We start from the raw sequence: 51,717 nt of genomic DNA, 5'->3' as shown, positions 1-51,717 counted from the left end.
CCAACTACATTAATGATCGAAATGCGTTCGATTTCATATCCGCGCACCAACGCCCCAGGTGACCGAATACAAGGACGCTTGGGAGCTGAACTCGTCGGCTCGTGGGATCAACGCCGATGTCACCAACCAATACCTCGCCCAGGCCGGGGATTTTACGGCGTTGCTGGCCCAACTTCTATCGTTGCAGAATGTTCAGGCATCGCAGTCGTCCAAGCTGGTGCAACAGCCCAAGAGCGGCTCTCCAAACCCATTCTCTTGTGATCCCGCGGAACTGGAACGATTGAAGATCGATCGCGGCCGGTGGCTGCCATGCGCGGTTGAGAACGCGAGGGCAGGCTCGGCCGACAGCCGCTCGATGGTCATCACCAGTGATCCTGCCGGCGCTGCCAGCGTGATCGATTCTCTACAGCAATAGGAGGCTGACATGAAGAAATTCGCGATTGCTACCGGCATGGCGCTTTGGACGAGCGCGGGCTTTGCACAGATTGCCGTCATCGATGGCGCCAATCTCGATGTCGCCCGCAAGAATGCGGAGAACACCAACTCCATCATGGATTCGAACAAGGATATTCTGAGAAAGAGCCAAGAGATCCTGCAGGCTCTCAGCGGCAGTCGTGACGGTTCGCTCGGGATTGGACAAATGGGCCTCGGCGGCAATATGTCGATTGCCCAGGCTCCGTCATTCGGATCGATCCTGAACGGCGGCGCACTTTCGTTTGGTGGCCTGTCGCCCGAAATCCAGAAAATCGCTGGCGCCGTCATCAATGGGCTGCAGCTGGTAAAGCAGCTCCAGCAGATTGCCGGCAAGGAGACGAGCGCCGTCAACTCAGCCTACGGCGGCAGCGTCAACGTGGCCTCGCTGCTAAGCGCGCTGACGTCGCAGGCCTCGCAGGGCGTCACCCAGCGCCAACAGTCCCTGCAGTCCGCGAGCGGGCAGATTGGGCAGTCGCAGGACGTCAAGGGATCGGTGGACCAGAACACACGGATGCAGCTGGAAAACGCGCGCGCGGTCAACGAATTGATCGGCGTCCAGAATGGCGCGGTCGCGGCCCTGAATGAGAAGCTGAAGGGAGATCTTCTTCGCCAGAGCCAGGTGCAGAAGATGATGACGCCGCGCAACGTCAATCCGTTCGCGGAATTTGGCAAGAGCGGAGGCTAGCGCTTGTCGAGGCGGGCGTTGCGCATCTGCGCTGTGATTGGGCTCGGCGCAGTGCTTTTCGGATGCGCTAATCGCGAACTGAAAGCGCCGTGCGGGCCTTTGGCGTATGCCGACGTCGACGAATGCGGCCCGCTGAAGCCGGTCAATTCAACGCCGTTCGCCAGCATCATTGACGAGGATCCATGAACGGTCTTGCCGAAAGCATTCTCGGTGGCATTGACAACATCGGCGAGGACTTCGTCCGCACCGTCTATATGCAGTTGGGCAATGCGATGGGCAACGTCTTCACCCTCATGCTCACCCTCTATATCGTGTGGTGGGGCTATTCGATCCTGAGCGGGCGAGAGTCGATCTCGCCGCTCGAAGCGGCCTATCGCCTCGGCCGCGCCGTCATCATCTATATGCTGCTGACCGGATGGGGCACATTTTCCGCGACGATCTATCAGCTCGTGCAAAGCATTCCAGATGAGGTCGGCAAAGTGATCGTCGGCGCCGTGTCGCGAGCCACCGGCAATCAGCTCAGCGACCAGGCGGCAATTCCAGCGCTTATCGACAATCTCTACCAAGGGGCACAGGACGTCGCCAATCAGGTCTATAGCGGATCCTTCTACGACATTTTTGGCGCGCTGCTGTCGCTGCTCGTTCTGCTTTCAGCCATCATCTTCGCAGCGCTTGCCATTGCCGCAATCATCGCCGCCAAAGTGATGTTGTTCATCACACTGGCCTTGGCGCCGATATGGATCATTCTCTGGCTTTACCGCTGGTCCTCGCGCATGAGCGAAGGCTTCCTTTCGCTCACGACCTTCCTGATGATTCAGCAAGTCCTGATCTACGGCTTTCTCGGCTTCTACTTCTCGCTCGTAAACGCGGCGCTGAACACCGCCACGTCCGGTGGAGCGACCATGGACAGTAAGATGTCGCTGGTGCTGCCCTTGGTGCTGGTGACGATCATCGGGATCTACGTTCTCATGCAGATCCCATCGATTGCTTCGATCCTAAATGGCGGCGGGTATCTGAGCACCGTGGGCGCCCGCTACTCGTATGGGAGGTTCGGCAGAAACGCCGTGCGCTACTCCGGTGCTCGATGGGCCGCCGGCCGCGCCGCTCGGGGCGCCCGGCAGCTCGCGGCAAACAACTTCCGATCTCCGCGAGCAGCAAGGGCCGATGCCGCAACTCGGTCCGCCATCCAGCAAGGTGCGCGCGATAACGCCAGGCCTCTGGCCTAGAACACAAGAACGATCATCGATCGCGGCCCTAGATCAGGATTGCGTCGCGCAAACGAGGCAATAGTAAAGTGTCAACACCATCGGAAACGACTGCTAACAGCAGCAGCGAACTCGTCGACAAACGCTATTACAAGGCAGGCGCGACCTGGGAAGACGACACGCACAGGTCAATGCGGCGATCGCGTACATTGGCATGGATCGTCAGCGGCGTTTCCGGACTGGTGGCGGTGTTGTCGCTGCTGGCGCTCGTGCTGATCCTGCCGCTCCGGCAGTTCGAGCCGTATGTTGTGGAGGTCGACAAATCGACGGGCTACCTCGAGATCATGCGCGCGCTGAAGCCTGGAGATTTGTCCCAGAACGAAGCCGTCACGGCGGCCAATCTGGTGCGCTACATCAGGGCCCGCGAAACTTACGATTCCCGTGAACTGAAACAGAATTACGACCTGGCGCAGCTCTACTCCACCGATGCGGCGTCCAAGGATTTGACTTGGGCTTTCACGCCCGCAAATCCGCAATCGCTAGACAAGACCTATGGCAGCAATGTCACCATATCGGTCGAGATCAAGTCCGTTTCCCTGCTCAATCGCAACACAGCCTCGGTGCGCTTTGCCACGACGACGCGTCGGGACAATTCGTCCACGGCCGACAATTGGGTGGCGGTGATAAAATTCCGCTACACCTCGACGCCGCTCAAGAACGAATGGCGTTTCGACAACCCGCTGGGATTTCAGGTTACGGATTACCGCCGCGACCAGGAATCGGCGCCGGCCGCCGGGAGCCTGCAATGAGATGGCGCGCGGGCCTCACCCTGTCGGCCGCCCTTCTGCTCGGCACAATTCATGGCGCGGCCGCACGCGACGGCCGCATCCGATACGTCACCTTCAACAATGACGACGTGACGTCGGTGCGTGCAGCTCTCGGCATTTCGACGATGGTCGAGCTCAGCCCGACCGAAGTCATCGAAACCGTCTCCGCCGGCGACACGAAAGGCTGGTCGATCATCCCCAAACGCGGATCACGATTCCTCTTCATCAAGCCGCTGGAGCGCGATGCTTGGACCAATGTCAACGTTGTCACCAACCGGCGCGTCTATTCCCTGCTGCTGCAGGCTACTGACAATGACCGGGACCGGGCATCCTTCCAGGTCCGGTTCAAATACCCGGACGAGGATATCAACGCGCGGTTGCTCTCACAGGCCAAGGAGAGCGCTGCCGATCCGGATTTGAAGGATCTGAACTATGCCGATCTCAACTACGACTATGCCTACAAGGGCGACGACAGCTTGAAGCCGCGCACCGTATTCGACGACGGCACGAAGGTGTTTCTGGAGTTCAAGGGTGACATTCCGGCGATTTTTGTTGTCGACGACAAGCGCCATGAGTCGCTGGTCAACGTTCGCACGCAGGGCAAATACACCGTCATCGACAAGGTCGCACGGCAATTCACCTTGCGAGCCGATGGCAAGACGCTCTGCCTGTACAACCGCGCGCGACCCAACGCCATCGATCCCGTCGAGCAAGTCTACGGTCCAACGAAACTGACAAGCGGTTCCACCCTGTTCGGATCCAGCGGAGGGCGCTGATGACGCAGATCGATTATAACCAACTGGACGGCAGCCCAACGGTCGCGCGCCGTGGTGCGGGTGTGGCTACGAGAATCGCGCTGGTCAGCCTCGGCGTGGTGCTAGTAGGCGCGCTGATATGGCTGAACTGGCCTCGGGAGCCGGTATCGCGCGATCTTCGCAGCGAGGACGAGGAAAACTTCAACCCGCCGGAGTTTCGTCCACCGGCGTTGAACGAGCCGCCTCAACCTGCCGACGGCACGATCGACCAGATCGTGGTGCCGCCACCGGCCGCCGAGCAGAATGGCACGCAGCAGGCTGACAATGTCGATCAGACCGTGCAGGAGGGCGCCGACCTTGATGCGCAGCGGCGGGCACTGGAGGCGCAAATGGCGGCCGAGGAGGCTCGTCGCAAGGCCGAGGCGGAAGAAGCCCGCCGCAAGGCCGCGGCTGAGGACGAGGCTCGCCGCAAGGCCGAGGCCGCCGAGCACGAAAAGGCAGTGTGGGAACGCCTGCGGTCGAACCAGATGGTGACGAATGATGAAAACGGGTCGACGAATGCCGGCGCCCAGGCAGGACAGGTCGAAATCGCGCCCGACGGTCAGATCGTTCCGGTCCCCGGCGCCGACACTGACCCCAACAAGGCATTCCTAGCGCAGTCTGAGGCAAGTTCTTCCGGTATCGTCAAAGCCAGGGCCTTCCGACGCACCGATGCGTTGATCCCTGAAGGAACGATCCTTCGCGGCTATCTGGAAACCGCTGTTAACACCGACCTTCCCGGCGCCGTACGCGCTGTCGTGCGTGAAAATGTCTTCTCGCTCGACGGCAGGCGGATCCTCATTCCGAAAGGCTCGCGACTGACCGGGGAATATCGCTCGGGGCTTGCGCGCGGTCAGAAGCGGGTTTTCATCGTCTGGAACAGGGTCATCCGCTCGGACGGCATTTCCGTCGATATCAAGTCACCCGGTGCAGACGCGCTCGGCCGCGGCGGCATGGGCGGCCGTGTCGATACGCACTGGGTTGAACGGTACGGCAACGCCATCATGCTTTCCGTCGTTGGCGGCGTCTCTGAATATCTGTCCTCGCTTGGCGACAGCAGCCAGGATGGACAACAGCGCCAGGTGTCGACAATCGATCCCGTAACCGGTGAGACCACAACCGTAACTTATGGTGACAATGGCTCGCAGCGCGATGCCCGCAGCATCGCCTTTGACAAGTCATCGACCGCCCTGCAGCAACTTGCGCAAGAGGCGTTTCGCGACACGCAGAACATTGGCCCGACAGTCTACATCGACCAGGGCACATCAGTTGTCGTGCTGGTGCGGCGAGATCTCGATTTCTCGGATTTGTACGCCGATCCCGTTCAGGAAGAAGTTGCACGAATGAAGGCAGGTGGGCGGCCGAAGACCGCGATTGATCCGACGCCTCTTTACGCGACGCCAAAGGATCATTTTTATCCTGGCTATGGGAGCCCGGTGAAATGAACGCCGTGCATCCCCTCCCCGACCCTTGGGCAAGAGCCCCGGTCCTGCGTGCTCATCTGGAGCCAATATGGTCCTATTTGAACGAAGACTCAGTTTCCGAGATTGCGATCAACAGGCCGGGTGAATTGTTCATCGAACGCCTCGGCGCCAAGGAAATGGAGCACATCGTCAAGCGCGAGGTTACGCCCGGCTGGATTAGGCATATCTCGACGGGCGTCGCCTCGGCGACAAATCAGGTCATCAACGAAGAAAAGCCGGTCCTGTCTGCCGCGCTACCCTCGGGCGAGCGCATCCAATGCATCTTGCCGCCGGCGGCTCCCGAAGGCGGGGCGATCTCAATCCGCAAGCAGGTCATCATGGATATGAGCCTTGATGCCTACAAGGATCTTGGCGCATTCGAGAATACTGCGATCGGCAGCGGCCTGGCGCTTTCAACCGAAGAAAAGCGACTTGTCGAAATGGTGCACGACACGTCGCCGATGGACTTCCTGCAGTATGCGGTGCGCAACCGCGTCTCGATCGTCGTTTCAGGCGGTACATCGACCGGCAAGACGACGTTTTTGAATGCACTCTTGAAGGAGATCCCGGCTCATGAACGGATCATCACGATCGAAGACACTCGCGAACTGAGGCTGCCGGCTCCCAACAACGTCACCCTGATAGCCTCAAAGGGCGACCAGGGCCTCGCCAAAGTCTCTGCGCAACAGCTTCTCGAGGCCTCGCTTCGCATGCGACCTGACCGTCTGTTATTGGGCGAGTTGCGCGGCGCTGAAACCTTCGCGTTTCTCCAGGCGATCAACACCGGCCATCCTGGTTCGCTCACGACCGTTCATGCCAATTCCGCCCGGTCCGCCTACGAGCGGCTGGCGCTCATGGTCATGCAGGGCAGTACGGGGCTCTCACGCAGTGAAATCCTCGACTATTTGCGCGAGGTCATTCCGGTGGTCGTCCAGATGGTCCGCACCGAAGGCGGCCGGCGCGGCATCAGCGAGATCAAGTTCACCAAGGCGGAGACGATCTAGCGAGGCCCACCCATGCAGAAAATCGCAACAGCAATTTTCATGATGCTTATGGCGCTAGCCCTGGGCGCACTGCTCTTCACGGTCGCCTATGCCGCGACTGATTGGTATCGGACTGGCGCCCACGTCCTGTTCGACCAGCTGAACGCCAATCCCTGGCCGGTCGTTCGTCAGGCCTGGGCGGACACGATGGTGAGGAATTTTGACCGGGTACAATACGCCGTTGCAGCAGGCGCATTAGGGTTTCTGTTGCCACTGGTCAGCTTGTTTCTCATGCGCCCGAGAAAGCGCAATGACTCTCGCTTCATGACCATGAGCGACGTATCAAAAACCGGCCTGACGAAAGTGGGCGGCGTCTTCGTCGGTCGCGCCGGCGGCAAGCTCACCGAAATTCTGTCGCCCAGCCGCGATCACAGCTCCGGCAAAATCCGCTTGACGCAGCGCAAGCTGATTGGTGGCAAGAAATTGTGGATCGATGGCGATGATATCGGCGGCTTCGTCATCGGCCCGCCCCGCTCGGGCAAAGGCACGTCTCTCATCATCCCGAACGCCTTGACCTGGCCGCATTCGCTCGTGGTTCTCGACCTGCGCGGCGAGACCTATGCGGCGACTGCCGGTTACCGTTCGACCATGAGCCGCGTGGTGCGTTTCGCGCCAGCTGATCCGGACGGCAATACCGCATGCTACAATCCGATGGACTTCATCTCGCTGGACTCAGCACAGCGCGACATCGACCTTCGCAACATCGCTGCGGCGTTGTTTCCGCGCCCCCCGTCCAACGCGGATCCCTATTGGGTCAACGACGCCCGCCTGCTTTTTACCGGCATCGCGTCCTTCGTCATGGAATCGACTGCGATCCCGAACGAGAAGAAGACCTTTGCCACAATCCTCGAGATCATGAACGGCGCCGAGCAGCCGCTCCTGGAGTTCATCGGCTCGCTGCGCGAGGAACGCCGCCGCGAATGTTCGCATTTTACGCTGCAAACCCTGTTGCCGTATTTCGAAATGTCTGAGCGGCAGTTTTCCGGAATCTACGCGGGCGTCCGGACCGGCATGGCCCCCTTCCTCAACGAGCGCCTGATGCGAGCTACCTCGCGCAGCACGTTCGATATTCGCAAACTCAAGCGCGACCGGGTCTCTCTCTATCTCGACGTACGGCGCGAGCAGATCACGTCGCTTGGACCGTTGTTCAACGTCCTGATTACACAGATGATGAACTTCATGTCGGAAACCATGCCGCGTCCGGAAGAGCATCCGGTGCTTGTGCTGCTCGACGAGTTCCAGAACCTCGGCAAGCTCGAGAACGTGACCGAAATGGCGAGTGTGCTTGGCGGTAACGGCGTTTCGATGTGGTTTTTCGTGCAGTCGCTAAAGGCGGTAGACGAAATCTATCGCCAGGAAGGGCGCAAGACGCTCATCAACGCTGCTCGCGTGCAGATCTTTTTCGGTGCGCAGGACGCGGACGATCTGCGTTACGTTTCCGAGCAGCTCGGCGAAACGTCGGACGTGCAAAAGGACGTGACGCGCACCAAGGCGACGTTGTTCGACACCTATTACACGCGCTCGGAGCACCGTAAGGAAGTGCGGCGGCCCTTGATGAGGCCAGATGAAATCCGTACGCTCGACAAGAACAAGGTCATCATATTGCCGCGTGGGGAACTGCCGATCCTCGGCACCCGCAATTTCTATTTCGCCGACGGCCAGCTCGCCAAACGCGCGTTCATGCCCCTACCCGCCTCCACCGACGCTTCGCGCACGAAAAGCCCTGCATTGGACGCTTCCGCGGCGGTTCCATCTCCTGCGCTCCCGACGATTGTGCCGACAGCACCCACGTACCGCTCAGGCCTTGAGAAGACCCGGCTGCGGCGCGGCGCGACATTTGCAGCAAAGGCAGGCCGTATAGCTCCGCCTTCGGGCCGGCGCGCAATCGTGAAAGACCGGCTGAATGTAACAGTCGCCGCAGCCGTAGGAGGTCATGCCGTCATAGATTTTGCCGCTTTGGCAGCCAAAGCGGTGACAACACGCATAGCGCCCGACAAAGAAGCGGCGGTTTCGGCCATCCTGAACAAGGTGCGGTCTCTGCGCGCCAATGCATCCGACACCGAGACTTTCGATCGAAATCTGAGCATCGTCGAAGAAGCTTTGCCTGATCTAGTCGATGGGTAGGCTAGCATTCCGATGCGGCGGAGAAATCATTGTCTACCGTGACCTTGTTCGTCATGGCGGCGGAGGACATTGCCGCGCGTTTCGGGCGGTGCCGAGGTCTCAATCGAGCGCATATCGATGTCCGCCTTCACCGGCTCAACCGCGGAGCTGGATACGCTGGCGGATCTGCTGGTAGATTTGAATCTCGGCTTCGTGTGCGACCTGCACGACGATGGCAAACCGTTGGCGGTCGAGCTCCGTCGCCCACCCGGCTTCGCATCGAACGACGATGTAATAACGATCGCCGTAGTTCGAAATGTCGGTCTTGAATGTCGCAGTAGCCGACTGGAGCGTGCTCTTCTCCCTCGATTGCGGCCCGGGGACCATCTTGCACTGGAAACGATTTGCGATGTCGGGGACCGCCTCTTCGCGTGGCCGGCGGCGATAGTGTTCCGAAATCAGCGCCGGCTCGCATCCCCGCACAAGGCGGAAACTCATACCGACGCCGGCATAGTCGTTGCGACTGTGACGGACCGGCGGATCGTACGCGAGCGAAATACGAATCCTGCGCCGGCCATTGGTGCTCTGAAATAGTGCTGGGACCGGCAGCTCATAGATGGCGAAATGATCCATAGCCAGCTCGTCTTCCGCATAGAGCACGACGCGTGCGTCATCGGAGAATGCGGCGTGCTCAAGATTGATTTGCCCGTAACCACACACGTTCCGGATGGCGTCCTCTCCCAACGGCGACAAACGCTGGTGTGCAGCCTCAGGCACAGTCGCCGAGGTAGCAAGCAGTGCGCGCACGAGGTTGGCCGACGCCTCTGGAAACCGGGACAGCACCTGCGCTGCCTTGAAGGCGACGATCGGCGCTGCATAGGAGGTGCCCGAGCCGCTGGTGATCAATTGCTCAATCGGGCGATGATGAAGCGTCAGCAGACCGGCGCTCGCGACGTCGCGGCCGTCGCGCAGTCTCTGAACGAGAGGGTCGACAATCATCGTACCGCCGAGATCTATGAAATCCGGCTTGACCGACCCTTCCACTCCGGGCCCGACCCGGGTAAATGGGGACGGCTCGCCGTCCTGCGTGATGGGCCGCACCGCAACCTCTGCGCCGAGCCTCGCATCGAGCCCGTTGCCATGTGCGAGGGACCCGACCGTCACAACGTTGATGGCGCCGCCGGGCTCAAAAAGCCGATTGCCTTCTTCGGTTAGGTAGCGGGGATACTCCGTCACGGCCTGTTCGATCCTGTTGCCGGCACGCGGGGCACGGTTGCCGGCCGAGACGACGATCACAACATCGAGCTCGCGCGCGAGTTCATCCAGTGTCGCGGCCCAGGTTCCGACTTTCCCACCGTCATAGACGCGCTTGCGGTCGGCCAGCGCGATGACAAACAGCCGGCATCCAAATCGAGCGTGAAGCGCAATGACCGCTTCTCGCATCTGAGAGGGCACCAGTCGCCGCTCATCGAAATTGCCGCGTTCGTTGACGACCTTGGCGGAACAAAGACGCGCCGCGCGCGCGAGGGCACCGCCGGCAAGCTGAGCTCGAAGATCTCCGAATACAGCCACGCCGCCGACGCGCGTTCCATGCCCCCATTCGTCGGCAGTGCCCAGACGTTCGGGAACGCCGATCGCGCCCACGAGGATGTCCTCGATTAGGGGATGATCATTGACGCCGCTGTCGATCACGCCGATGAGCGGCGCGTCTTCACCGACCGGCCCACGCTCCGGCAGCTCGCCGAGTTCGAGGCGCATGGCTTCTGTAGTTGCCACGTCCGGGGACGGCGGAAGGTCGATGGACGCGACGTCCTCCAGCGACAGCAACGATCGAAAAACCTCTCCGCTGGCGCGGATCCGCGCCATGGTGATCGACGGCCCGATATACTCGTCGAGCCATTCGCCGCCGCGAGCGACCACATAGGCTTCGATGTCGCCAAGTTTACTCTGACGTAGGTCACGTCGGCCGAGATCCCAGAGCTCCAGATCGGCGACCAACTCACCGACGGCGTCGAAATCTTCGGGCCCGGTGTAGCCCTCTTCCCTCAGGCGCACCCCAATCCGGTCTCTCGGATCGACCGTCCCAACCGATGCAATCGAGGCGACGAAGTTCGCATATGGAGCGCCCGCCTGGCCAGCGGGAATAGGACCGCCATAGGCATCGATCCGCGCCCGGAAGTCACGCAACTCGTCGTTTGACGAAAAGAGGACAAGAGTTCGGTCGGCGTCGCTCGATAGCACCGTTAAGCCTAGAGCCTCCCAGTCGCTTTCGAGCAGCGAACCCGTCATTCGGACGCGAAGGATCAGGGATGGATTGACCGTCCCAGGAGGCCGCCGACGCTGCTGAACCGCGACCGCATCGTTGAGCTCCTCGGTGATCCGGCGGCTGTGATAAGGACGGTCGCGCTCCGGTGCTGCACCAAAGCCCGGGCGCTTGCGGCGTTCGAGTTGCTCCGGCAGCCTTGCGAGCTGCAAATGGTCGTACCGGGCCATTAATGCGGCCTCCTACGACTGGCTGGTGAGGCGCGACCGACCCGCTCTGCGACGCTGTTCGTCGAGGATGGCGGCGTTGAAATCCCGCTCCCTGACGTCCTTGCGCTTTTCGATGACCGCCGACTTTATCGCCTGGATGCAGACGCGCTCGATCTCCGCGTAGGATAACCCGATCAGTTCACCAGCCTTCGTTCCGACATCGAAGGCCGTCGACACATTTCGGAATTTTGTGCGTAGGTAGCGGCCGATCAGCTGCTCATCGGGCTTGTCGAACCAGATCACCTCGTCGAACCGCCGCCAGATCGCGCTGTCGAGAGCGTGGTCCAGGTTTGTCGCAGCGATCAGGAAGCCCTGGGGTCTGAGGCGGTCGATGAACAGGAGCAGGCTATTGACGACGCGCCGGAGCTCGTTGTGCTCGCTTGAATCATCGCGAGACCGCGCCAATGCGTCGAACTCGTCGAGAAAAAGAACACAAGGCTGCTTTCGAGCGAAGTCGAAGATCTTCCGAAGATTGCTCGCGGTTTCCCCAAGATAGGAGGAAATCAGCTGGTCGAGTTTGACGGCAAACATCGGCAGGCCGAGCTCAGCGGCGAAAACCTCCGCCGATACGGTCTTTCCGCAACCGGGCGGGCCGCAAAACAGGAGCTTTGACCGAACAGGCAGACCCTTGCGCCGGATTTCCTCAGCCCGTCGGAATTCCTTGAGGAGACCGATGAAGACACGGGTGTTGGAAGCGCTGAGCACGACGTCTTTGGTTGTATGCGTCGGCTCGACACGCTCGACAAAATCCTTGGCGGCATCCGGAAACGGGATGAGTGGCGCGAGCGATTTCATGGACCTGGGCCCGCTCGGCGAAGGACCGTTCTCGAGGGTCTTGCGAAGAGTGCGTGCGAGAACCTTGTTGTTCTTCTTCTCTTCCTCGACGATTATCTGCTCAGCAACCGCACGAAACTCATCGTCGCGGCCATAGCTCGCCAGCAATTTCTTCATCAATTCACCGCGAGCCATCAGAAATCCTATACTTTGCCCTTGTAAGGCACTTGATAATCGCTCCGTGCTGAGGAACTCCGTCAGAATCGGCCCCATAGTACCTTACTTGGGAATCACTCTGGTCGAAAGCGATTATAGGGCCGTTTCTAATGCGTTGACCGAGTTCGGCGAGCGGTCCTTCATGACCCGACGTCCGTTTTCGCCGTCGGATAAGAACTGCCGCAATGTCCGGAATGGGGGCGCATTACTGCCTTGCAGCCTGATTATTCTGTGACGAATTCGTCGATTTGCAGACCACCGCGCGAAGACGCTAGGTCGGCCCTTGCTCATCGCTCGTAATCGTTATCATTCGAGCGCTGGGTCTTGCGGTCCTGCTCTTCAGCCTGCCGAGTCTTCTGCTTGTTCGCGTCCTTCTGCTTGGCTTTCATCTCCTGCTCGGTGCCGTTGCGCGGCTGCTCCGGCTGGCGGGCATCGTCGCGGGTTGGAAGGTCTCGCCCTCGCGCCTCGCGCTCGGGGATCGGCTCGCCACTGCCACCACCACGGCGCTGCTGCTGCCGCTCGAATTGCAGCCGCGCGAGACGGTCGTGCATCTTGTCGTTGACCTCTTCACGATACTGTTCGAACTGTCCTTGATGCGCCGGCGGCAGCGTCTCGCGCATATTGTCGAGAGCTTGATTGACGCGGGCCATCTGACGCCGCATTTCCAAGGGGGTTTGCGCCATGTTCAAATCTCCTATCAGTGCATTCAATTCTCTCATATCGGGATGGGACAGGAAAGACTTCTGCCCCGTTTGATCAGCTCCGCGACCCGCGGCAGGACCTGGCTGCCCCTCCCCTGCTCGATCGCGTTGGAACTGCAGAAAATTGTTGCCAATCGACTCTGCTGCCGTGAGAGACTGACCGACTACGCCCGCGGTCCGCATCGTCGTCACAGTCTTTTGCCATGCGGCAGCAATTGCATCGCCGTTCACGACAAGGGATTGCCCATCGATACGGCGTTGCCGCTTGGCCTCCACTCGCTCGATCGTCTTGGCGCTGACCCGGTAGCGCGGATCGCTCTGGGCGCGGCTGTAGGCTCCGGCATGCTCCTTCGTGAATGGCCGCGTCATCGCATGATCCATCCGCCGCGTCGCCACCATCGCAATGCCGTTCTCGCGTGCTTTTTCCGCAAAGGTCTCGCGCCAGGCGGCGAGATCCGGCTTGTAGAATTTCAGGCGCTCACCGTCGGCTGACCGTGCTTGCACCATTGCATGGACATGGACGTGCTTGGTGTCCTTGTGATGCGCCAGGACGAACTTGTACCCTGGCGCGCGCTCCTCGAGCACCGCGCGAGCGGCAGCCATCACGGCGTTGGCATCGGTGCCGGCCCTTGCCGAGAAAAGCAGGTGATAGGCATTGCGGCGCTCACGCCCCGAAAACTGCGGGCGCCATTGTTCATAGACCGAAGCGGCCGCCTTGGTGGAATTCTTCACCCCAGGTACAGGCTCGCCATTTGCGTGGCGAACCTGGCTGTGGGTGCGGATGAACTTCTGCAGGAAATATTTCGCCTTGGGTTCACGGCTGACGGCAGCCGTCACCTCTGACTTGGCTGCCACCCCCGCCGCGCCCATAGCCTCAGACAAGCGCTCCTCGATCTTGTCGAGCGCCTTGCTGCGCGAATTCTCCCGACCACCGGCAAGCACCTTGGCGAGCGGTCCGGCCCGCTCATCGGTGTGCGCATATACCTCCACCGCCTGACCATCCTGTGCATAGATGAACGGCTTTGCGCCGAAGGCCTTGTTCAACGCCTCACTCAAGGCGTCGTCGGTGACCTCGCCGGCGAGCTGGAAACGAACCTCGATGAAATTGGTATTTTCCAGCGGCGGTTCGAACGTCTCGCAAAACGTTTCCAGGAACGCCTTTCGTGCACCGCCTGTCGCAAGGACCTGTCCATCCTCGTCAAAAATCTCGATGTCGTGCTTCTCGCCTTTTTCGTCGTCGCGCTTCCCGATGTAATTGAGCAGCCGAGCGGCGGCTTCCCTGGTCGATGGCGGATTGGGCATGACCTTGAACACCGCAGGCTGAGCACCCGCCGCATAGCCTGCCCGCGCCGCCACGGCCCGCGCCTGATAGGCGACCCGCGCCGCTCGCCCTATACCGCTCGCACGAGCCCCACGACGGCCGCCACCACCACCGCGCCGCTTCCAGTCTTCCTCCTCCTCTTCCGGCCGGAAACCGGCGAGCGTGGCGCCATAGACCATGATCGGCACGCTAGCCGCTTTGGGGGGGCTCGCAGCCGCAGTGGACGTCGGCGCCCTGCTAGGCATGGAGCTCCCCGCCACTCCTGTTACTGCCGGCGGCGAACGAGGAGGGTTCCTGCCGCCACTGACTATCGAGCCGGCGTGTCCTTGCACGAGCCGTCCGCCGCCACCGGTCCGCTCATAACTCTTTATCGCCTGAAATTCGCTGGCCTCGCGTCGGGCGCTCGTCGCGGACTTGTCATCGTCCAGCTCCTCACGCTTCCCGCCGGACCCGCCCCGCAGGTAGCGTTCGATTTCGGCCGCATAGCCAGCAAGACGACCGCTCATGGCCTGGCCTCCCTCGCCTTGCGGGACCCGCCAGTCATTGCCTTCAGTTCCTCGCGGAACTGCCGCACCAGGTTGCCCACCGCGATCAACGCCTGCGCAAGATCCTCGTCATGGGCAACCCGGCCGTCGTTCATGGCACGCACGGCCTGATTGAAATTGACGCCGACGCGCCGCAGCTGGTCGGTCATGTCCACGATCGCCGGCCGCAACCCCTCTGACGCGATTGGCAGATGCCCGGCCTCAGCCCGCACCAGACGCCGGACGACCTCGCTGACGGTGACGCCGTCCCGCTCCGCAATGGCTTTGAGGTTGGCCAGCTCGTCAGCCGAAAACCGGATGTGCGTCACCTCGCCGTAGCGTCGTGACGCGCTCTTCAACGCTGCTCTCTGGGCGTCTTCATCCATCTCTCAAGCCCGCTTGCGGGCGCTAAGGCCCGCCAGGGCCGCGCCGCCTATTTTGTGTGTATCACAAAATAGGCTATCCTGCCAAAGAGAAGGAAGAACACCTGCCAACACAAAGAGAAGGAAGAACACCCGCCAACACAAAGAGAAGGAAGAACACCCGTCCCTTTCCACCGAACCCAATTGTCACTGCAAGGGCCCGCAGTTGCCACTGCAGGGGCACGATGTGTCCATCGTGACTTGATGCAATGTGTCTATGGCGCGATGAGGACTTGTTTCCATGTTAACATGGAAACACCGGAGCAGTTCGCCGTCACGAACAACCCACCGGGTTCGATCCTCATTAAAGATAGCAGCCTCGTCATGATGGCACCCCTAGGCGAGCCTTTTTGATGAGCGCCTGGGTTGCCAAACCGGTCTGCCCCGTTGACTATGTCACCAAGTTGCGACCGTGACATTGTGTCCATGATGACTTGTGTCCATGATGACTTGTTTCCAAGTTGACATGGAAACAAGGAGCCAACGCCGGAAGGAGGCCCCCATGATCATCTCCGCTGCGATCCCAAAAGGCGGCACCGGCAAATCGACGATGCTGCGCACCCTCGCATCCGTCGCGCTGCATCGGGGCTATTCGGTCACACTTATTGACGGCGATCGGCGACAGAACATGAACCGCTGGTTCCAGATGCTGGGTGATGCTGGCAATCGCCCCGACAGGCTGCATCTGGTGAGCGCAATGACCCCGCAGGAAATCCTCGACGCGGCAGCCACTCACAACGGCGAGCGCTCCGTCGTCTTGATCGATACGGAAGGCACAACGAACGACAACCTCATGGCCGGGCTCTTCGCGGCCGATATTGTCGTCGTGCCGGTGTACTTTGCCCTCGACGACGTGACCGCCGCCATCCAGATCACCGACCACTACATTCCGCTTGCGGTCGAGAGCCGGGGTAGACCGCTGCCTGCGATATTCGTGCTGACCAAGCAGACCATCATCGATGGCAGGGCCCGAGCCCTGACCGAACTGCGCGCCATCATCCAGGCCAACGGCACGCCGATTGCAGAACACGTCCTGCATAATCGTGTTGCCTACCGCGACCTGCAAACCGGGCAGACCCTTTACAGCCCCGCGGTGCCCGATGCGAAGGCGGTTTCCGAGAGCGAAGGAGTCTTCGACGACCTTCTGCAAACCTTCATCGAGGCCACAAGGAATGCGGCATGAGTGAAGAAACCGTACCGAAGCCCGGTGACGACAAGAAAGCCCGCATGATGAAGGCGATCTCCACGCAGCCCCCGGCGCTGCCGAGCATGTTCATCCCACCGAAGGTCGAAACGTCGGGGACCAAGGAGCAAGCTACGCCACAGATGCTGGAACCGGCAAAGCCGTCCCCGGCAGTTGGGCCCGATTTCCGCAAGCTGCTGCGGCAGGGCCAAAAAAAGGATCCCGTCGCCGGCAAGAAGATTCGCGAGGAGGAGATGATCCGCTGCGGGTACTATCTGACGGCCGTTGAGCAGCGCCAGTTCAAGTTGTTGGCAATCAGCAACGGACACAGCATGACCGAGCTGCTGCGAAAGGCTGTGCAGGATTATATCCGCATTCATAAGCACAAACTGCCGAAGGAATAATCGGCGGTCGGCGTCGCTGTCGTATGCTGTGAAGGCTGATGGTCCTGGCTCTTGGCGACGCGCAAAAAAAGGGCCCGCGACGGAGCACTCCGTCGCGGGCCCTTTGACGTGTTTGCCTAGTTGGTTTGGTTGAGGTGTTTCAGCAGGTCCCCGAGGATGCCGTCCTGGTCCGGACGACCGCTGGCGGCCGCTTTGTCGTCGACCAGCCTTGCGGCCAATTCGGGCGATAGCGGCATGAGATGGTAGCCGTGTGAGATGGCTGCGTGGCGAAGATCCTCGAGCGTTTCGAACGCTCGATCGCGGGTGCCAAGCCAGAGCGCGGGCTCGTCGGTTTCTTCGTGCGGGAACGCTTGCAGGAAGTAGGTCCGAAGCGGTGGATCGTAGCCGATGACCGCGTCTGGATCCGAGCGGACTTTTCCGGTGACGGTGCCAGTAACGGTGATGGTATAGCGGCTCATTGCAACCTCCTTTTGCCGGTGGGGAAGCCGGCCCCTCGAGGGGCCGGCCACCGATGCCTCACTGGGGGTTGTTCCAGAGGATGACCTTCTTGTTTTCCTCGCCGCCGGGGGCGGGAGCGAGATTGCCGAAGATCACGCCGATCTCGGGGGCTTCCAGCTTGACCGAGAGGTATTCCTCGCCCGAACGCTGGGAGATGCGGTGCCAGCCGGCTCCGATTTCGAAGCCCGTGCGCTTGTTAACGATCCGGTAGTCGGGGGCGTCCTCGCGCGACTTGTTGGTGTTCGGGATGAGGGTGATCGGGGCGTTGACCCGGAGCGTGGCAAAGACGCCTTCCATCGAGCCGTCGGCCTTGGTGGTGAGGTTTGCGATCGTGGTGGCCATGGTAGTTCTCCTTCGGTTGCATCGGGACCATTCCCGATGGCGCCAAAGGAGAGGGCCGTCCTGCTGCGGTCATCTCGGCGAAAATTCTGGAAAATTCTATTTGCCGAAAAAGTGCGGGCAGGCCCTTCGCCTGTCCGCAGGCAAAAAACAGAAATCGAATTTTCCTGAATATTCGCCGAGTGTACCCCCAACGGGGGTTGACCGCACAAAGCAGGCGGTCGTCTACAAAGGCGACATGAAACGGGAATGGCCCCGGATGCGGCAGATGGACAAGAACCCAGGCCGCCATCGCTTGACCGCCAAGGCAACGCTGCCGGATCGCCGGATGCTTGCCGTCACCTCCGGGGTCATGTCGCCTGCGTCGTCAACACCTCGAACAGCATCATGGCGCGTGAACCGCCTTGCGTGTTCTGGATGGCGGCACAGCGTTTTCGAGATCGGAGCCGGCTGGCAGCGAACTTCACGCCCCTCGGTAGCAATGCCTCGAAGCCACGATGGATGACCGCGCAAGCCAGGATGTTCGGCACGCTCGCGCCCGCTTCAGATGCGAGACGGGTCAAGATGATCGTCCTGCACAACGCCCCGCGGCTCTGCACGTGGGCCGGTTCGAAAGGGGCTGGCCTCGGCGTTCACATAAGTGGAGTTGGGGGGCGGATCAAGCCTATCGGATCGGACCCGCCGGGCTGTCGGCGGGTCGGCGCGCACATCATCCTGGCAGCGCCAGACGCTCGTCCGGCGTCAGGCGGGCCTCGGCTTGCCGGCGAATGTCCGAACCGGCATGGCGCAGCATCGCACACCAGTCTTCCACGTTGTACGTGGTCGCCACGCTGCCCCTGGCCAGATCGTAAATGACGCACGGCTTGTTCGCGATGGCGAGCCGAAGCATGTTGACGGCTGTGCCGGGTGATGCGCCGTCCCAGACCATCATGCCAAAGTCGGCGCGCCGCGCCATCTCCCGGTCTTTGGCGGCGTGGACAAAGTCCCCTGTGGCGCCCTCGTCAGGAGAAGGGACATGGTAGGCGGCCCAGTCGCCCAGATTGTTGCGGGGTTCCTTGCCGGCATGGAAGACACCGACGTGCTCGTAACCGTAGCCCGCGAGCAGGCCCTGCACCTCGGCATCGGCTCCCGACGCGTCGCTAATCAGCACGCCGTGCTCGGCAGCCACGATTGCGCCTATGCGCGTGATGGCAGGTTCCGGCAGCTCGTATATCTCGCGTGATCCACCTATGAATATCATCGACATCGTGACTTTCCCTTCTCTCCAGCGTCCCCCGCCCCCGCGCCGGCCGCCCTCTCGCTGTGGCCCCGCGCGAGGGATCGTCACCCGAAGGCCGAGACGGCGAAGCCGGCGCGGGGAGCGGCGGGACGCCGCGACTAGAGCCCGGCCGGCCGCGGGCCGGCGCGCCCAGACCCTGCCGCTGCTGGAGGCGCTAGCGCGCGTGGAGCTAGTGGCCGTTGTCGGCCAGCCAGAGGCTCACGTCCTGGATCGAGCGCATCAGGATAGACGGGTTGTCCCGCGACGGGACAAAACCCCAGCTCTGCCAGTAGCGCTCGGCCTCGGCGTCGATCGCCCGCACCACCACCGCGCGGCCGCCGACGATGTCGGCGCCGGCGACGCAGCGATGCAGCGCGTCCTTGACCAGGCCGCTGCCGATGCCTTGTCCGGCATAGCGGTGGTCGACGGCGAGTTGTCCAATCAGCAGGCAGGGGATCGGATCGGGGGGCCGTCCGGTGCGGATGGCGCGCGGTGCGCTGTTTGGCTGGATCACGCCCGGCGCGAGGCCGTAATAGCCGACGACTGTTCCCTCGTCGTGAACGACCAGGACGCGGGTAAACCCGCGGGCCTGGTTCGTTCGCGCGAAGCCGGCCAGCCAAGCGTTGAGCGCCGGCTTGCCGCAATCGAAGCTGTCGAGGCGGTGCGCGTCGTCGAGAAGTTCGATGCCTGAAAGCGCCACCTAGCGGTTCCAGGGCGGGGACCGACGCAGCCGCTCGGCCGCCTTCGGCGGGGGCGCAGCGGCGGGGGCTGAGATCGCCTGCATGAAGGCGTCATAGGCTTCCGGGGACACGCGGATGACGGTTTCGTTGAGGATGGCCGCCTGCGCCTCGTGGATTGCCGCGCGCCGCACGAACTCGGTGCGCGACAGGCCAAGCAGCTCCGCGCCGCGGTCGATGATGGTGAGATCATCGTCGCGAAACCGCATCGAGACGGGTGTTTCCTTCCTGGTGGCTGTGGTGGCCATGGCGCGCTCCTGTGATGCGGACGTATATACGTCTATGTAACGCGGAACGCAATACAGGTTGCGGAGGGTGCAGTGCTTCGCGCGCGGATTTGGTGAGCTTCGCGCGGGCCGAACCCGACTGCGCCCGGTCGGGTTCGATGGACGGTTGCGAGGAAAGCGGCGCTTCACGCGCCGCCCTCCGCGAACCGCCAGACGGGGATGCCGAGCCGACGGGCCTTGTCGGCTAGGTTGTCGGTGATGCCGGAACCGGGAAAGACGATCAGGCCGTAGGGCACCACCGAGAGAAGCTGGTCGTTGCGGCGGAAAGGAGCGGCCTTGGCGTGACGGTTCCAGTCCGGCTTGAAGGCGATCTGGGTGACCTTGCGGTTCTCGGCCCAGCAGGCGGCGATACGTTCGGCGCCGCGCGGGCTGCCGCCGTGGAGCAGGACCATGTCGGGATGCTTCTCGCGGGCCTTGTCGAGCGCGTCCCAGATCCGGTCGTGATCGTTGCAGTCGAGGCCGCCGGCGAAGGCGATCTTGGTGCCGGCCGGGACCAGCACCTCGGTTTCGGCGTGGCGGCGGGCTGCGAGGAAGTCTCTGGAGTCGATGACCGCCGCGGTCATCGCCTGGTGACTGACCTTGGAGCCGGTGCGTGGCCGCCATGCCGATCCGGTCTGTGCCTCGTAGAGGTCGGCGGCCTCATCGCGCATGATTTCGAGGACATTGCGGCGCTCGATATAGGTGATGCCCTCGGCCGTGAGCCGTTCCAGCTCGACCGACTTCACCTCGGAACCGTCCTGCTCCTGCTGGCTCGAACGCTGCGCCTCCTCGTTGCGGTCGAGGCTGCGGGCGACGCGCTCGGCGGCACGGTGGAAGACGTTTGCGAAGGACCAGAGCAGGTCATCGAGATCGGGTTCGAGCCTGGTGTCGCCGAGCATGCCGGCGAAGGTCTCGACGATCCCGGCAAGCCCGGCCCGGATCACCTCGTCGTCGGGAAGTGGCCGAGCATCAGGGTCGTCCTGATGCGGACGATGGCCGTACATCTGCAGTTCGAGGATGACGCGATCGGTCGGCGAGGAGGCGTGGTAGGGCTCGTGGGCGTCGTCGAAAGGAAGTTCGTAGGTCATGGCGTGTCTCCGTCGGTTGTTGCCGCGCCCATCGCGGCCTGACAGCGAAACCCGGCCGCGCACCGGGCGCGGCCGCACCGAAGGCCGTAGCAAAGCGGAGGACGGCGCAGCCGTTGCGGCCGTGACCGGTGGGTGGCAGGGGTCGCCTCTCGGACAGGCCGCGGGCGCGGCCTCTCCGGTGGACTGCCGCCATGCAAGGAGGCCTTCGGGTGACGCCACCCCCGCCCGCCTGCCGGCTCGGGCCGTTCATCCCGGAGGCAGGAAGAGAGGGACATCCTCCCGGACGAGCTGATCGCTGAGCCATGCGGCGAGATGGGCGGGGCCGAGATGACGCAGATCGTCGTTGAAGTCGCCGAGCTGCGGCCGCAACACCAGGGCGAGGATCCCGACCTGGCCTGCGCGCTGGCTGAGACGCTCGATGCCGTGCCGGCCGGCGGCGTCGGCATCGGCTGCGATATAGAGGCGACGGCAGCCGGGCGGCAAGATCAGGCCGGCGAGGTGATTGGCCGAGGTGGCGGCGGCCGCCGGCATTGCCGGCATCACCGTACGCAGCGAGGCCATCGTCTCGAACCCTTCGCCGGCGGCCATGACCGGGACGGGCGCACCGGGCTGGTGGCCTAGCCAGATGCCGTTGCCAAGGAGGTCGCCCAGTGAGCGGCGTGGATCAGTGAATTGCGCCTTGCCCTGACCCGAAGGATCAAGCCAGGTGCGTTGCAGGCCGGTGACCTGCCCATCGAGGCTGGTGACAGCTGCGATCAGCGCAGGCAGGACCTGCGTCTCGCCGGTCACGAGGTCCCTGTAGTAGCAGCCTGGGTGGAAGCGCAGGGCGCGCTCATGCGTGGAAAGCAGGATGCCGCGGTCGGCAAGATAACGTTCGGCCAGCGTACCGGCAATCGGCTGCGACAGGGCGAACAGGCGACGCGCGGCGTCAGGGGAGCCGCGCGCCGCGGCAGGTTGGCGCTGCGGGCCAAGGGGCTGGGGCTGGGGCGGTGGCAGCGGCATGGAGAGGAAGCGACGTGCTTCATCCGCGACCTCGCGGAAGTCGACCAGACCACAGCTCTGCTTGATGACGTCGAGCAGGTCGCCATATTCCCCCGACGACTCGTCGACCCATTTTCCGGCTGCCTTGCCGCCAACCGCCTTGAGCCGCACATGCATTGAACGGCCGCGCGTGTTGCGGACATCGCCGACCATCCAGTAATTGCCGCAGCGATGGCCGTTGGAGAGATATTCGCGGCACACCTCCTCGGCATGTTCGCCAAGGCGGCGCGCCAGATCGGAAGCCGAGCCGGTCACGATCGCCTCCCCTCAAGCCGCTGCCGCACGGTCGGTGACCCCAACCAGTGTATGGCGCTCGAGAAGGGAGGCGAGGATGGCGGACCCCAGCGCGGACGTCGGGATGAACAGCCGGAGCTTCCAGGAGATGATTTCGGAGATCAGGCCGAGCGCCTTCAGCCGCGGCACCATCGCATCGGTGAAGCCGATCAGCTCGACACGGTAGTCGTTCATAACGCGGCTGCGGCGCAGGACCAGGCCGTCGGCAAGCTGCAGCCCGATGCGCCCGTCGATCACGCCGGCCCACGCATCATCGGCGGATAGCGAAGGAACATGGTCGACACCAAGATTGCGCAGCATGGTCGCGACCTGCGTCGGTGCGATGTGACGGCCGATGATGCGTTCGCCGGCATCGGTCTGGATCCGGTAAACCTGACAATCATGATCCGGCAAGCGCCGCCAGATCGGCAACAGCAGACCCGTCACGATATGAAAGGTGCTGGTGGTGAACTCCGGGACGGCGGCGACTTCTGTCTGCCACAGGTCGCAGAACAGTTTTCTGTCGGCCGGCTGCCAGTGGGTTTCGGCAAGGGCGTCGAGACCGAAGCGCAGCTCGTCCGTCGGCCGCAGCAGGCGCACGCGGTGCTCTATCGTGCCGTCGTCGAGCATCAGGCTCGCCGTCGGCAGCTGGATCGCCGCTCGGTTCGACCGCGTGTTGACCAGCAGGACCGATTGCAGCTCCGCGCGGGCGATCGCCAGCGCATCGACCAGACCGAGCGGTCGGATACGGTCCGTGCGCGCGACGGTCAGCACATGCGACTGCGCGCCCGAGACCGGATGCGTGTAGACGGTGCGACGATCGGTGACGACGATGCTCTCCGCCGCAATCGTCTCCAGACCTCTGTCATAGGAGCCGGCAGCGATCGCGCCCTCGACCTTCGCCGTCATCAGTTGCTCGAACACTTCGAACAGCAGGTTCTGGGTCTCGATCCGCAGCGCCAGCAGGCGGTTGAGCCAGGTCGTGATCGGCGGCAGCTCGTCGCGTAACCCGCCCTCGTCGGTGGTCAGCGACAGACCCGTGACGGTCTCGAAGGTCGTCAGCGAACACCCTTCGATCTTGCCCTGATGCAGCAGCAAGTAGAATTGGCGAAGCGCGGCCCGCGCGTAGGGGCTTTCGAGATTGTCTTCGGCACGGAACAGCCCTGCTCCACCCGTCTGGCGCTGGCCGCGTGTGATGGCGCCCAGCGTGTCCAGCCGTCGTGCTATCGTCGATAGGAAGCGCTTGCCTGCCTTCACATTGGCGGCCATCGGCCGGAACAAGGGCGGTCGCTTCTGATTGGTGCGGTGGGTCCGTCCGAGACCCTGGATGGCGTTGTCGGCGCGCCAGCCGGCTTCGAGCAGATAGTGCTTGCGCAGCCTCTGGTTTCGCGCCCCGAGATCAGCGTGGTAGGAGCGACCGGTGCCGCCGGCGTCCGAAAAAATCAGGACGCGCTTATCGTCATCCATAAAACTCTGGGTCTCAGCGAGATTGGCCGAGCCAGGGCGGTTCTCGACGGTCAGCCGGTCGATACCATCGCGGCCGGTCTTCTTGACGATGCGGCGCGAGCGGCCCGTCACCTCGGCGACGACATCCGTTCCGAAATGGTGGAGGATCTGGTCGAGCGCGCTGCCAACCGGCGGCAGCGAGGCGAGTTTTTCCATCATCTCGTCGCGCCGGCGAACGGCCTCCCGGCACTGGACGGGATTGCCATCCTCGTCGTGGACAGGTCGAGAATAGAGATTGCCTTCCGCATCCGAATATTCCGCGAACAACTGCGTGGGGAAGGAGTGCATCAAGTACCCGCCGACGTACTCGCGCGGGGTCACGTCGCAATGGAGATCCGACCATTCCTCGGTCGGGATCTCGGCAAGGCGTCGTTCCATCAGCGCTTCGCCGGTCGAGACGAGCTGCATGACCGCCGAATGACCGTCGGCAAGGTCCTGCTCGATCGCGCCGATCAGGGTCGGCGTCATCATCGAGGTGATGAGATGGCTGAAGAAGCGCTGCTTCGTGCTTTCGAAAGCCGACCTCGCTGCCGACTTGGCGCTGCGGTTCAGCGTGCCGGCCTCGCTGGTGATGTTGGCCGCGTCGAGTGCGGCGGTCAGGTTGTTGTGGATGACCTGGAATGCGTCCGCATAGGCATTGTAGATGCGGATCTGCTCCTCGGTCAGCGCGTGCTCGAGCAGGTCGTATTCGACACCGTCATAGGAAAGCGAACGCGCTGTATAGAGACCGAGCGATTTGAGATCGCGGGCGAGCACTTCCATGGCCGCGACACCGCCATCCTCGATCGCGGCGACGAATTCGGCGCGGTTGGCGAATGGAAAGTCCTCGCTGCCCCAGATGCCGAGACGCTGCGCATAGGCCAGGTTCTCGACCGCGGTCGCACCGGTCGCGGAGACGTAGACGACGCGCCCGTCGGGAAGGGCGTGCTGCAGCCGCAAGCCTGCCCTGCCCTGCTGCGACGGGGCGACGTCGCCGCGCTCGCCTTTGCCGCCGGCGGCATTCGCCATGGCGTGCGCCTCATCGAAGACGATGACGCCGTCAAAGTCCTTCCCGACCCAGTCGAGGATCTGGGCGATCCGGGATTTCTTGCCGTCGCGCTCCTGTGAGCGCAGGGTGGCGTAGGTCGTGAACAGGATGCCTTCGGCAAGGCGGATCGGCGTGCCCTGCCGATAGCGCGACAGCGGCTGGACGAGAAGTTTTTCCTGACCAAGTGCCGCCCAATCGCGCTGAGCGTCTTCCAAGAGCTTGTCCGACTTGGAAATCCAGATCGCGCGGCGCCGCCCCTGCAGCCAATTGTCGAGGATGATGCCGGCGACTTGCCGTCCCTTGCCGCATCCGGTTCCGTCACCCAAAAACCAACCACGACGGAAGCGGACGGCGTTCGCGGCACCTTCTGGCGCGACCGAGACGACATCGCAAGTCTCGTCAACCGTCCAGGCGCCGGTGAGATAACCGGAATGGGCTTCGCCCGAATAGATAACGCTTTCAAGCTGGGCATCCGACAGCAGGCCCTCGTCGATGATCGCATCAGGAAGAAGCGGCCGATAGGAAGGTTTTGGCGGCGCGACCGCTGCCATGGCGGCCGATTGTACCAGCGGCGTCGGATGCGGTTTTGCGCGGGGAATGTCGATCGACTGGAGCGCGTAGGGTTCGTAGATCGTGTCGGTGAGCCGGCCGCCCTCTTCCGGCATCCAGTCGCGCAGCTCATAGGCAAGCGCGACGCCAGACGTGCCGCTTGCCGTGACGGGGCGGGCGGGCTTTGCCCGGGCAACCGGCCGGGTTGGCCGGACAGTCTGAGGAGTCGGTGTGGTTGCGGCGGGTGTAGCTCTCGCTGCCGATCGAGTGGCGGCCATTTGCATCGCGGCATTGCGCAGGATGCCGTTCGACAGTCCGCCGATCGAGTCCGGAAAGCCGCCCGGTCTGCGAGGCGGCAGATCGGATATCCAGGCGAGGAGCGTCCTGACATCCATAGCCTTGCCGCGCGACGGGACGAAGCCGGTGGGGTCGGTAGCAGGAGCTTTGTCGATGATGGTCAAGCGGGTCTCGGCCGTTGTCCCATGGCGGGCGTAGACACGGCCGTCGATTGCTGCGGTGAAGATGATGGTGCCCTTCTGCTGCAGCCGTTCGAAGGAGGGGCGCCATTTGGTGTTTTCGGGAGACAGCCCGGTGCCTGTGATGGCGACCAGGCGCCCGCCGGCGCGCAGGCGTGCGAATGCGGAAGAGAGATGCCGCCATGCCGCATCGGCGACATGGCCGTCGACATAAGCGCCGACGCTGAAGGGTGGATTCATCAGCACGACAGACGGCTTCATAGCCGCGTCGAGATGATCGTCGACATGGGCGGCGTCGTGCCGTGAGACGCAATACCGTGGAAACAGCAGGCCGAGGAGATCGGCTCGCGTCGCGGCAAGCTCGTTGAGGGCGATCGAGGCGCGCGCCATCTCGGCATGGACGGCGAGCAGGCCAGTGCCGGCGGAGGGTTCGAGTACGAGGTCGCAAGATGCGATCGCCGCGGCGTTCGCCGTGACGAAAGCCAGCGGCAAGGGCGTGGAGAGCTGCTGCATGGCCTGGCTCTCGTCGGAGCGCCGTGTGTGGGTGGGAAGAAGATCCGCGATGCGCGTCATCATGGCCAACGCTGATTGCGGCGTGGTGGACCGCGACAGGATCGCAGGGCCGAACCGGCGCAAGAACAGCACCTGGGCGACTTCGAGCGCCTCATAGGCGTCCTTCCAGACCCAGAACCCCTGAGCATCGCTGCCGCCAAAACTCGTCGTCATGGCGGTGCGCAGTGCGGCGGCGGTGACAGGCTCGCCCCGCTTGAGAAAAGGCAAAAGCAGTATTCCCGCCTGATGGATCGGCTGGGCGTTGTTGACGGCGTCGTGTGCCGGCGCGGCGAGGGATGCCGCCGTCCGGGCGATCGATGTGGTCGAAACGATGTTCATGGAGATGTCCTTCGCGAGAGGGGGAGCGGAACCCGCGCCGGCACTCTCTCCGCGCCAGCCGGGCCACACTTTTCCCGGCTCTCCTCTGCCTCTGGCGCCGATGCACCAAAGGGGTTGCGCTCTGCGGAAAGCCAGACTTGAATGCGCGCACACGGATGCGGCGGCGACCTGGAGCTGTGGAGGGGATGCGACGTTTCAAAATTGGCAGTGCGGTCTACGAGGAGGGAGCGCCTGACCTGCAGGCGGCGCTGGCGGACGCCTATGCCCGCAGCGAGCGTCCGCTATGCCTGTGCCGCGAGCCGGGCTGCCCAATGTACATCGCCCGCATCGGCGACCTTCATCTGATCAAGCGCATGCCGCTGAGCGGCGGCGGCCATGATCCATCCTGTGATTCCTATGAAGCACCTTACGAACTGTCCGGCCTGGGCGCACTCGTGGGTGGCGCGATACAGCTCGATCCGCAAAGCGGCATGGCGGCCCTCAAGTTGGACTTCAGCCTGTCGAAGACGGGGAGCCGGGCAGCCTCGGTGCCTGCGGGCCAGAGCTCCGCCAGTGTAACCACCGACCCCCGGAGGATGTCGCTGCGTGGCCTGCTTCATTATCTCTGGCACGAAGCCGAATTGACGGTCTGGACATCCCGGTGGGCCGGCAAGCGACATTGGTGGAATGTCCGCTGGCATCTGCTCGAGGCTGCCGGGCAAATGACGGTGAGAGGCGGATCGCTCGCGGATATCCTGTTCGTGCCCGAGCCATTTCGCGCCGAGAACAAGCAAGCCATCGAGCAGCGTCGCAACGCAGTTCTCGGCACGGCGCTCCCGCCGAAATCCGGTCCACGAAAGTTGCTCGTCCTGGTCGGCGAGGTGAAGGAGATCGTGCCGGCCCGCTCCGGTCAGAAGCTCGTCATCAGACATTTGCCCGGCTTTCCCTTCATGATCGACGATGCACTGCATCGCCGCTTGCAGGCGCGTTTCGAGAAAGAATTGTCGCTGTGGGCAGCGGATTCCAGCTCGCATCTCATGACGATCGCGACGTTCGGACTGAACCCGGCCGGCCTCGCCATTGTCGAGGAGGTCGCGTTGATGGTGGTCTCCGAGAACTGGATTCCCTACGAGACGGTCCCGGAGAAAAGGCTCGTCGATGGGCTCGCCCGCCTTCTCGAGAAGAGCGTGAAGGGGTTGCGCTTTGACCTGCAACCCGACCAGCCGATCGCCAATGCGTTGCTTCACAACAGGGACGAGCCGATCGCGCTCTTTGTCGTTCCGGCCGGAGCGGACCAGAACTACGAAGCGTCGCTCGACGAAATGATCGCCGCGCGACCGGGGATCGGCTCCTGGGTGTGGCGGGTCGGCGAAGGCGATATGCCGCCGCTACCGCTCTGAGTGTCGGCGGAATTTCCAGCGATGCTCACGATGCCTTAGGCTAGGCCCAGCTTCTTCTTGAGCTCGGCATTTTCCTTGCGCAGACGGTCGGCAAGCAGGTTCTTAAGGCGCTTGTTTTCTTCTTCGAGCGCGACAAGATCACGGAGATCGCCGCTGTCTGAAGAAGGTGCGGCAGCCCTCTTCCAATAATAGTAGGTCTGCTCGGATATGCCGGCCTGGCCGACCGCAATCTTGCTGGTCGCGCCGGCAGCGATCGATTTCTCGATCTGGGCAAGCTTCTGGGCGCGTTCATTCTCGGAATATGTCTTGCGGGCGGTCTTCGCTGCCACGGGAGCCTTTGCGGCTGGGGGCGCAGGTTTCGCTCCGTTCTTGCGGGCCGGCTTTACGAGCTCTGTCTTCGCTTTCTTTGCTCGCGGGCCTTTCTTCTTCGATTCAGGCACTTCCACTTTGGCTGGGGCTACTGTCGTCTGAACAGTCTGAGCGTCCTGAAAATCGGCCATCATATACTCCGCTAGTGGTTTATCCCCTTCTTCAGCATCAAGGGGTCTTATACTGAAGTCAATGACCTGGGAATTTGGGAACTGAGCAGCATGAGCCGGCTGTGACATCTCCGTGGCAATTTTGGACAGGTCAAGATCGCCCCAGATCGAATGGCTTGGCTTCTGCTTACCGCGCCTCTGTTTCAGTTCCACGATGAATGGCCGGATCTGGCGCTTCATAGTCTGTTCCTTGATGTGAGCATGACTTGCTAGCCAAGTCGCAGTTTGGGTTAGCGAGTACCCGACCTATCATATCGCTTTCGCCGTGCTTTATCGGAGAAGCCCCGCAACGAGCAAGCGGTGTGTCATAGGCCCAGGGGCATTCGGCTCAATCAACGGGGGCAAACATGCCTACCGAGAGAGAGCTGCCTCATACACGCGATGCTCAGGCGTCTAGCCGGCGGAGGGCGATGACTGTGCACAATCCGGCTGGAGCGATTGCAATCCTTATATTCTTGGGAACTAATCTTCTCATGGCGGCGGATGAGCTGGACGCGCTTGTTTTCGGGATGGCGGTCGACAGCGTTCGTGCGCTTTCTGTTCCTTTCGCGGAAAAAGTCGCGGAAGTCGCCCACAGAAGCCTGGGCGTTGTGCTTTTTAATTTGCGCATCGATGGCGACATGGAACTTCAGCGCGTCGCCGCCATCCGGTATCCAAGCAATCAGACAGGGGTTCTGGTGCTGGATAAGCAGGGCTTGTTGACCAGCCATTGCATGGTCAATGGCACTTTCTCCAGCTTTATCGCTCCGTTGGAGGACTGGAACACGCTGCCGCTCGCAGCGCAGGCCAGGACGAGTATCGCCGGCCCGGCCAGCCTGTTCATCGGCGCTTTACGCAATGCCGGATACCTCCCGCGTGGCAGGCACTGACCCCAAGTTTTGCGGAGGACCGGATGCTTGTATCCTCGGGGCAGTTGGCCATACGGTCTCGCATGTCCCTACAGCTTGAGGAAGGGCCGTACGCGGGTGCATCCACTGAGCGAAAGTCGGTCACCGTGATGGAGAGACGCTTCGCCGCCGAAGCGCGGTTCTTATAGATGCCCATCGTCGCCTTCCTTCGTCAGCTCCGACGCAATCGCACTTTGGACAGGAATTCGTCGATCTCGAGATCCGACAGATCATCGAGCAGCCTGAAGGCAGCATCATGCCTTCCGTCGTTCACGAGAATCGTGCGTTTGCCGCGATGTTCGGCCCACCCGGTCTCGGGGTCTGCGTTGCGATGCCGGGAGTGTCTTTGTGACGGCTGAACAGTTGAAACATCTGCTCGCGGGTGGCAACGCCGTCGAGCACCTTCCTGAAGGGTGGATGTGCGGCCATGGTGTCTCCTGAACGCAGCTCGGCCACGCGCGGCATTACCGCGCCATGGCAACTGCTTGCTGTGTTGTGGCTGTCGACTGGCCGAGCCCGCGGTCGGCGCGTGCACCGGCGATGATGGGGTTTGCAGGGTTCAGGCGGCGCGTCGTTCGGAGGACCGCGAAGCGTCTCGACCAACCCCGGTGATGGCACGGACGGCGGCGGCGAGCGCCGGGATCTCGTCGAGCATGCCGAGTGCAACGAAGTGGTTGGCCCCGCCGGTATAGTCCTTGCGGCCCTTGCAGGTGCGGATCAGGATGCCGTGACCTGAGGACAGACCGAACTGACCGACCTGAATGTAGGCGTGGTCATGGTGCAGGGTAATTTCACCGGAAACGGCGATGCCCGCCCTGTTGGAGCGCAGGTCGAAGCTCCCCTGCGGCAGGGCAAGTTCGGCGGCCAGTTTCTTCAGCCGTGAACGGGCTGTCTTGTGGAAACGTCTCTTCTGCTGCTCGTCATAGGAGCAGCTTCTTTTCCAATCGAACATGTGAATCTCCATGAAACGAAAGCGCCCGGGATTGCTGTGGCGATCCCGGGCTTGAAAGTGAGTTGGAACTGAAATGGGTCCGGCCGCGATGCCGGACCCGTGCGGAGCGGGAGGCCGACTATTCGACGGCCTGGAGGTGGTCCGCCTCGTCGCTGTCGATGGTCACCGGCTTATCGGAGGGCGGATCCAAATCGTCGGCGAGGAAGGCCGGCAGTTCGGCGGCGTCGCCGTCGAGAGCCGTCTCGTCCGACCTGTCGTCGGCGACCGCATCACCAGCATCCACTTCATCGACCTCAAGGCGCAGTGGCTCAGGCAGCCAGTTCGATCCTTCGAGAAGACGGGCAGCTTCACGAGCCATGATATCCTTCTTCATGTGGTCGATCAGCTGCGCGGAGTCTGCGCCACGGGCTTCACGGACAGCCTGCAGGATCCGCGCCTTGGTGAGCCGCCCGAGGAACTCGACCGTGGGCGTCCATCCGGCGTCGACCATATCGAACTGGAGCGAGCGGCCAAGCACGTCTGCATGCACGAGCGCCTTCGCTCGCCTGTTCCAGGGTTCGACAACCGCATTGAGGGTCAGCGAGACACAGTGCGCGAACAGGGCCCTGCGGCTTGCTTCGTCGAGGCCGAAAAGGAAATCCCACAGGCCTTCCGCTTCATCGGGCAATTCGCGGTTCCAGGCTTCGTGCCGCTCGGAGATCTCCTTGGCCCAGGATGTCTCGGCAAGACCGTCGACCTGGCTGAAGCTGCTGCTCTTCAGGCTGATCTCCAGGCACGTGTCGGGCGCGAAGCGATAGAAAACCTGCAGGACGAAGGCATGGAGCGCGGCGACGAAGGCGATGTCGACGTCACCGGCGAGCGCGTTGCGCAGCGCCAGCGTCCGCTGCGCGGTCAGGTCGAAGACGAGCCTATCGGGCAGTGGCTTGATGCCATCGTCCTCGCCGTCATCGCCAGGGGCCTCGTTCACCGGCTTGCCGTTGACGATAACATCATCGCCATCACCGTTGCCATTGGATCGGGTTCCGCCGTCGGCAACCCCTTCCTCGACCTCATCGACTTCGCCGGTTTCGGTCCGCGGCTCGTCCTCGGACCGCACGAAACCCGTGTCGACCTGGAGCTTGCCATTCGCGGCAAGCGTAACGAACACACCGGCGATGGTCTTCTGGGTGGGATCGTAGCTTTGAGGACGATCATCGATCGCATCGAGCTCGGCTCCCAGCTGGTCGAGCTTCGCCTCGATTGCTTCGTCGGCATCCTCGGCCTTGGCATAATCCGCATCCAGCTTGTCATATTCGGCCTTCAGCGCGTCGTAGCGTTCGATCTCCTCGCCGCTGAGTTCCTGCGCCTCTGCGTAGATGCGCCGCATTCCAGCGGTGTGGCCGTAAGGAAAACTGATCGCCGCCTCGACCCATTTCCAGCCTTCGGCGCGTATCGCCTCGGCATCCACCTTCAGCCTGTCGAAGACAAGCTGCTCGAGAAGTGCGGCATCCTGGAACCAGCCGCCGGAATCCTGTTCGAACAGGTCGCGAAGGATGATGCCGCCAGCTGCTTCATAGGCCTCGGCGCCGACATAGACGGCCCGGCGATCATCGGCCCGCACCGTCGTCTCCGTCAGCAGGCGTCTGATGTAGTATGGTTCCTGCGTGTGCGAGCTGGAAATCCGCTCCCAGACCTGTTCCTGGCGCGCGTGATCGTCCGAGATCGAAAACGCCATTAGCTGTTCGAGCCGGATTTCGTCCTTCTCGTAGAGATCGAGAAGCTTCGGTGACACCGAGGCCAGCCGCAGGCGCTGCCTCACCGTCGCCGGCGATACGAAGAAGCGGGCGCCGATCTCGTCTGGATCGAGGCCCTGATCGCTGAGCGTCTTGAAGGCCCGAAACTGGTCGAGCGGATGAAGGTCGGCGCGCCGCAGGTTTTCGGCAAGCGAATCCTCCTCGGCCGAGGTCTCCTGCCCGCGGTTGACGATGCAGGGGATCGGCTCGTTCTTCGCCAGGCGCTTCTGCTTGATGAGGATGCCGAGCGCGAGATAACGCCGGCCGCCTGCGGGCACCTCGAACGTGCCGGTCTCCTCGCCCTCGCCGTCGAGCACGGGACGGACGTTAAGGCTCTGGATCAGCTTTCGCCGTCCGATGTCTTCGGCCAGCTGCTCGATCGACACCCCGTCCTTGATGCGCCGAACATTCTTCTGCGACAGCATTAGCCTGTCATAGGGAATATTCTCCGCGGCGTTCATCGCGATCTTCTGAATGGCGTTCTTTGCCATGGTCAGGTTCTCCATGACGGGCGGCCCGGGGCCTCTCCCCGAACCTCCAAGCCCGTCAGAACCCTCCCCTCCCCCCTCTGCCTCCAAGTCTCACGCCGACCCGGCCCCGGCTCGCGGATCTCGACGCGACCGAGCCGCCCGAGAGGGCCCCAGCATGTTGGCGTCACCGGGACGAAAAAAGCGCGGTCCTCTTGCTTCGGAGGACCGCGCTGGGATTGATGGAGATGGACTGGAGGCGAGGCCGGCGATGAGCGTTTTCGCTGCCGGCCTCCGCAGGATCAGGCGGCGAAATCGAGAAGCTTCTTGGCCTTGCCCTCCATTTCCAGGCGAACATCCTGATGCGGCTTGTCGCGCGCGACCCGCGTGATGCCCTGCACGAAATCAAAGATCGATTCCGGTGGTCTGCCTTCCTCCATGAGAACAGTATCGATGATCTTCGTGGTCTCGGACTTGGAGAAGCCGCGCTTGCGCAGGAAGCTCTGGCGATCGTCGTCGTCCCGAGCGACGATCCGTTGCCGCGCTGTCTTGATGCCGTTGACGAACGGCATGGGCGAGGAATCGGCAAACTGGATCAGGGCCGGCTCGGCCTCCAGGGCGAAACGGGAGGCTGCGTATTTTGAATGGCGGATGGTGATTTCCTCGAAATCTTCCACGCCCCACAGATTTCGATTCTGGCACACTGCGCGCAGATAGAAGCTGGCGATCCCAAGGGTGCGGGCTCCGACCTCGGAGTTCCAGCAATAGAAGCCGCGGAAGTAGAGATCCGGCTCCCCATTCGGTAGCCGCCCGGCCTCGATCGGGTTCAGATCGTCGACCAGAAACACGAAGATATCGCGATCAGACGCGTAGAGCGTCGTGGTGTCCCTGGAGATGTCGACGAGCGGATTGTAGATTCCCGTTGACCAGTCGAGCACACCGGGCACTTTCCAGCGCGTGTCGCCGGTACCGTTGCCGGCGATGTTTTGGACGGCGTCCACCAGTTCTGAATCGAATATTCTGCCGTAGTCAGGGCCCGTTACCGCTCGCAGCTCAATGCGTCCGTTCTCGATTTCAAGCGTCTTCACCTGCTCGGCACGGTGGTTGAGGAGACCATGCTGAAGGTTGATCGCCGCGAGCGGAGCAGGAAGCTGGCGAAGATAGGTGGCCGGCGCGCCGACCAGGCTGGCTAGTTGGCCAAAACTCCAATGGGTGGGGGCAACTGGGGCCGGCGCATCGGGTATCATTAGCCTCAGGCGCTCCGGGTCATCGCAGCTGGCCTCGACGCGGATCAGCTCACTTTCGACGACGCGGGTCTTGCTGCACTCCGATCGGCTCTTCACCGAATTCCGAAGGTCGGTGAGCGATAGGTATCGCTCGTCCACTGGCCGGTTGAACCATTCTGACGACACGCGGCCGATGCGTTGGCCGCGGCTGACGTCGACCTTGTAACCGGCACGCTCGTTGCGCTTGGGCGTGTGAATTTCCATCTGGGTCATGGGTGTCGCTCCTCGGCGGGCGCCGGAAGACTCTCTCCCGGACCTCTACCCGCCACCGCAACCCGCCCGCCCTCTTCCTCTCCCGGCATCCGCGCTCCGCTACAAGCGTCGCCGTCGCGGCAGCGGCCTCTTCAAGGCCTGCAACCAGGAAGGAATGCTCGACCTTCAGGAAAGCCAGAGCCTGGACCCGGTAGCAGTTCGCGGAAATTGGAGGCAACTGGTCTTGAGATTGGGCAATTGCCAGTTCTGTTCTGGCCCTAGCCAGAAATGTATGAATTGACCCAACGTCATGATACGCGAAGACCGCGTCATGGTCGGAATTGAAAGTCTAATGGCATGTCGAGCAGGTTCGTCCGGCCCGTGGTGGTGCAAGTTGGCCGGCAGGAGCGTGAGCGCATCATTTTCGACGTGAATGATGCAGCCGCGATCCTGCTGCGGAGTTTTCCTCATCAAACGACGAAGCGAAAACTGGCTATGGATGCATGCCTTCAGGTTCTGCGTGGTCAAGCTCAGACGCCCGTTGCGAGACGGGCCTTCGTTGCAGCGGCGTTGGAAGCCAAAATCCTACGCAGCGACTGAGGTCCAAATTGATAGTGGCCTCGATGGCTTCCAATGCGACTGGGAAAAATAGAGCTTCACAACAGCGCGGCGACCGGATTTCTAGAGCCCGCAGTAGAGGATCGAGTCCTGCTGTCGTGGGAAACAACCCGACATCCATCCGCTTGACTCGACAACGGTCAGGATGGCGGCAACATTTACCTCGATCGGAGATGGGATATGCGAGATTTGCCGAGCGGCATCGATGCTGACGTTGTGATTGAAGTCGGTCGGCTTCTCGATGATGCCGAGGATTTCCCGCCGTTGCCGGTGCACGAACTGGTCAAGCGGATTCGTACGACACTGCGGACCCGCCTTTCCGATCAGGACATCGAAAAACTGGTCGTCGAGATGGCTTCTAATCGTGGATTGCCCATTGTCTTCGACAAGCCTGCATGACCGGAGAGGACGGCCGGTCGTCGTCGCCCCAGTTTACCTGGCGCAAGAAAAAGGCCGGACTCGGGGCCCGGCCAGGTGTGAAGGTCAAAACCTCCAGAGGGGAACGCGCCAGACGAATGGGAGGAAACATTTGGCGCACCCGCCACATGGGTCAGCAAAGGCGACACTTCAACGACATGCCGTAGGCCACCAGACCTGTTCTCTTGGTGCACCGAAGCTTGCATGCCTAATGCGATTGCTGAAACGATATGGCTGGTTCAGCCAGCCTTGCTCAGGTTGCCGGCCGACGATTTGCCGGTCCGCCGATCCTGTTCTATCTCATAGTTGACCTTCTGGCCGTCAGCGAGCGTCGACAGGCCAGCGCGCTCGACAGCAGAAATATGGACAAACACGTCCTGTCCACCACCGTCGGGCTGGATGAAGCCAAAGCCCTTGGTCGCGTTGAACCACTTTACCGTTCCAGTCGCCATATAGGTATTTCCTTGCCGTAGGTGTCTACATATCTGCCAGGCCGACCGCACCGGCCGCCGCCGTTCTAGATAGATGCAGCAAATGGGCGTCATGGCAAGTCTGTAGCCTGTTTAAGGTACGTTGGCACCAAGCAGCGGTCCGCTGACCGCCGACGCCAGATCGAGAGTTGGCCAATGCCAGCATCGTATGATTGGGAACAGGACGCACGGAACACCTGCCCTGCGCTTGCGCCTTGTCGACCCAGATAGCCACCAAGTCCCCTTACCGGTCGGCGAAACCCAAGATCCATAAGGCCACATTGGCTTCGAGCTAGTCGCAAAGCGACAAGCTGCGGGATTGGCGATCGTCATCCGGTCATCCTCGCCGTCGCGCCGTTCGCCTTGAGCGCCGCCATCAGCATCGGCCCGACAGAGAACTGCCCCGCCGTCGCCTTTTCGGTCAGTACCCGCAAATAGCCGCCGGCCGAGTTGATGTGCTGCGCCCTTTGCAGGATGCAGGCAATCACGATCGCCGCGATCTCCGGGCCCATTACATGGCAAGCCTCCTCATACGCGGACGGCGAAACGCCTAGATATCCCCGCACCTGGGCGGCCGTTATCATGAGGTCGCGCCAATTGCCGATCCCGTCGACGGCGTAGTCGGTAATTTCGGGGCAAGCCTTCAGCACCATCCCCAGCGGGTATGTTTTCGGCGCCTCCGCGGTCCTCGTTCTGGGCTCGGCCGTCGCCCCGCTTTTCTCTAAAGCAGGTTCAAATTCAAAAATAGAGTCGGTATTTGAATCAGATTGCTGCCGCTCGTTTTGAGAGTCATTGCCGCTCGGATTCGTAGATTTCATATGAATTTCCAGCAGCTTATCCACTTCGTCATGCAGCGCGGCAAGCTCAGCTACGATCGGTTCGAGCTCGACAATGCAAGCTCGGCGCGGAATTGCCTCTACAACGCCGCGGAAACGCTTCCACAGGCCTCCCCAGTCGCCCGGGACATCTTCGTCAACGGCCGCTTCGATCAGCTTGTGGATGTCACGGCGGTGCAAGGTGATCCGCTCGCGCATAAGCCTGAGCGCCCGGTTACCGGCACGAACACATTCAGCCGCGGCCTCGAACTCGCAAGCACGGGCCAGCAGCGGAGCCAGGGAGAAGCCAAATGCTTCCTCGATCTCCCCTCCCCGGCCCTTGCGGGCGTAACGCTTGCCGTTCGGGCTATCCCGGCGGACGATCAGCCCACAATCAACAAGAGCCGCCAGGTGCCGCCTGACCGTGGGCTCCGGCATTCCGTGCGCCCTAAGCGACAGCTGTGCGTTTGAGGGAAAGACGATGAGGTCGTTTTCCTCACTCAATTCGCTGTCAGGATAGAATGATAGCAACGCGTTCAGGACGGCCAGCGCACGATCGCCAATGCCGACGATGCTCTTGCCCTCGCAGAGATTGCGGTAGATCTGCCATTTGTCGACCACCCTGCCCTTGGGAATTTCACGTGAATCGTTTTGCGCTGCCAGCATGGCAAGCGACATCGGCCGCCGCCCGAAGGGCGTCGTTGCAATACCCGTCTCCATTTTCTTTCACCCTCTATCAGGCAAAAGAAATCTGCTCGCCGAAACGACGCCACGACTCTTGACAGTGATTCGGGGAAATGCGATTCTCAGCTTGCGACAGACGAGAAGGGCTTCCGCGACGGTGACGTTCGGGGGCCTTTTTCTTTTGCGGTTTTAGTCTCCTGTTGATGCCTTCTCCGACTTCCTGAACGCCTCATAAAGCTTGCCCAGATTATCGGAAATCCACGTCCCAAAGCGGCTGCCATCCATCTCCTTCACGGCGATCGTGATGGCCTTGCCTGCCTTCTTGACGCTAACGCTAACTGATCTGTCCTCGGGGACCCAGGATTGTGCTTGGGCCTTCACCCCTGCCTTGCGAACCGGCTTCCCCTTCTCATTCAGTGTTGCTAGCAACCTTTCGAAGCGTTCGTTGCTTTCCAGCTGACCGAATTCTGGGTCGGATAAGATTGCATTAACCATTTCGGATTTCTTGCCGGCAAGCAGGGACAGCTCAACCCACCGCTCGCGGCCTACAGACGTAGCTGATCCAATCTTGCCGATCACAGATGCGGGAATTCTTGTGGCAACTGAAACCATCTTCGAGACTGCAGCGGCGTTCGAGGCCAATGCTGACGACATCACATCTCTGTCGTACCCCAAATCCTCGAGGCGTTTTGCGAACATCGCCTTCTCGATGAAACTGAGATTTGCTCGGGCGGAATTCTCCTGACCCTGGGCAATTACATGGGTCTTGTCGTCGATCTCCTTGACGACCGCCCTCACCTTTCGTCCCAGTTCGCGGGCAACTCGGACCCTGCGATGGCCAAAGACGATCATGTAGCGGCCGTCTGAGCTCGGATGCGGACGGACAAGTATAGGAGAATCCTGCCCTCTCTCCCGAATCGCTTCCAGCAGCTCTTGATATTGTTCAGCATCGTCGCCTATGCGGTCGGAAACGAACGAGCCGTCGACTGCGCTTGGGTCGAGTTCGACGACATGCTCCCCCTCAAGATACGCATCCGCTTGCTTTGCCAACTCGTTGACCGAGCGGATCATGGATTTTGATGCGCCGCGGATCGGATATGCCGCAGCGGAGGCTAATGAGGCCCCCTCGTCTGTCTCCGCTTCTACGAGGCCTGCAAGAAGATTCTTACGTGCCATATTCTACCTCCGATAGCGCGTAGTCCATTGAATACATTTGGCAAATATCCACTTTTGTCAGCAGACAAAGTCAGCGCCCCCATGCTTCATGAATCAAAGCTACGATTTCGCCGTTTACGACGTCCAAGGCTTCCATTGCCCGCTCGTATGTGGAACGGGTCATCGCATTCTTTTCAACTTCGTAGAGGGTCTGCTTGGTAATCCCCGCATCGGAAATCGCCGTTGATTTCAGCATCTGGTTCTTGAGAATGAATTCGCCGAACAGCGTATGCAGGAACGCCACCATCTGCGCTTGGGGCTGATCCGTGGGTTCGAATCGAGTCACAAGATAGCGATACCACTCCAGATTCACCTCCGCACCGGCCGCCCTGATCGGCTCCAGGATGTTCCCGAGCATCAGCAGAAACTGGCCCATGCTCATAACATCGAGCATCTGCGGATGGATCGTGATCAACACTGACGTCGCCGCGGTCAGTGCGGTGATCGTCAGGTAGCCAAGCTGCGGCGGACAATCGATAACTATGACATCGTAGCGATCGTCGACCTCCATCAATGCCTTCGAGATGCGCGTGAAAAACGCCCTGCCCACATTCGAAGACTTGTCCGTCATTGCCAGAGGTGTGTCGTATTCGAATTCCTGCAGCTCTAGGTTTGCTGGAACGATGTCCAAGCCCGGGAAATTCGTCGGCTTGATGATTTCCGAGAGAGGCACCCTCTCATCGTCGTAACGAATCGCGTCGTAAAGCGATTTCGTCTGGTCGAGTTCAGGTTGGAACCCGTGCAACGAAGACAGCGACGCCTGCGGATCGAGATCGACTGCTAGGACACGGTGCCCGGTAAGCGCAAGATATTGGGCGAGGTGCGCCGCGGTAGTGGTCTTTCCGCTGCCCCCCTTGAAATTAACAACAGCCAAGATCTGAAGCTTCTCGCTCGGCCGCCGATGGGGAACATACATGCGGGCGTCGGATCGACCGTACTGGTCGAGATACTGGCGCAGCTCAAGCATCTGTTCAGCGGTGTACGAGCGCCTGCCCGACGTCGAGGTCTCAGGCACCGGTCCCTTCCCTTCCAGATGCAGTTTCTTCAGATGGCTCTGGGAAACTCCCAGATACGTGGCAACCTCGGCCAGGGAGAACGACCGAAGATTCTTCTTTGCATGGGGAGGGAAGCGCTGCATCGAAAGCAGGTGCAACTTCTTCGATATCTGGTCGCCCTGATCGAGAATGCTTTTCTCAAACAGCAGCGGGATTTTCGTGGGCAAGGGCGAACTCACGTTCATTCGATCGAGACTCTCTAAAAACGATTTTTGACGCGAAAGCGCCAAGCAACCGTCATTATGTCCGATTCGTTCGCTCGGGCAAGAAATTTAAAGTTAACAAAAGCTTAATGATGTCGGCCCAGTATCACATCATCCGATTCATGGAACTGAATATGCTACACAATTTGTCAATTTTGTCTGCGGACAAATCCGGTTTATCCAAGCGTCAAGGCACCAATCCCTGACTTCCTTTGAGCGACCCGCACCGGTGCCAGAGCCTGATAGGTGAACAAGGACATTCAGCTTCTGCTCAAACTCGACCGCCCTTCGACCGACGCTGCTAAGCCGCCATGTTCTCCTTCTTCGAAGCTAGCAAGGCTCAGCTGATGGCTCGTCCAAGGAGAAGGTGCAGCTCTCATCAGCCCGTCGCCATCGCGGCTCTGCAGATAGCCGTCGATTGTCAGGACGGAATGATGATGTCGGACTTGCGCACTCCGGACAAAAATGTGAACAGCGCTCATCGCCCAAACCCGTTGAAGCGGGGATCGAGAGACCCGAACAAATGCCAACTCGCGTCTTGGGGAGACCGCTTCGACGAAAGGCCTACTCAAGCGATGCCGCCGTAGCTTTTGCTTCCAACCGAAACGCTAGCTAGCAGCGCGTAGCCGCCTCGGGGATAGGGCTTTTCAGAGACCCGACGCCTTGGTGAGGTTGACGCGGAACCGATCGCGTCGGCGCTGATATTTGCGGGTCATTTCGACCGAGGCGTGGCCGAGTTGCTTTTGTACATAGCGCTCGTCGACCTCGGCTGAGGAAGCGAGGCCAGCGCGCAACGAATGCCCAGAAAACTTTTGGCCGCGCTCGCCCTCGGAAAGATCCCCGCGCACGCCGGCGGCCAAGGCCGCCCGTTTGACCAGCCGCGCCACCTCCTGATCGTTGAGCCGCTCGGCTCCCACCGCTTTGCCCTGACCGGTGACGCGGCGAAAGAGGGGGCCATGCGCGATACGGGCCAGCTTCAGCCAGGTCTGCAGGGCGACGACCGGGCAGGTGGCGTCGGACGAGCCGCGACCAACTTCGACCTCGCGCCAGCCGGTCTTGCCCCGCAACGTCACCAGCACGCCCTTGTCCGGGAAAAACTCAATCCAGCCGCGGCCGTCCTCGGTCTGATCGCGCGCAACATCAAGGCCGACGATTTCGGAGCGGCGCAAGCCGCCGGTGAAGCCCAAAAGCAGCATGGCGCGGTCGCGCAGACCGCGCAGCGTGCCACGGTCGAGCGTTTCCAGCATGGCGACAAGATCGTCGCGCAGGATGGCTTCCTTTTGACGGGGAGGGGAGGCGTGTTTGTTGCGGATGCCGGCGAGCACGGTGGCGATATGCCGGTCCTTCCGGTCGAGCGGTTGACCGCGTTGCGCATAGTTCCAGGTCAGCGACGAGAGGCGGCGCTCGATGGTCGCCACCGACTTCTTGTCCCTTGCCGATCCCGAGGCTTGGGCCGTGATGTAGAGGCCGACGATCTGTGGGTCTGGCGGCAGCGGATCAAACGACTGGCGCCGGCACCAGGCGCAAAAATGCTTCCAGTCGGCGGCATAGGCGCGACGGGTGTTTGTCGAGCTCGCCGCCTCGACATAATCACGTGCCCGGTCGGCAAGCTTTTCGAGATGCGCAGGCAGTGAGGCTTGTCGCGAATCCAGGACCTGCGGGGGAGGGGAGGGGGCCTCATCCGGGCGCCCCATCTCCATGACGACGTCGACAATGTCAGGCAGGTCGTCGGTGTCGATCGCCTCGAGCGGCGTCATGAAATTACGGGCACTGCCCATTGGGGGGTCTCGTTCATTGGAATGTCGCAACGTGCGATTCTGAGAGCACAACGTGCGACCAAAGCGCCGGATTGTCCACCGCGAGACGCTTGAGGAATAGCCCCGAGATTTGCATCCGGTCGCGTACGATGACCGGCTGGGTCCGGCTATCGCATCACTGGGCGACGAGCCATGTCCGATCCCAGAGATGACACTCTCAGGGCCCTCTCTCTCCGTGCCGATCTTTGCTTGCATGGTCAACATTCTTTATCTTTCGTTCAACACAGGAGACTCCGGGATGAGCAATCGTGGCGCGACGGCAGCCGAAAGCGAGGAGCGGATCGCCCACACCCGCAACCTACTGGTGCTTGAGCAGGCGAGGGCGGTCGGCCTTCTTGGCGCGGCCAAGACCACACGGCTTTCCGGCAGGGTGCCGTTGGAATTGATCGAGGCGGCTAAGAAGCGCGCGCATGTGACTTCCGACACCGAACTGCTTGAGCTCGCCTTGTCGCGGCTGGCCTTCGAGGACGATTTTGGCGCCCGGCTCGTGGGCCGCACGGGCAGCGTCCCCGCGGACATCGATCTTGGCATTTGATCTCATGACCGCACTGCGTTCCCTAAAACCACAGCGGCGTATCGCCGGGTGGGAACGGCGACCAGATCACGTCCCGTCCTGGGCAGGGGAGGGCCCCTCACCTTATTGGTCGGCGCCGGATCAGGGCCTTCCCTGCCCATCGCGAGAAGATCTCAACGATGACGGGCAATTCATCGTCGGCTTCGTCCGCCATAAGTCAGTACGGTTGCGACACCATTGAATTCCATAGCACCAAGTGCTATCTTTCGTCATGCCCGATCGCATATTTAAGACAGCATGGTTCGCCAAGGCGGCGCGCAAGGCACGGCTTTCGGATGCAGCGCTTACGCGGGCAGCCAGGGAGGCCGCTCAGGGCAAGGCGGACGATCTCGGCGGAGGCGTTTTCAAGAAACGGCTCGGTGACAATCGCTTTCGATCGATCCTGCTCGCCAGGAGCGGTGAGTTTTGGGTTTACGTCTATCTGTTCGCCAAACAGGACAGGGCGAACATCGATGATGACGAATTGCGTGCGTTTCGCGAGCTTGCGGCGCTCTACCGGCGCAAATCCACCGCGGATCTGGCCGCGGAATTGAATGCTGGAGCTTTGATGGAGATTGGCGATGGCGATTAGACGAAAATTCAAAAGCGACGCCTTCGAGGCGATCCACAGCGCGGTGGAAGGCATGGTGCGCGCCGGCACGGTCGACAAGCAGACCCTGCGCTCCTTCGACGAAGCCTGCCTGTCCCGGCCGACGATATTCGACGCAAAGAAGATAAAGGCGCTGCGCGAGCGCAATCACGTCAGCCAGCCGGTGTTCGCGCGCTATCTCAACACGTCGGAATCGACGGTGCAGAAGTGGGAGACGGGTGCCAAGCGGCCGAGCGGGCTGGCGCTGAAGCTTCTGTCGGTGGTTGAAAAGCACGGTTTGCAGGTGCTGCAGTAGGCATTTTAAAAAACGAATGATAATGCAATCTTATCGATAGTGATTGTTTTCGCCGCTGGAACCGCTAGAATTCACGCGATGCACGGCCGCAACGGCCCCAGAACCCCCCCTGGAAGGTCCCCTCGATGCCAGAAGTGCCCCCTGCCCGCACCGGCGGCCGCAAAAGCACCGAACTGGTGGCGCGTCGCGCCGAAGCACTCGACGCACTCGATTCCGTGCTGCCATTCGACCGCCGCGACTTTCTCGCTGGCCTTTTGACCGACGACGACGTCGCAACCCTGCGCCATCTCGCCAGAGAAGGGATCGGTGCAAATTCGCTGCGGGCGCTGGCCTCAGACCTCGGCTATCTCGAGGCCTGGTCCCTCGCCGCGACCGGTCTTTCGCTGCCCTGGCCGGCGCCGCAGGCGCTGCTGATCAAATTCGTCGCGCACCATCTATGGGATCTTGCGAAACGCGAGACCGATCCGGCGCACGGCATGCCGGTCGACGTCGCGGCGACGCTGAAATCCCAAGGCCTTTTGCGCAGCGACGGACCGCACGCGCCCGCCACCGTGCGCAGGCGTCTGTCGAGCTGGTCAACCTTGACCAAGTGGCGCGGTTTAACAGGAACGTTCAATGCGCCGGGCCTGCAGAGCGCCATAAGACTGGCGGTGCGCGCCAGCGCCCGTCCGCGCGGCCGCAAGAGCAAGAAAGCCGTGACCGCCGACATTCTGGCCGCCCTGCTCAACACCTGCGCCGGCGACCGTCTCGTCGACATGCGCGACCGCGCCCTGCTCATCACCGCCTTCGCCTCCGGCGGCCGCCGCCGCAGCGAGATTGCTTCGCTCAGGTTCGAGCAGATCGTCGAAGAAGAGCCGGTGCCGGCCGATCCCAAGGTTCCGGATTCTTCGAACATGCTCCCGTGCCTGTCGATCCGGCTCGGCCGGACAAAGACGACACAGGCCGACAGCGACGCCTTCGTGCTGCTCGTCGGCCGGCCTGTTCTGGCTCTGAAAGGCTGGCTCGAGCGCGCCGGGATCGCCGAGGGCGCCCTATTCCGCGGCATCGACCGTTGGGGCAATCTCGAAACCCGCGCCCTGACGCCGCAGGCCGTCAATCTGATCCTGAAGCGCCGCGTCGCCGAGGCCGGACTCGATCCGGCGGCGTTTTCCGCCCATGGCCTGCGCTCTGGCTATCTCACCGAAACCGCCCGCCGCGGTATTCCGCTGCCCGAAGCCATGCAGCAGTCGCAGCACCGCTCAGTGCAACAGGCCTCCAACTACTACAATGACGCGGAACGGACCCTCGGGCGGGCGGCGCGGGTTCTTGCCTGACCAAGATCGTGCTTACCGATGAGGGGTTTGAAGCTTGGGAGCGCCTTTCCGAGATCTAGTAAGCGCTGATTCAAGACTATCCGATATACCGCTTGTTTAAGTGAATTTACTAGGCAAGGGCCGGGAGGGGTTCGATGGCTACGCGAAAGGCAAGAATTCTGATTCTATGCAAGACATACCCATCGCCAAGCAGCAAATATTCCGAGACTTCTTGCGTGGCAGGGATGGAAGACAACGGACATCTGATCCGCCTTTTTCCGGTGCCCTTTCGTCTGATAAATGACGATCAGCAGTTCAAGAAATGGCAATTCATCAAAGCCACGATCGAGAAGGCCAAGGACGACCACCGACCGGAAAGCCATCACATTAAGGTCGACACGATCGGCAGGGATGGTCCCCCTGTCTCAACCAAAAACGCATGGGCAGAACGTTGGGCCTTCTTAGATAAGGCGAGAATCCACGACGAATTTTCGGCGCTTGAAGCGGAACGTGTATCGACCGGTCACACCTTGGCGTTTCTGCGTCCCTCGAGGATTTTGGCAGTCGATGTTACGCCATCGTCGAACCCGGATTGGACGTCACAGGAACGGGACAAGCTTCTGAAGTATCAACAGCAGGCTGGCCTATTCGATGCAGCTGATGCTCGAGCAATTAGAACGCTTCGCAAACTCCCGTTTGAATTTCACTATCGCTACCGCTGCGACGTTGGAGGCGTCCAGGCAGAGTATCGGCACAAAATCGCGGACTGGGAGGCAGGCGCTCTTTTTTGGAATTGCCGAAAGAACTATGGCGAGAAGTGGGAGGCCCCGTTCCGAGAAAAATTGGAAAGCGTTTTGCCAGCAGCTGACCTGATTTTCTTGATGGGCACGATCCATAGGTTTCCCGATCAATGGCTAATAGTCAGCCTGATTTATCCCCCTAAGCGGCCACCGCTCCGAGAGCGTCAACAATCTCTGTTTGATCTGTGAGATGGGATATCGCTGCGCCGGTTTTATCGGCCACGGCCCGAGCAACATATGTCCTATGGCAGAACCGATAGTCTGCCTCAAAGCATACAAGACAGGCGTTTTTTGATCGTGTGAGTTTGGCTACTTCTTCCACAGATTGGTCTTGGCCGCCCAAATACTGGAGAAATCCGGCCGTATAAATCGACCAGCTACCATCCCGTTTGTACCTGTCGCGAACGTTCTTTGGACACCCCATCGCCTTTGCGTGGGTGTATGAAATTCCGGCCGATGCAAGAGCCTGCTCAAATGAGGTTTTCGAGAATCCACGTTTCCGCGAAAGTGGCGTGGCGCGGACGTCCACGACAAGATCGATTCCGGCAGCCTGAAGACGAGCAATGAAGCGATCGATGGTCAGCCCTTCATATCCGAACGTGTAAATGGACTTGGTCATCGGTCTGCCTCCTTCGTAATCACCATATAGCTTGAGCGACAAAATCTGAAAGATCGCATTAAGGACCTGGTGTGATTGCGCGGAAATGCCACCGTTCCATCATGTTCGCCCCTCAAACTCCTCCGCCAAATTCCGGAGAACGAAAGCAACGGTATGAGTGGTGAAACGTGGCTGGATGAAGCTATCACGGCGGACTCCAGTGCCCTCTCAGTTATCCGGCCATCCTGGTCGGTGACCCATTAGCTTTCAAAGCAGCCATCAGCATCGGCCCGACCGAAAACTCCCCTGCCCTAGCCTTATCGGTCAGCACGCGCAGATAGCCGCCCGCTGAATTGATGTGCTGCGCCCTTTGCAGAATGCAGGCGATCACCATTGCCGCGGTTTCCTGCCCCATCACATGGCAGGCGTCCTCGTATGCGGAAGGCGACACGCCGAGATAACCGCGCACCTGGGCCGCCGTGACCATTAAATCGCGCCAGTTGCCAATCCCGTCGACGGCGTAATCCGCAATTTCCGGGCAGGCCTTCAGCACAATCCCTAGCGGGTATGTTTTCGGAGGCTCTGCGGTCCTCGTCCTTGGCTCGGCCGTCGACCCGCTTTTTTCCAAAGCAGGTTCAGATTCAAAAATAGAGTCGGTATTTGAATCAGATTGCTGCCGCTCGCTTTGAGAGTCATTGCCGCTCGGATTCGTGGATTCCATATGAATTTCCAGCAACATATCCACGTCGTCATGCAACGCGGCCAGATCAGCCACGATAGGTTCAAGCTCGGCAATGCATGCACGACGCGGAATTGCCTCCACAACGCTGCGGAACCGCTTCCACAGGCCTCCCCAGTCGCCCGGCACGTCTTCCTCTACGGCCGCCTCGATCAGCTTGTGGATATCCCGGCGGTGCAGCGTAATGCGTTCCCTCATAAGCCTGAGCGCCCTATTGTCGGCGCGAACACGCTCGGCCGCCGCCTCGAACTCGCAGGCACGGGCCAGCAGCGGCGCCAGGGAGAAGCCAAATGCTTCCTCGATCTCCCCTCCTCTGCCCTTGCGTGCATAACGCTTGCCGTTCGGGCTGTCCCGTCGGATGACTAGCCCGCAGTCCACAAGAGCCGCCAGGTGCCGCCTCACTGTGGCATCGGGCATTCCGTGCGCCCTGAGGGACAGCTGTGCGTTCGAGGGAAAGACGATGAGGCCGTTTTCCTCACTCAGCTCGCTGTCAGGATGGAATGATAGCAACGCATTCAGGACGGCCAGAGCGCGATCGCCGATGCCGACGATGCTCTTGCCCTCGCAGAGGTTGCGGTAGATCTGCCACTTGTCGACGACCCTGCCCTTGGGGATCTCACGTGACTCGTTTTGCGCTGCCAGCATGGCAAGCGACATCGGCCGCCGCCCAAAGGGCGTCGTTGCAATTCCCGTCTCCATTTCTTCCTTCGCCTTCAATTAGGCAAAAGAAATCCGTCCGCCGAATCGACGTTTAAAACTCTTGACACTGATTCGCGGAAATGAGATTCTCGAAGTGCGATCTACGAGAAGGGCTTCCGCGACGGCGACGTTCGGGGGCCTTTTTCTTTTGCGGTTTCAGTTCTCCTGCTTCGACTGCCAATCGGCATAGAGGTCATCCAGCCGGTCGGTAATGTATGCGGCAAAGAGCGGCCCATTGACCGCGCCAATAGCGATTGTGGCGGTCTTTCCGTTGGCTTTCAGCGAGACGCGAACCGATTTGTCATCGGGGGCCCAGGATTTGAAAGCGCCGATGCTTTTGGGCGTCTTCTCAAGCTTTGTTGTCAGGGCATCGACCACTGCTTGAAAGCGTCGATCGCTCGAGAGCGCCTTGGTTTCTGGTTCCGACAGCGATGCCAGCACGTTTTTGACGTTTGCCTTCGGCAACAGCTCGGCGAGTTCCATCCACCGCCGACGGCCGATCTCAGGCGCAGCACCTATTGCTTCGATCAACTCGATTGGCACCTGCCTCACAACCGAGGCCATTTTCGACAGAGCCGCCTTATCGATCCCGAGGGCCGCCATAATGGTTTCTCGGGAGAACGAGCGGTCTTCCAAGCGAACTGCAAAGAGTGCTCTCTCTATGTATGAAAGATTGGTCCGGGCATTGTTCTCCTGCCCCTGGCTGACGACGAGCTGGTCGTCGGAAAGTTCCCGGACGACCGCACGGACCTTGATCCCTAATACCTTGACGGCCGCCAGTCTCCGATGGCCGTAGGCGACCTGATACCGCCCCCGGGCGTCTGGATGAGGGCGCACAAGAATCGGCACCTGTTGTCCGTGGTCCTTGATTTGCTCGCCAAGCTGGGCAAGCTTGACGGCATCGATGCCAATGCGATCGCTGACGAAAGAGGAATCAACGAGGGCTGGATCGATCTCAATGATCGTTTGCCCTTCGGCTAGCTGCTTCTCGATATCCTGCGCGCGTTCGAACTTCTGCGTAATGTTGCCGAGGGTCTTGGTGATCCCACCAATGGGAGTGTTCCGCACAGCAGGAGGGACGAAGCCTGCGATCGGTCTCGCAGCCGTCATGGGCGATGAAGTTTCAGTGGCTTGGTTATCAACCGAGACCTCAATGAGATTCTTGCGGGCCATTATTTCCTTCCCCAAGTCGCCTTCAACAGGCCTTCGATTTCCGAATTGACCTGGTTCAAGGACTCCATTGCGCGGTCGTAAGTTCCCCTCGTGAATTGCGACCGCTCGACTTCATAGAGGGTCTGCTTTGTCACGCCGGCGTCGGATATCGCCGTCGATTTGAGCATGGGGTTATGAAGCATCCGATTCCCAAAGATGGCGCGCATGAATCCAGTCATTTGGCTCTGCGGGCCGTCATTCGGCTCGAAACGTGTCACAAGATAGCGCATCCAGTCGTAGCTGGTGCGTCCCCCTGCCCTTTCCACGACAGCCATCAACTCGCTGGTCATCGCCAGAAATTGGCTCATCGACATCACATCGAGCATTTGTGGGTGAACGGTAATGAGAACCGATGTCGCGGCACAAAGCGCCGACATCGTCAAAAAGCCCAGTTGCGGGGGGCAGTCGATAATGACCACATCGTACAGGCTTTCAATGTCGGTCAGGACTTCGCCGATCCGGGCAAAGAACATCGATTCCGCCGATCCAGCCATAATCGCTTTTGGGGTCTCATGCTCGAATTCCATCAATTCGAGGTTGCCCGGCACAATGTGCAAATTCGGCGTGTATGTCGCCCGGACAATCTCTGAGAGCGGTCGCGGTTCGTCGTATCGGATAGCGCCAAAGAGCGTCTCGCCCTCGCCAACATCGAGTTCTGGCTGATGGCCGAACAATGCCGATAGCGAGGCTTGCGGGTCGAGATCAATCGCAAGCACCTTGTAACCCCTGAGTGCCAGATACTGGGCCAGGTGCGCGGACGTGGTTGTTTTTGCGGAACCCCCTTTGAAATTCATGACCGCAATCACTTGAAGTTTCTCTCCAGGACGGCGGTTCGGGACATATTTGGGTGACCCGTTCTTTTCGTCGAGAGTCTGCCGAATCCGCCCCATGTCGTCCGGCGTGTACATGCGCCGACCGTTAGCCAGCGGCTCTGGCCCATAGCCTTCGGAAGCGACCTGCCTGAGATATCCTTCTCCGATGCCTATGTAGTAGGAGGCCTCGGCCGGGCTGAAATTACGAATCGCCTTCTGAGAATTCGGAGGAAAAATCTTCTGCTGGTGCAACTGCAACTGACGTGACAGTTCGAGCGAATCCGCCGACAACATGGACGGCAGATGCTCCTGTACACCGCTTTGAATGGAAGTCTGTAACATCCTGAGCCCTCGAACTGCGCAATTAATGCTAAGATGCGATAAACTGCGCAGTTACAATAAGACCCGATTCGTTACGAATTTACAAACGCTTAACCCTGATGCCGTTTCGAGCTTAGTTGTCCGCGGACAACTCACAGGAATGTGCAGGAGAACACCTCAGACCGAGCAGTGGTTGTCCGCGGACAACCAAATGCAAGTCACGTGAAACGACGAAGGTTTCGGGAACGGCCCCGACTCCTGGGATAGCGCCGAAGTCCCCCGCCGCCATTCGGATAACCGCTTCTTCTTAGGCGGTTCCCTGTACGGCGCCCGGCTGCAGGGCGGTGAGATACTCAGCGACGGCCTGCGCCTTGGCAGCGGCCGTGATGATGGCCCTCTTGTCATTCTTAAGGACAGCGAGCCAGTTCGCCAGATAGGCGGCTGTGTCGTCGCGCGGATCATGCGCCACGCCCAGGTCGGCACACAGGAACGATGCTGCGAGCTCCGCAACGAGCTCCTCGACGGCATAGCCTTCACTGCCGAACCTGCCGGTCAGATCGCGGTCCAGGCGATGCTTTGCGCCCGACCAATGCGAAACCTCGTGCAGCAAAGTCGAGTAAAGGTGAACCTCGCTGTCGAAACGCCCGCGGTCCGGCATAAGGATGTCGTCGATGCTGGGCCGGTAGCAAGCTTTGGTGCCACCGTAGTTGACGCTTGCGCCGGTGTTCTGGACGAAGCTTTCGACGGTCTCGATGTGCGGAACCGGATTGCCCGGCAGCTCCTCGGCCGGACTGAAGAACCGATCCGGCATGTTCTCGATCTGCTCAATATTGAAGACGGGGTAGCCCTTCAGATACGGAACCGCGCGGTCTTCGTCGTCTTCGTGATCCTTCGGAGTGAACGTGCCGTACTTGACGACAAGGGTTCCTTTTTCGCCCTTGCGGACCTGACCGCCGAAGTCCTGGGCCTGCCGGTAGGTCATCCAGGTATTTTCCTCGTAGCCGAACGTCTGGCCCGCGACCCACAGCATGATGACGTTGATTCCGCGGTAGGCTTCGCCGGTAGCGCGCCGCGGAATGATCGCGTTGCGGCGGGCATTGCCGCGCCAGGGGCGGATCCACGGCTTGGTACCGGCTTCAAGCTGCTCGACAATGGTGTCCGTGATGCGCTGGTAGGTGTCCTTGATGCTCTGCATGACCGTCTCCATCCGTTGGTTGACGGCAAAGACCGGAGATAGCCGAAACGAGCCCATGCACCCGTAGGGCCGCAACGGAGAGGAGGACCGCGCCAGCGGTTGCATGGGGGAGGGGCTGTCGTAGCTTGTCCGTCAAATCACCCAACGGATGGAGACGGCCGGCCGCATCGAACGCGCCGGCGGTCAACTACGGTCTCTGAGCAAGCCGCCTGCGGACGCTGTCACCGTTCGCGGTCATCGCTATCGCGCTCACGCGCTCGCTGCGCCGCGATATCCGTCTCGATGGCCAGCTCGGCAGGCGGCGTGCCTTGCAGGGTCGCTTCGGCTCTTTCGGCCTGCACGGGCGCCTCGATGGCCTGTGGCTCACGGCCAAGGCGGGAAAAGTCGGATCGGGCGGTGAAGGTGACTTCCGCTTCATCATCCGGCAGTCGTTCGGGGAGGTCCGCGCGATCGACGGCGATGATCCGTTCGTCCGTGACGATGCTGGCGACGCGGTCGTCGTGCCCGAGCACCTGGCCGGCCACTTCTTCGCCTGGGCGGGCCGTGCGGACGTTGTGCTCAAACGGATTCTCGCCGCGCGCCTCGAGGTCGGAAAACGCGGCGCGAAGGGCTTCGCGGCGGTTCGGGTCTACCGCGTCCTCGAGCACATGTTTCATGGCCGCACTTGACGGGTCGTTCGTGGTTTCGATCGAGGCCTCGATCATGCGCGGCTTGGAGATGATCGTGAAATCGACCTCATGGCCGTAGTGACGGCCAAGCTCGGCGATGAACGCCTCCTGCGTGCGTCCGTTGCCCTCGCGAAAGGGATGTACATAATTGAGCTCGGCCATCACCTGGCCCGCACGCTCGGCGAACTGCTCTGGCGTCGAGCCGCGCAAGACATCGGGATCACGTATAGCCTTCAACGCCTCGTCGAGCCCCATCTCGATGCGGGAGCCGTGCAGAAATGCGATGCCGCCTTTGGAGAGCCCACCGATTGGCTCGACGCGCCGCCCGTCGACGATCGGGCTTTCGTTGCGCGTGTGGCCGGCCCATTCGTAGACGTCCTGAAAGATGTGGTTGTGAATTGCCTTAATATGCGCCTTGTCGAATTTTCCTTGCGGACCGTCGCCTTCGGCAATTTCCGCCATGCGGAAGGCCGTGGCGCGGCGTTGGTGCGCGGATATGAAATCGAACGCATTTCGATCATTAATGTAGTTGGTT

49 protein-coding genes are annotated in these 51,717 nt (G+C 61.2%); 19 read left to right on the top strand and 30 right to left on the bottom strand.

Annotated features, from left to right (window positions below; all coding sequences use genetic code 11):
* Positions 1-58: 58 nt before the first annotated feature.
* Positions 59-415, top strand: a complete 357-nt coding sequence (locus QQK95_RS22135; protein ID WP_284276541.1) for a hypothetical protein — start codon at positions 59-61, stop codon at positions 413-415.
* 9 nt (positions 416-424) lie between these two features.
* Entirely contained in the window at positions 425-1,159 is a 735-nt protein-coding gene (locus QQK95_RS22130) for a type IV secretion system protein (RefSeq protein WP_051726960.1), read from the top strand.
* Here QQK95_RS22130 and QQK95_RS22125 read toward each other — a convergent pair.
* Positions 1,156-1,329 (bottom strand): hypothetical protein, encoded by a 174-nt coding sequence (locus tag QQK95_RS22125; RefSeq protein WP_167365320.1) that lies wholly within the window; start codon positions 1,327-1,329, stop codon positions 1,156-1,158. The two genes, QQK95_RS22130 and QQK95_RS22125, sit on opposite strands and share 4 nt — an antisense overlap.
* Before the next feature lie 12 nt (positions 1,330-1,341).
* Here QQK95_RS22125 and QQK95_RS22120 point away from each other — a divergent pair, with 12 nt between their 5' ends.
* The 6 genes from QQK95_RS22120 (at position 1,342) to QQK95_RS22095 (ending at position 8,615) form a co-directional block, all read left to right on the top strand.
* Positions 1,342-2,385: a TrbL/VirB6 family protein gene (locus QQK95_RS22120; protein WP_038654449.1), complete on the top strand. Its 1,044-nt coding sequence runs from the start codon at positions 1,342-1,344 to the stop codon at positions 2,383-2,385.
* A gap of 68 nt (positions 2,386-2,453) precedes the next feature.
* The gene (locus QQK95_RS22115) at positions 2,454-3,173 is read left to right on the top strand and encodes a VirB8 family type IV secretion system protein (RefSeq protein ID WP_038654446.1); all 720 of its coding nucleotides are present in this window, start codon (positions 2,454-2,456) and stop codon (positions 3,171-3,173) included.
* Positions 3,170-3,967 (top strand): TrbG/VirB9 family P-type conjugative transfer protein, encoded by a 798-nt coding sequence (locus QQK95_RS22110; protein ID WP_051726959.1) that lies wholly within the window; start codon positions 3,170-3,172, stop codon positions 3,965-3,967. Before QQK95_RS22115 ends, QQK95_RS22110 begins: the two co-directional genes overlap by 4 nt.
* Complete coding sequence (gene virB10, locus QQK95_RS22105; RefSeq protein ID WP_051726958.1) at positions 3,967-5,430, top strand: type IV secretion system protein VirB10; 1,464 nt, start codon at positions 3,967-3,969, stop codon at positions 5,428-5,430. The genes QQK95_RS22110 and virB10 overlap by 1 nt, the downstream gene beginning before the upstream one ends.
* On the top strand, positions 5,427-6,452 hold the full coding sequence (virB11, locus tag QQK95_RS22100; RefSeq protein WP_038654443.1) for a P-type DNA transfer ATPase VirB11: 1,026 nt from the start codon (positions 5,427-5,429) through the stop codon (positions 6,450-6,452). Before virB10 ends, virB11 begins: the two co-directional genes overlap by 4 nt.
* A gap of 12 nt (positions 6,453-6,464) precedes the next feature.
* The gene (locus tag QQK95_RS22095; protein ID WP_038654440.1) at positions 6,465-8,615 is read left to right on the top strand and encodes a type IV secretory system conjugative DNA transfer family protein; all 2,151 of its coding nucleotides are present in this window, start codon (positions 6,465-6,467) and stop codon (positions 8,613-8,615) included.
* A gap of 135 nt (positions 8,616-8,750) precedes the next feature.
* Here the strand turns inward: QQK95_RS22095 and QQK95_RS22090 are convergent, their stop codons facing one another.
* The 4 genes from QQK95_RS22090 to QQK95_RS22075 form a co-directional block, all read right to left on the bottom strand.
* Positions 8,751-11,087, bottom strand: coding sequence for a S8 family peptidase (locus QQK95_RS22090; RefSeq protein ID WP_038654437.1), 2,337 nt, complete (start codon positions 11,085-11,087; stop codon positions 8,751-8,753).
* A gap of 12 nt (positions 11,088-11,099) precedes the next feature.
* Positions 11,100-12,095 (bottom strand): AAA family ATPase, encoded by a 996-nt coding sequence (locus tag QQK95_RS22085; RefSeq protein ID WP_038654434.1) that lies wholly within the window; start codon positions 12,093-12,095, stop codon positions 11,100-11,102.
* A 308-nt stretch (positions 12,096-12,403) separates the two neighbouring features.
* Positions 12,404-14,644 (bottom strand): relaxase/mobilization nuclease domain-containing protein, encoded by a 2,241-nt coding sequence (locus tag QQK95_RS22080; RefSeq protein WP_084791816.1) that lies wholly within the window; start codon positions 14,642-14,644, stop codon positions 12,404-12,406.
* Complete coding sequence (locus tag QQK95_RS22075) at positions 14,641-15,048, bottom strand: MobC family plasmid mobilization relaxosome protein (protein ID WP_143019561.1); 408 nt, start codon at positions 15,046-15,048, stop codon at positions 14,641-14,643. The genes QQK95_RS22080 and QQK95_RS22075 overlap by 4 nt, the downstream gene beginning before the upstream one ends.
* Before the next feature lie 538 nt (positions 15,049-15,586).
* Between QQK95_RS22075 and QQK95_RS22070 the strand changes: the two genes are divergently transcribed.
* Positions 15,587-16,267 carry a ParA family protein gene (locus QQK95_RS22070; protein ID WP_038654423.1) on the top strand — a complete coding sequence of 227 codons (681 nt, stop codon included), beginning with the start codon at positions 15,587-15,589 and terminating at the stop codon, positions 16,265-16,267.
* On the top strand, positions 16,264-16,671 hold the full coding sequence (locus tag QQK95_RS22065; RefSeq protein ID WP_038654420.1) for a hypothetical protein: 408 nt from the start codon (positions 16,264-16,266) through the stop codon (positions 16,669-16,671). Before QQK95_RS22070 ends, QQK95_RS22065 begins: the two co-directional genes overlap by 4 nt.
* Positions 16,672-16,787: 116 nt before the next feature.
* Here the strand turns inward: QQK95_RS22065 and QQK95_RS22060 are convergent, their stop codons facing one another.
* The 9 genes from QQK95_RS22060 to QQK95_RS22020 form a co-directional block, all read right to left on the bottom strand.
* The gene (locus QQK95_RS22060; protein ID WP_038654417.1) at positions 16,788-17,129 is read right to left on the bottom strand and encodes a hypothetical protein; all 342 of its coding nucleotides are present in this window, start codon (positions 17,127-17,129) and stop codon (positions 16,788-16,790) included.
* A 58-nt stretch (positions 17,130-17,187) separates the two neighbouring features.
* Positions 17,188-17,511, bottom strand: a complete 324-nt coding sequence (locus QQK95_RS22055) for a DUF736 domain-containing protein (RefSeq protein ID WP_006205585.1) — start codon at positions 17,509-17,511, stop codon at positions 17,188-17,190.
* Between the two features lie 347 nt (positions 17,512-17,858).
* Positions 17,859-18,071, bottom strand: coding sequence for a hypothetical protein (locus QQK95_RS22050; protein ID WP_143019563.1), 213 nt, complete (start codon positions 18,069-18,071; stop codon positions 17,859-17,861).
* 146 nt (positions 18,072-18,217) lie between these two features.
* The gene (locus QQK95_RS22045; RefSeq protein WP_038654685.1) at positions 18,218-18,754 is read right to left on the bottom strand and encodes a hypothetical protein; all 537 of its coding nucleotides are present in this window, start codon (positions 18,752-18,754) and stop codon (positions 18,218-18,220) included.
* Positions 18,755-18,956: 202 nt separating this feature from the next.
* Positions 18,957-19,466, bottom strand: a complete 510-nt coding sequence (locus tag QQK95_RS22040) for a GNAT family N-acetyltransferase (protein ID WP_091586053.1) — start codon at positions 19,464-19,466, stop codon at positions 18,957-18,959.
* A complete protein-coding gene (locus tag QQK95_RS22035) occupies positions 19,467-19,751 on the bottom strand; it encodes a type II toxin-antitoxin system TacA family antitoxin (protein WP_091586055.1) in 285 nt (94 codons plus the stop codon).
* A 164-nt stretch (positions 19,752-19,915) separates the two neighbouring features.
* Complete coding sequence (locus QQK95_RS22030) at positions 19,916-20,857, bottom strand: DUF2493 domain-containing protein (RefSeq protein ID WP_091586057.1); 942 nt, start codon at positions 20,855-20,857, stop codon at positions 19,916-19,918.
* A 246-nt stretch (positions 20,858-21,103) separates the two neighbouring features.
* The gene (locus QQK95_RS22025; RefSeq protein ID WP_038654409.1) at positions 21,104-22,153 is read right to left on the bottom strand and encodes a DUF7146 domain-containing protein; all 1,050 of its coding nucleotides are present in this window, start codon (positions 22,151-22,153) and stop codon (positions 21,104-21,106) included.
* Positions 22,154-22,165: 12 nt separating this feature from the next.
* The gene (locus QQK95_RS22020; protein WP_038654406.1) at positions 22,166-26,620 is read right to left on the bottom strand and encodes a strawberry notch family protein; all 4,455 of its coding nucleotides are present in this window, start codon (positions 26,618-26,620) and stop codon (positions 22,166-22,168) included.
* Between the two features lie 185 nt (positions 26,621-26,805).
* Between QQK95_RS22020 and QQK95_RS22015 the strand changes: the two genes are divergently transcribed.
* Positions 26,806-27,999 carry a DUF1173 domain-containing protein gene (locus tag QQK95_RS22015; RefSeq protein ID WP_038654404.1) on the top strand — a complete coding sequence of 398 codons (1,194 nt, stop codon included), beginning with the start codon at positions 26,806-26,808 and terminating at the stop codon, positions 27,997-27,999.
* A 35-nt stretch (positions 28,000-28,034) separates the two neighbouring features.
* Here the strand turns inward: QQK95_RS22015 and QQK95_RS22010 are convergent, their stop codons facing one another.
* Positions 28,035-28,718, bottom strand: a complete 684-nt coding sequence (locus tag QQK95_RS22010) for a transposase (protein ID WP_322791224.1) — start codon at positions 28,716-28,718, stop codon at positions 28,035-28,037.
* A gap of 293 nt (positions 28,719-29,011) precedes the next feature.
* Between QQK95_RS22010 and QQK95_RS22005 the strand changes: the two genes are divergently transcribed.
* Entirely contained in the window at positions 29,012-29,407 is a 396-nt protein-coding gene (locus QQK95_RS22005; protein ID WP_038654673.1) for a hypothetical protein, read from the top strand.
* Positions 29,408-29,695: 288 nt separating this feature from the next.
* Here the strand turns inward: QQK95_RS22005 and QQK95_RS22000 are convergent, their stop codons facing one another.
* The 4 genes from QQK95_RS22000 to QQK95_RS21985 all read right to left on the bottom strand — a co-directional run bounded on the left by QQK95_RS22000 (position 29,696) and on the right by QQK95_RS21985 (position 34,115).
* A complete protein-coding gene (locus QQK95_RS22000; RefSeq protein ID WP_240565203.1) occupies positions 29,696-29,854 on the bottom strand; it encodes a DUF1419 domain-containing protein in 159 nt (52 codons plus the stop codon).
* Between the two features lie 130 nt (positions 29,855-29,984).
* Complete coding sequence (locus QQK95_RS21995; protein ID WP_167365321.1) at positions 29,985-30,377, bottom strand: hypothetical protein; 393 nt, start codon at positions 30,375-30,377, stop codon at positions 29,985-29,987.
* A gap of 118 nt (positions 30,378-30,495) precedes the next feature.
* Entirely contained in the window at positions 30,496-32,640 is a 2,145-nt protein-coding gene (locus QQK95_RS21990) for a ParB/RepB/Spo0J family partition protein (protein WP_091586065.1), read from the bottom strand.
* 278 nt (positions 32,641-32,918) lie between these two features.
* Positions 32,919-34,115: a DUF932 domain-containing protein gene (locus QQK95_RS21985; RefSeq protein WP_091586061.1), complete on the bottom strand. Its 1,197-nt coding sequence runs from the start codon at positions 34,113-34,115 to the stop codon at positions 32,919-32,921.
* Between the two features lie 336 nt (positions 34,116-34,451).
* On the opposite strand from QQK95_RS21985, the gene QQK95_RS21980 reads away from it, so the two are divergent.
* Both QQK95_RS21980 and QQK95_RS21975 read left to right on the top strand, forming a co-directional pair.
* Positions 34,452-34,694 carry a DUF982 domain-containing protein gene (locus tag QQK95_RS21980; protein WP_038654395.1) on the top strand — a complete coding sequence of 81 codons (243 nt, stop codon included), beginning with the start codon at positions 34,452-34,454 and terminating at the stop codon, positions 34,692-34,694.
* A gap of 198 nt (positions 34,695-34,892) precedes the next feature.
* Positions 34,893-35,111, top strand: coding sequence for a hypothetical protein (locus tag QQK95_RS21975; protein ID WP_038654392.1), 219 nt, complete (start codon positions 34,893-34,895; stop codon positions 35,109-35,111).
* Positions 35,112-35,368: 257 nt separating this feature from the next.
* Here the strand turns inward: QQK95_RS21975 and QQK95_RS21970 are convergent, their stop codons facing one another.
* The 5 genes from QQK95_RS21970 to QQK95_RS21950 form a co-directional block, all read right to left on the bottom strand.
* Complete coding sequence (locus QQK95_RS21970) at positions 35,369-35,581, bottom strand: cold-shock protein (protein ID WP_057143290.1); 213 nt, start codon at positions 35,579-35,581, stop codon at positions 35,369-35,371.
* Positions 35,582-35,928: 347 nt separating this feature from the next.
* Positions 35,929-37,134: a plasmid replication protein RepC gene (repC, locus tag QQK95_RS21965; RefSeq protein WP_091586063.1), complete on the bottom strand. Its 1,206-nt coding sequence runs from the start codon at positions 37,132-37,134 to the stop codon at positions 35,929-35,931.
* A gap of 153 nt (positions 37,135-37,287) precedes the next feature.
* Positions 37,288-38,274 (bottom strand): plasmid partitioning protein RepB, encoded by a 987-nt coding sequence (gene repB, locus QQK95_RS21960; protein ID WP_038654384.1) that lies wholly within the window; start codon positions 38,272-38,274, stop codon positions 37,288-37,290.
* Positions 38,275-38,344: 70 nt separating this feature from the next.
* Entirely contained in the window at positions 38,345-39,553 is a 1,209-nt protein-coding gene (gene repA / locus QQK95_RS21955; protein ID WP_038654379.1) for a plasmid partitioning protein RepA, read from the bottom strand.
* 665 nt (positions 39,554-40,218) lie between these two features.
* The gene (locus QQK95_RS21950) at positions 40,219-41,349 is read right to left on the bottom strand and encodes a site-specific integrase (RefSeq protein ID WP_051726982.1); all 1,131 of its coding nucleotides are present in this window, start codon (positions 41,347-41,349) and stop codon (positions 40,219-40,221) included.
* Positions 41,350-41,626: 277 nt separating this feature from the next.
* On the opposite strand from QQK95_RS21950, the gene QQK95_RS21945 reads away from it, so the two are divergent.
* The 5 genes from QQK95_RS21945 to QQK95_RS21925 all read left to right on the top strand — a co-directional run bounded on the left by QQK95_RS21945 (position 41,627) and on the right by QQK95_RS21925 (position 45,127).
* Positions 41,627-41,923 carry a hypothetical protein gene (locus QQK95_RS21945; protein WP_038654668.1) on the top strand — a complete coding sequence of 99 codons (297 nt, stop codon included), beginning with the start codon at positions 41,627-41,629 and terminating at the stop codon, positions 41,921-41,923.
* 250 nt (positions 41,924-42,173) lie between these two features.
* On the top strand, positions 42,174-42,533 hold the full coding sequence (locus QQK95_RS21940; protein ID WP_038654666.1) for a type II toxin-antitoxin system RelE/ParE family toxin: 360 nt from the start codon (positions 42,174-42,176) through the stop codon (positions 42,531-42,533).
* Entirely contained in the window at positions 42,523-42,846 is a 324-nt protein-coding gene (locus tag QQK95_RS21935) for a helix-turn-helix domain-containing protein (RefSeq protein ID WP_038654663.1), read from the top strand. Before QQK95_RS21940 ends, QQK95_RS21935 begins: the two co-directional genes overlap by 11 nt.
* A 125-nt stretch (positions 42,847-42,971) precedes the next feature.
* Positions 42,972-44,159: a site-specific integrase gene (locus QQK95_RS21930; RefSeq protein WP_284276540.1), complete on the top strand. Its 1,188-nt coding sequence runs from the start codon at positions 42,972-42,974 to the stop codon at positions 44,157-44,159.
* A 134-nt stretch (positions 44,160-44,293) separates the two neighbouring features.
* Complete coding sequence (locus QQK95_RS21925) at positions 44,294-45,127, top strand: hypothetical protein (protein ID WP_284276539.1); 834 nt, start codon at positions 44,294-44,296, stop codon at positions 45,125-45,127.
* Here the strand turns inward: QQK95_RS21925 and QQK95_RS21920 are convergent.
* From QQK95_RS21920 to QQK95_RS21895, 6 genes are all read right to left on the bottom strand, one after another.
* Positions 45,078-45,557 (bottom strand): DUF488 domain-containing protein, encoded by a 480-nt coding sequence (locus QQK95_RS21920; RefSeq protein WP_182574645.1) that lies wholly within the window; start codon positions 45,555-45,557, stop codon positions 45,078-45,080. The genes QQK95_RS21925 and QQK95_RS21920 overlap by 50 nt on opposite strands.
* Before the next feature lie 211 nt (positions 45,558-45,768).
* Positions 45,769-46,974, bottom strand: coding sequence for a plasmid replication protein RepC (repC, locus tag QQK95_RS21915; RefSeq protein ID WP_284276538.1), 1,206 nt, complete (start codon positions 46,972-46,974; stop codon positions 45,769-45,771).
* 156 nt (positions 46,975-47,130) lie between these two features.
* Complete coding sequence (gene repB, locus QQK95_RS21910) at positions 47,131-48,147, bottom strand: plasmid partitioning protein RepB (RefSeq protein WP_284276537.1); 1,017 nt, start codon at positions 48,145-48,147, stop codon at positions 47,131-47,133.
* Entirely contained in the window at positions 48,147-49,340 is a 1,194-nt protein-coding gene (gene repA / locus QQK95_RS21905; protein ID WP_284276536.1) for a plasmid partitioning protein RepA, read from the bottom strand. The genes repB (QQK95_RS21910) and repA (QQK95_RS21905) overlap by 1 nt, the downstream gene beginning before the upstream one ends.
* Before the next feature lie 286 nt (positions 49,341-49,626).
* Entirely contained in the window at positions 49,627-50,514 is an 888-nt protein-coding gene (locus tag QQK95_RS21900; protein ID WP_284276535.1) for an ArdC family protein, read from the bottom strand.
* Between the two features lie 221 nt (positions 50,515-50,735).
* Entirely contained in the window at positions 50,736-51,707 is a 972-nt protein-coding gene (locus tag QQK95_RS21895; protein WP_284276542.1) for a Fic/DOC family protein, read from the bottom strand.
* Between the last annotated feature and the right edge of the window lie 10 nt (positions 51,708-51,717).

This window comes from Mesorhizobium huakuii, from assembly GCF_030160235.1.
GTDB lineage: Bacteria > Pseudomonadota > Alphaproteobacteria > Rhizobiales > Rhizobiaceae > Mesorhizobium > Mesorhizobium huakuii.
The sequence above is the reverse complement of the archived record's forward strand: the minus strand, read 5'-3'. Positions and strand labels throughout refer to the sequence as shown.

Coding starts and splice junctions, on each gene's coding strand:
- QQK95_RS22130 (WP_051726960.1), top strand. CDS start 425: ATGAAGAAATTCGCGATTGCTACCGGCATGGCGCTTTGGACGAGCGCG.
- QQK95_RS22125 (WP_167365320.1), bottom strand. CDS start 1,329: ATGATGCTGGCGAACGGCGTTGAATTGACCGGCTTCAGCGGGCCGCAT.
- QQK95_RS22120 (WP_038654449.1), top strand. CDS start 1,342: ATGAACGGTCTTGCCGAAAGCATTCTCGGTGGCATTGACAACATCGGC.
- QQK95_RS22110 (WP_051726959.1), top strand. CDS start 3,170: ATGAGATGGCGCGCGGGCCTCACCCTGTCGGCCGCCCTTCTGCTCGGC.
- virB10 (WP_051726958.1), top strand. CDS start 3,967: ATGACGCAGATCGATTATAACCAACTGGACGGCAGCCCAACGGTCGCG.
- virB11 (WP_038654443.1), top strand. CDS start 5,427: ATGAACGCCGTGCATCCCCTCCCCGACCCTTGGGCAAGAGCCCCGGTC.
- QQK95_RS22095 (WP_038654440.1), top strand. CDS start 6,465: ATGCAGAAAATCGCAACAGCAATTTTCATGATGCTTATGGCGCTAGCC.
- QQK95_RS22090 (WP_038654437.1), bottom strand. CDS start 11,087: ATGGCCCGGTACGACCATTTGCAGCTCGCAAGGCTGCCGGAGCAACTC.
- QQK95_RS22085 (WP_038654434.1), bottom strand. CDS start 12,095: ATGGCTCGCGGTGAATTGATGAAGAAATTGCTGGCGAGCTATGGCCGC.
- QQK95_RS22080 (WP_084791816.1), bottom strand. CDS start 14,644: ATGAGCGGTCGTCTTGCTGGCTATGCGGCCGAAATCGAACGCTACCTG.
- QQK95_RS22075 (WP_143019561.1), bottom strand. CDS start 15,048: ATGGATGAAGACGCCCAGAGAGCAGCGTTGAAGAGCGCGTCACGACGC.
- QQK95_RS22070 (WP_038654423.1), top strand. CDS start 15,587: ATGATCATCTCCGCTGCGATCCCAAAAGGCGGCACCGGCAAATCGACG.
- QQK95_RS22065 (WP_038654420.1), top strand. CDS start 16,264: ATGAGTGAAGAAACCGTACCGAAGCCCGGTGACGACAAGAAAGCCCGC.
- QQK95_RS22060 (WP_038654417.1), bottom strand. CDS start 17,129: ATGAGCCGCTATACCATCACCGTTACTGGCACCGTCACCGGAAAAGTC.
- QQK95_RS22055 (WP_006205585.1), bottom strand. CDS start 17,511: ATGGCCACCACGATCGCAAACCTCACCACCAAGGCCGACGGCTCGATG.
- QQK95_RS22045 (WP_038654685.1), bottom strand. CDS start 18,754: ATGTCGATGATATTCATAGGTGGATCACGCGAGATATACGAGCTGCCG.
- QQK95_RS22035 (WP_091586055.1), bottom strand. CDS start 19,751: ATGGCCACCACAGCCACCAGGAAGGAAACACCCGTCTCGATGCGGTTT.
- QQK95_RS22030 (WP_091586057.1), bottom strand. CDS start 20,857: ATGACCTACGAACTTCCTTTCGACGACGCCCACGAGCCCTACCACGCC.
- QQK95_RS22020 (WP_038654406.1), bottom strand. CDS start 26,620: ATGAACATCGTTTCGACCACATCGATCGCCCGGACGGCGGCATCCCTC.
- QQK95_RS22015 (WP_038654404.1), top strand. CDS start 26,806: ATGCGACGTTTCAAAATTGGCAGTGCGGTCTACGAGGAGGGAGCGCCT.
- QQK95_RS22010 (WP_322791224.1), bottom strand. CDS start 28,718: ATGAAGCGCCAGATCCGGCCATTCATCGTGGAACTGAAACAGAGGCGC.
- QQK95_RS22005 (WP_038654673.1), top strand. CDS start 29,012: ATGGCGGCGGATGAGCTGGACGCGCTTGTTTTCGGGATGGCGGTCGAC.
- QQK95_RS22000 (WP_240565203.1), bottom strand. CDS start 29,854: ATGGCCGCACATCCACCCTTCAGGAAGGTGCTCGACGGCGTTGCCACC.
- QQK95_RS21995 (WP_167365321.1), bottom strand. CDS start 30,377: ATGTTCGATTGGAAAAGAAGCTGCTCCTATGACGAGCAGCAGAAGAGA.
- QQK95_RS21990 (WP_091586065.1), bottom strand. CDS start 32,640: ATGGCAAAGAACGCCATTCAGAAGATCGCGATGAACGCCGCGGAGAAT.
- QQK95_RS21985 (WP_091586061.1), bottom strand. CDS start 34,115: ATGACCCAGATGGAAATTCACACGCCCAAGCGCAACGAGCGTGCCGGT.
- QQK95_RS21980 (WP_038654395.1), top strand. CDS start 34,452: ATGTCGAGCAGGTTCGTCCGGCCCGTGGTGGTGCAAGTTGGCCGGCAG.
- QQK95_RS21975 (WP_038654392.1), top strand. CDS start 34,893: ATGCGAGATTTGCCGAGCGGCATCGATGCTGACGTTGTGATTGAAGTC.
- QQK95_RS21970 (WP_057143290.1), bottom strand. CDS start 35,581: ATGGCGACTGGAACGGTAAAGTGGTTCAACGCGACCAAGGGCTTTGGC.
- repC (WP_091586063.1), bottom strand. CDS start 37,134: ATGGAGACGGGTATTGCAACGACGCCCTTCGGGCGGCGGCCGATGTCG.
- repB (WP_038654384.1), bottom strand. CDS start 38,274: ATGGCACGTAAGAATCTTCTTGCAGGCCTCGTAGAAGCGGAGACAGAC.
- repA (WP_038654379.1), bottom strand. CDS start 39,553: ATGAACGTGAGTTCGCCCTTGCCCACGAAAATCCCGCTGCTGTTTGAG.
- QQK95_RS21950 (WP_051726982.1), bottom strand. CDS start 41,349: ATGGGCAGTGCCCGTAATTTCATGACGCCGCTCGAGGCGATCGACACC.
- QQK95_RS21945 (WP_038654668.1), top strand. CDS start 41,627: ATGAGCAATCGTGGCGCGACGGCAGCCGAAAGCGAGGAGCGGATCGCC.
- QQK95_RS21940 (WP_038654666.1), top strand. CDS start 42,174: ATGCCCGATCGCATATTTAAGACAGCATGGTTCGCCAAGGCGGCGCGC.
- QQK95_RS21935 (WP_038654663.1), top strand. CDS start 42,523: ATGGCGATTAGACGAAAATTCAAAAGCGACGCCTTCGAGGCGATCCAC.
- QQK95_RS21930 (WP_284276540.1), top strand. CDS start 42,972: ATGCCAGAAGTGCCCCCTGCCCGCACCGGCGGCCGCAAAAGCACCGAA.
- QQK95_RS21925 (WP_284276539.1), top strand. CDS start 44,294: ATGGCTACGCGAAAGGCAAGAATTCTGATTCTATGCAAGACATACCCA.
- QQK95_RS21920 (WP_182574645.1), bottom strand. CDS start 45,557: ATGACCAAGTCCATTTACACGTTCGGATATGAAGGGCTGACCATCGAT.
- repC (WP_284276538.1), bottom strand. CDS start 46,974: ATGGAGACGGGAATTGCAACGACGCCCTTTGGGCGGCGGCCGATGTCG.
- repB (WP_284276537.1), bottom strand. CDS start 48,147: ATGGCCCGCAAGAATCTCATTGAGGTCTCGGTTGATAACCAAGCCACT.
- repA (WP_284276536.1), bottom strand. CDS start 49,340: ATGTTACAGACTTCCATTCAAAGCGGTGTACAGGAGCATCTGCCGTCC.
- QQK95_RS21900 (WP_284276535.1), bottom strand. CDS start 50,514: ATGCAGAGCATCAAGGACACCTACCAGCGCATCACGGACACCATTGTC.